Genomic DNA, 57671 nt, shown 5'->3' on the forward strand with positions numbered 1-57671 from the left:
GCGGTCGAGGGATGGCGAGGTCTCCTCGCCATATCCAATCGACTCCTGTGAAGAAAAATTTTCATCTCTTTGTCAATCCTCTTCTTTTCAAGGAGAGGTAATTATTCATTATTCATTATTCATTATTAATTGTTGAAGAGCTACTGGATAGAGTAGACAAATTTTAGGGTTGCTGAATGGCTATATGATGAATGTAGTTTATAGCTTTTATCACAGTCGAAGGAAAGGTTAAAACTCAGAAAACGTAAGATTTTTTCTTCTTCCTTCTTCCTTCTTCCCTCTTACTTCTTCCTTCTTCCTTTCAACAACAACTACTTAGCTTGAGAACCATTATTAGAACTAGCAAAAGCTCTCATAGCTAAATCTTGTGCTTGCTTCATTGCTTCCTGTAACTGAGTAGAAATATCGTTAATTTGTTCAGTTTGTCGCTGAATTGTTTCTTCTAAAGATTCAATCTTTAATTCATAACCATTCTTCATTCCTTCCCACTCTTTGGCAAATAAATCTTCTTTAACTTTTGCCTGTCGGCTTGCTTCTTTAATTGCGTCATCTTTCGCTTTAACATAAGCCTGTTTCAACTCTTCTTCAAAACCTTCAACTTTCTGTCTATTTTCTTCAAATTCAACTTGATTTTCTGCCAAATAACTTTCTCTTTCCTGCCATTGTTTTTCCTTCTCTTGATTTAACTCCTGTAATTCTCGTTCCAAATTCCGCTTCATTTCTTCATATTCATCCGTTTCAATTTTACGCTGATGTTCCAATTCATATTGATAGTCAGCAGCTTCATTTTCTCGTTGTTTAATTAACAATTGATTTTCCTCTTCAATTGCTGCTTCATACTCTTGTTGTTCCTTTTGCCAAGCTTTTCGCTTAGTCGTCATATCCTTGGCAATATTTTCTTGATGCTCGCTAAAATTCTGATCTAGAAATCCTAGTTTTTCTTGATGTTCTTGAGTTAAAATATGCAAAGCATCAGCAACAATACGAACTTTTTGTAACTCTTGCAAATGTTGATTTTCAATTTCAATGGCAAGCTTTAATTCTTCAAGTTTAGTAGATTCTTGATGCAAATTGTCTAATAACTGATTAACAATACTACCAAAATCTAATTGTAAATCAGCCAAACCTTTAACAATACTATCTGTGGTATAGGTAGCAGCAGTTTCTAGGATTTGTTTCCCTTTTTCCTTCTCTGCTTCTTCCTCCTTAGTTGCCACTTTTGATGCAAGATTTTTCTTAGCCGCTAAAATTTCTTCAAATGATTTCATCACTCTAAATTTGCTACTTTCTGATGCAATTTGTGTCATTTTTTTTCTCCCTAATTTTGATGATTTTAACTGGCCCTGGGCTAACAGCTTTGGTTGAAATTCCAAACTTATAGGTGTCGGATAATTTAAGAGGGGTTGAAATTCCCTTTAAAATTGCATTTATCTTGGTTTAAGAGTGAAAAAAGAATGCTTTTGTGAGGTGAAACTTCAATTATTAAGTAATTAACACAAGCGCAATGACATTTTTGATAATTAGCACGCCAGTAATGTATTAATTATTCTGATGTTTACTTCTCCCCCACTCCCCCACTCCCCCACTCCCCTACTTTCCTACTCACCTACTTCCCTACTCATTCTAAGATTTGTTTCCCTTTTTCCTTCTCTGCTTCTTCCTCCTTAGTTGCCACTTTTGATGCAAGATTTTTCTTAGCAGCTAAAATTTCTTCAAATGATTTCATCACTCTAAATTTGCTACTTTCTGATGCAGTTTGTGTCATTTTTTTTCTCCCTAATGTTGATAATTTTAACTAGCCCTGGGCTAACAGTTTTGGTTGAAATTCCAAACTTATAGGTATCGGATAATTTAAGAGGGGTTGAAATTCCCTTTAAAATTGTATTTCTCTTGGTTTAAGTCTAAAATTAAGCTTTTTTCGGAGTATTAAATCAGGAAATGCTAACTAATTAAATGCTGTTTTCGTAGCATTCAGGACTAAAAGCTTTTTAATTTGATACCGTTATACCAAGAGTGAAAAAAGAATGTTTTTGTGAGGTAAAACTTCAATTATTAAGTAATTTAGGACTTGCCGAATAATTAACTAATTAATAATTAAATAATTCTGGTTTAAAGCCTCCCCTTTTAAAGGGAAAAAAGCGGTCGTTTGCGGAGCATTCCGTAGGATGGGATGGATGGGTTTCCTAACCATATCCAATCGACTCCTGTGAAGAAATAATATTTCCTTATATTCAATTCCGTAGCGGTTTTAACCAGAGGTAATTATCAATTATCCATTATCAATTATCCATTAATGAAGCAGATACGCTATATATAGTACTCATAACTATTGTCCAATAGTTACTGGACTCTATACACAGTGTCTTTGCGTAAGTCCTGTAATTAACACAAGCGCAATGACATTTTTGATAATTAGCACACCAGTAGTGTATTAATTATTCTGATGTTTACTTCTCCCCTACTCCCCCACTCCCCCACTCCCCCACTCCCCTACTTTCCTACTCACCCCAGTTTCCGAAGCTGCTTCAAAATATCTTCATATTCTTGGGCAGTATTTAATTTTTTCCTAGTCATTTCTGGAGCTAATGACTTGAGGATTTTCTGGCATTTTTCACAACGATTTCCTTTCCAGCAATAACAGTCATCTACTAACTCTAAAAGAGTCGATTTTAAGCAATTATTTTCTGTTAGTAATGCCTGGTAATTATTTTGAATAGATTCAACAACTAAACTAATATGTTGTAAATCTTGACTGAAATTTTCCAGGTCATTAATAGTATCAGTTCTAATTTGATGCTTAACTTCTAACTTTCCCCGTAAACTATCTTCCCATTGCTGGGTTTTTGGTGTTTTTACACCCTGATAAATCCTGAATTTAGCAATTTCACTCATTTGTACCTCTTGAAGTTTTCCAATTTTTTTTCATCATAAAACCACAAAAACTTTAAAACTGAAAGCTGTAAATAGAGACACCAAAAAATCATTAATATTAATATTGCGTCTCTACATATTTATCTTTTCCCTTATGGGTTTAATAGCCCACCGTCAACGGTCGTGCTTAAAATTGTTTGGGGTAAGTAGACGCGGAGTAGCTTGTCGAAGACTATCCCCATACAATTTTCCCTTCTGCCTTCTGCCTTCTGCCTTCTGCCTTCTGCCTTCTTCAAGAAGATAATGCAGCAGCTCAAGACTCATTTCCTGGTAGTAAAGCTGTATCATTACTAATATTTGAACCTAGTAAAGAAGAATTTTGATTACTATTAGTATGAGCTACCATCAAACTAGCCGTTTCTTCAGCAGATAAATTATCTAAGCAAACCATTTTTATGGTTCCTTCTAAGTCAATCATTCTTGATAGATTATTTTCGTCAGAAAGCACTGCTGCTGCCTGCTGAATAATCGACCAATCTGTACGTTCTTGCCAACGCCATTTTAAACTGTAATAATTGATAGGTTTGACCACTCCATTTTCATCTGGTTTTTGACCGCTATGCTTGATAAATTCAGGCAGAAAAATTCCTGTTGCTGGCTCCACTCCTTGACTTTGAACTGAAGCAATTAAACGATTAAAATCATTCAAAGAACGACCTTTAATATATGTCACCATTAACACTCCATGAGGTAATTCTCCTGACTCAGCAACAAACCAAATTTGACCCCATAATGTATTAATTGTTTGACCTAAATTGCCGAAAAATTTGCTAAATTTGATAATTGTCATTGAAACTTTAGAACCATAATCTGTGTCTCCAATTACCCATTGTCCTGACTGACAATTATTACGAACTGCAATAGGAATTTCTGGTACTAATAAAGCTTGTTTTGGTTTAGCTCCAAACACATAAATTTTTGCTTTAACATTAGAATTAGACATCTTTTATTTCCTTTAATTTGATTTTTTACCTGCTTTGAAGAAAGTAGTAAGTTATAGAAGAAAAAAAATTATTTAAATCCTAAAACCCACGAATTAAGTAAGTAAGTCTATGGAAGAAAATCACCTAAAACCTAATACCTAAAACCTTCTTACAAACTAATTAGGGCTTGCTGATTAAATCTAAAAGTACTCTTTTGATAAAGGAGCGAAAAAAGTGCCTGGTATCACGTTGAAAACCCTCAAAAACTTAGAATAAAAGGCAGGGGGGATAGCAGAAAAATCACTCTGACAAATATATTCGACTATCTCCTAATTAATACCTCGTTTCTCCTAACTACTCTCTGCTCCCCTACTCCCCCACTCCCCTTTTCCCCTCCTGGGAGGGGGAGGGGCGAGGGGTGGGTCCCCTACTCCTGAAAAAGACTTTTTCAGCAGACCCTAATTAATTAGATGTGTCGCCTTTGCAGGTTGTGGATATTGATAATTTGTAGTTGCTTCCTGCTGCGCTTTAATAATTCGCAATGCTCCCAACAAATGCTCTAACATTTCTATATGACTAGGAGTAAAGTGAATACTGAAGCCTTCCCCATCTCTTGCATAGCCTGGGCAAACAAGAGAAGCTGAACTCTGTTCTTCATGGGTGGCAATATACAGCCAGTCTTCGTCTTCCAATTTGTAGTGTGTATCTGTCCAGGTTCTCAGCATAATGCTATCCTCCAGGTGAGCGGTACTTGTTGAGACTCTCATAAATTTACAATTAGTCAACTTGAGCATGACTCCATATATAGAGCCTAAATTTAATTGACTTAATTTTCAACCTTACCAGTAGTGTCTCGTAAGTTGATTTTTCTTTCAACTAAATCTATTGTAGCGCTAGTTGATTTTATCGTCAAGGCTTTAGTTGAAATTTTCGTCAAAGTTGCTTAAAATACTTATTAGGAGGTAAAAGCCGTGGAAAAAAGTTTTGGAAAGTTAATTAGAAAGGCCCGTAAAGACAAAGGATATTCCCAACGAGAGTTGGCCAAGTACTTAGGAGTGGACTTTACATATTTGTCCAAGCTAGAGAACGATCGCGCCGACTATGCACCAAAAGAAGAAGTGATTCGTGGGTTAGCGAGGAATCTTGATTTGGATGAAGAGGAATTAATTTTCCTCGCTGGCAGAATTCCTCAACAGTATGAGGAGATTCTCAAACAAAATCCAAAAGAGATGCTAGCATTGTTCCGACGAATGCAAGAAAATCCTGAGTTCGCTCAAACAATATCTCAAGCTGCAACAGAGGGAGAATAAAACGTGAGTATCCTCAAACCGTATTGCTTTTATCGCAAAGAGTCGATTGAGCGTCGGGCAAATGATATTCTCAGGCGAATGCATAAAACCGCAAATTTTGCTCCCAGGTGGCCTTTTGAAGCTTCTTTAGTTGCTGATTTTTTAGACTTGGGAGTAGTTTGGGATGAAATTCCTCCTGATGAAGGGGGAGCGATCGCTGCCCGAATTTTACCAACCGAACGACTAATTGAACTCAATGAAAAGATTTTAGATAAGCCCCAAGGCTTTCAAGAATCAACACTCGCTCATGAAATTGGTCATTGGGTGCTGCATATTAATCAGGATGAAGCAGATGGAGTTGCGAAACAGTTAGAACTCGATCTAGGTGATTATGGAACGCCAAATCATTCAGAACAACCTTTTGTTTGTCGGGGTGCAAGTGGCAGCAAAATTGATTCTATTGAATGGCAAGCTCAATATTTTGCAGGCTGTTTATTGATGCCAAAATCGATTCTTGAAGAAAAAAGACAAGGCAAAGATTTAACTAAATGGTCAAATCTTTATAAAATTAAAGATGAGTTAGGCGTCAGCATTTCTAACTTAACTTACCGTCTGCAAGAGTTTGGCTGGATTTACATTCCTAAAGGTAGTCGAACAATTTATCGGGGATCTGAGGAAATTCAAGGACAAACACAACTGTTTGGATAAACCTAAAAACTGACACAAAGAAATTAGCCAGCCTGTTTCAATGGCTGGTTGAATAATATTAGGAGTCAGAAGTCATACCCAATCGATAAATGTTTGCTACAAATACATAGGGTATTTATTAGGATTAAACCCACCCCCTAACCCCTCCCAGGAGCAGAATTCAGGAGTCAGAATGAATGGCTTCAATTAAGATTTTGTATATTGAAGAAGGCAGAAGTCAAAAGGGAAAATTGCATGGGAATTCTAACCCCAAACAATTTTGAGAACCCCCGTTGACGGTGAGGTATAAAAAAATGTTCCATCTTCAACCATTACCAAATCTTTCTTGATCTCCCCATCTCCCCATCCTCCTGACTCCTTATTCACACTATAGAACTATCAAGAGATTAGTCAGGAATGGCATCGGGCAATTCCTCTTCCAGTAATCTGAGGCGAGGATACTGATAAGCAGCAATGGTTCCCACAATTGCTAATAAACCTATAACAATGTCTAGAAGACCAACTCCACGACCTTGGCCAACTCCAATTATTTTTCCTATATTTCCTGCTAAAAGACTATCAGGAGTCATCAGAGGTTCAAAAATTAAATCGTCTAGAGGACCAGCGATCGCATAACCAAGAGTTAAACTCACACTAACAATGGGAGCTTTCAAACCAAAAACCCTTCCCTGAGCTTCTGGAGGTACTTTCTTTTGAAACATAACTTGCACTAAAGCGTTAATAACAGGATATGTACCCAACAAACAAAAGTAAGAAACTGTGAATAGAAACAGGGAAGGTTGTAAACCTGCCAAGAAAATGAAAAGACCTCCCAGAAGGGTAAAGGCAAATATGATTTTGATGTAATGCTCCTGAGCTTTCCAGATACTCATCATCAGGCTACCTAATACTAATCCACAACTGCCAATAGATAAAACAATCCCCAGACCAGTGGGGGACGTGAGAGATAAAACTAGGGGAGTAGTAAGAACATTAAATATTCCTATAAATAGGTTATAAGTAGCAAAGAAAATTAATAATCCCAGTAATCCTGGTTTAGTAATGAGGCAATTCCAACCATAGATAATCTCCTTCAAAAAGGATTTGTCCAAAGTCTCTTCATCTGGATTGTTTAATTCCTGAAATTTAACTAACATCAAAGGAACAATGGCAAAAAATAAAGTAGCAAAGTCAATAACAATGATGCCTGGGATGTGAATAATAGGAAGCAATATACCTGCTAAAACTGGTGTAATTAGTTTAGATACACCCCGCCCCAAACTGGTTAAGCCACTGGTACGGGATAGGTTTTCCTTTGGTACTAACAGAGTAGTGGCAGCAGCATAAGCATTAGCCTGAAAGGTACTGAAGCAAGCACTAAGAGCTTCGATGATGTACAAGTGCCAAATTTCTAGGTTTCCTGTAATGAATAACCAAGCAATGCTTAAAGTGCAAAGACCAGCACAAAAATCAGCAATAATCATTGTCCAGCGACGGCTCCAGCGGTCTACAAACCCTCCTGCTATTGGGGAAATAAGTAGACTAGGCAAGTTACCACATAAAACCAGTAAACCAAACTGCGTAACTGAGCCAGTTTCTTGGAACAACCAAACATTGAAAGCAAACTCAGTTAAGCGAGAACCTACCAGGGAGAGAAATTGTCCAATCCAGATGATAATAAAGATTCTCATTCAGCAGGGAGTAGGGAGTAGGGAGTAGGGAGTAGGTAGGTTGGGAAGTATGGGGATATCAAAAACACAGAAATCATCAATTTAATTTCTACTGCTTCATAAAACTGATATAATATCATGTCCGCTTGAATACTTATACTTTGGTGGAAGGAAGGCAGAGGGCAGCTATGCTGGAGGCAGAAGGGTTTCTTATAATTGAAACTTAATTCTATACACGCTCCGATGCTACCGGACATGATATAAAACGTCACATAGCGTGATATTTTAATGTTTACTTCCTGCTTCCACCGGAACTGTCGGCAGCACTCCGTCCACCGGAACTGTCGGGTCTTGCCCGACCGCATCTCTTAAATTAATACTGGCATTCAGATTAACGTATTATATTGTTATTCGTTGATTAATATCATGTCCGGATAATTAGTTATGAAAAAACTTATCATGAGTGCTTCAACAATAAATCTTTCTATTTTCCTTACTCCCCTACTCCCCCACTCCCCTACTCCCCTACTATCTTAATTATAAGTATTCAACCGGACATGATATAAGTCAATGCTCTCTCTTCCCCGAAGAATTAAAAAACGCCCGGTCGCTTTCTTGCCCCAGTACTTCCTGACCAATTGAGGCCAAGACGCGATCGCAATTATCATGGAGGGTATAAAAGGACAAATCTCGATAAATACGTTCCAGAGGACTGGGTTCAATCATACCACGAGCACCACACATCCGAGTACAGTGTTCCAAGGTCTCCATTGCGAATTTTTCTGACAAATAACGAAAGCGGTTACCAGCTTGTTTTGCCTGCTGGTGTTGACCTGCTTCCCACAAGCTAGCCACTTTTCGCAGCCACAAGTCCATGGTTTCAAGATTCATCATTGATTGAGCAATGCGATGCTGCACATAAGCATCCTGTTCTCTCCTTTGCTTTTTGATATGAGCTAAGGCATAATCATAAGCCCCCTCTGCCGCCCCCAAAAATGCAGCCCCATACTGAGGAGTAAAGCGAGTTTGCCACTCTTCCAGCAAGTATTGCCCTGGATAGCCAATTAGATTTTCGTCAGGAATAAACGTGCGATCGAATTGCACGCGATAACTTACACTTCCCCGCATCCCAATTGGTTTCCACCAGGTTGAATCAAAGCTTACACTTGGGTCTGATAAATCACAGGCTAACATCAACACCGAACTCGCTGGTCCATCGTGATGACGAACAGCTCCTGTTCCTGCTGTACTCACAAACAAGACCGCCCATTGTAGTCCATCTGCTCCTGTGGCAAAGACCTTGGAGCCATCAACAATATAGCCCCCCTCTACAATTTTAACTGTGGTACCAATACCAGTGGTTTGCCCAGGGACTTTGGAGAGAGGTTCCCCACTCCAACCCGCCCATTTTTCCCCTCGTTGGACAATCCCTTCAAACCAACGTTGCTTTTGAGCTTCATTAGCATTGGCTGTCAATAATACTTGTATATTAGTATGTCCTTCCCAGCAACGAGTGAAGGCTAAATCTACTTTTGCCAATTCTCGTGTCATCATCCAGAGGGTGAGAATATCACTGCTGTGACTTAACCCTAAACCACCATATTTAACGGGTACAGCTGGAGCATGAAGGCCTGCATGAAACAAAGTCTCAAAGTTTTCTGCAGGGAAGCTTGCTGTTTTGTCGTACTCAGTTGCACGGGAGGCAAACTGCTCCTGAGTTAGCTGGCTTAAACGCTCAAGCACGGCCTGTTGATTGTAGATAAGATGAGTTTGCACAGTTTATTTAGCAGAAAATTTTTGTGTTTACTATTTAAATAGCAGTCAGCAGTCAGCGGTCAGCTATCAGCTTCTAGTTGCGTGTATAATGGAGGATTAAAACTCCCATAAAAGGCGCACCGCTAATTTTTCAAATATAGTGGGGGACTTAAAACCTTGGATTTTTAGCTGATAGCTAAATGCTGAAAGCTAATAGCTAGTTAATATTATCCTAAAAGCTAATTTATCAAGATAATCTAAAGATAATCTAAAGAAAGTCTGATACAAATCAAGTCAGGTGTTATGTCATGTCCGGTTGAACAGTTATAAATAAATAACGACGGAGGAGTCAGTCCTCAGTCCTCAGTCCTCAGGAGGAAAGAGGGAAGGAAGAAGAAGAACTGGAGTTGAAGGAGAAAGTTTTTTATCATGCTCTTATCCGGACATGATATTAGATTCTAAGTAAAATTCAGATTTTAATCAACGCTTCGTTGCAGCAATCTTTAAATGATTTAAACTAGGCTTATCAAAACTTTTTCAAATCAACTCAAGGTCAGAGAAGAGATAGACCTATTATATCATGTCCGGTAGCATCGGAGCGTGTATAAAATTAAGGTGACACTCTTGAGAAAACCTTCTGCCTCCAGCTCCCGCTGCCTTCTGCCTTTGTTCCACCAAAGTCTAATTATTCAACTGGACATGATATTAAACCTCCTCAATTTAAAAGTAATATCAAATCCGGTAGCATCGGTGTAATTAGATGGGGAGATGGAGTACCCACCCCTAGCCCCTCCCAGGAGGGGAATGTGGGGAGATGGGGAGATGGGGACCCACCCCCCGCCCCTCCCAGGAGGGGAAAATGGGGAAATATTTGGTAATCGTTGAAGATGGAACATTTTTTACGTGCCGAATTAAACGGATTTGATATAAAAAGTCACGCGCAAACTGCTAGGTTTACATGCATGAGGGTTTAAAGTTGGTCAACATAAAATCTATTTAGCCAAGATTGGAAAGCTGAAAATTGTATGGTCAAGAGAGTTACCTGCTGCTCCATCACTACAGAGATATTTCTTGAGTTTTGTAGTAGAAATACAACCAGAAGTCTTACCTAAAACTGTATATAGGTATTTTCAGATTTTGCTAATTAAGTTGTATAAGTCTCATTATATTGATATACTATCCTTGATGTAACCATCATGTAAACTGATGATTTACTTGCTCCAAGAGCCTACTAATAAAGAATAAATTCATGAAATTTAGACTAGGTTCATTCATCCTACTTCTATTATTCTTATATTTGCAGAGTTGTACTCCATCAGGAGATGGAGAATCTGGGCAACAAAAACTAACTTTAACAGGAGCAAGCACTGTTGCTCCTTTAGTTTCAGCTTTAGGTAAAAGATTTGAAGAACAAAATCCAGGGATTCGTATAGATGTACAAACAGGTGGTTCATCTCGTGGACTAGCAGATGTGCAACAAGGACTTTCTGATATTGGTATGGTTTCTCGGACTCTGACAGCAGAGGAAGCCGTTGGGATGGAAGTTTTTCTCCTTGGACGGGATGGAATTAGCATCATTATTCATGCTGATAACCCCTTAACAGAAATTAATAGCAAACAAGTCAAGGCCATTAGCACTGGTCAAATCCAAAATTGGCAAAGCTTAAATAAAATTGATGCCCCGATCACTTTTGTTCACAGAGCAGAAGGACACTCAACACTAAAGAAATTTCTGGAATACTTTGGAGTGAATAACTCACAAGTGAAAGCGGATGTGGTAATAGGAGATAATCAACAAGGCATAAAAACTGTTGCAGGTAATCCTAATGCTATTGGTTACGTCTCCATTGGTGCTGCGGAATATAGTATGCAAGAGGGTGTATCCATCAAACTTTTGGCACTGGACGGCGTTGAAGCAACCAGTGAAGCAGTGGCTAATGGCCGTTTTCCCTTGCTGAGGCAGTTAACTCTGGTGACTAAAGGACAGCCCACTGGATTAGCAAAGCAGTTCATCGCATTTGTTCAGGGTGAAGAAAATTATGATATCATTCGGCTACAAAAATTTGTGCCCCCGGAAAATTGATCGGATTCTAGCATTAACTTTACAAGGAATTGCCTCTGTGGTAGGTATACTCGTTGTAATTATTACAGCGTTCTTGATCGTTGAATCCTTACCAATTTTTGATGACATCGGGATATTAGCCTTTTTTACCGATGCTAGCTGGAGTCCCATTCAAGGATTCTATAACCTCACCCCTATGCTGGTCGGTACCCTATTGGTGGTAACAGGAGCAGTTGTGCTAGCGGCTCCCGTTGGAATTTTGTCGGCTTTGTTCTGCCACTATTACGCTCCTCCTTTCCTAGCTAGTTTCTACCGTCGCTTACTAGAGTTAATGGCCGGATTTCCCGGGGTAATTTATGGACTCTGGGGATTGGTCGTGTTAGTGCCACTGATTAATCGCCTCCATCCACCAGGAACCAGTTTACTAGCAGGAATACTAATGTTAGCTCTACTGATTATTCCTACCATTGCCCTCACCGTGGACGCGACTTTAGCAGAAATCAACGAAGTTTATTGGCAGGGAGCTGCTTCTCTAGGATTGTCCCGTTGGGGGACTATTTTAGGCATCATGCTACCCGCGGCACGACTGGGGGTATTTACTGGCATTATTCTAGGTATTGGACGGGCTCTAGGGGAAACAATGCTGGTGTTAATGGTCTGCGGTAATGTGCCTCAGATTCCAGATACGCTGTTCGATCCAATTCGGACCTTACCAGCTAACATTGCTTTGGAAATGGCTTTTGCTCTGGGAAATCATCGTTCATCCCTGTTTGTCAGTGGATTGTTGTTACTGGGAGTTAGTCTGTTTCTGGCACTCTTGGCAGAAGCGATCGCTGAAGAAAAACACATATATTAGGGAGTAGGGAGTAAGATACCCACCCCTACTCACCCACCTTACAAGGGTACGTTTTTAAGATTTGACACGGAGACGCGGTGACACGGGGACACGGAGATTGGATAATTGAGTAATTAATTCAATCTATTTTCTCTATTCATTCAAGAAAACTCCCATCCATCTATACTCCGCGTCTCCCCCTCCCGTTTCCTCTCCGCGTCTCCGTGTCTCCCCCTCCCCGCGTCCTCTCCACTCAAATTGGAAAAACTTACCCTTGTAAGCTCCCCCACTCCCCCACTCCTAAAAACCCTATGGCTCTCTTTCCTTTTAACTCTCATGGTCCCCATCCTTCTCAAGGCTCTAAAAATCGGGAATTTTTGAGAGACTCTCAAAATCATCGGCATCGGCGCAAGATTGCTTATCGAGACCGAGTATTGAGCATCATTATCTGGTTTGTCGCTTTGTCTGTCGCAGCTAGTTTTGCCTTAATTATGGGGCATCTGCTTTGGCATGGTTCCAGCCATCTATCTTGGGAATTCCTGACCACAAACCCTCAAAATGCTGGTCGAGAAGGAGGTATTGCCTCCATATTGGTTTCAACAGCATTGATTTTAGGGGTTTGCCTGGGAGTTGCCCTTCCCCTGGGGTTGGGAACTGGCATCTTGTTAGCAGAATTTACTGCCTCCAATAACTTATTTAGTCGGTTGGTACGACGCAGTTTAGATATGTTGGCAGGAGTTCCTTCAATTGTCTTTGGTTTGTTTGGCAATGCCTTTTTCTGTGTCACCCTTGGCCTTGGCTTCTCTATCCTTTCTGGAGGATTGACCTTGGCCTGTATGGTCCTACCAATCTTGATTCGTTCCATTGAAGAAGGACTGCGGGCTGTTCCTGACGAATACCGTTTGGGGGCTGCATCCTTGGGCATCTCACGCACTAGCACCCTCATTCATTTACTGTTACCTGCTGCTGTTCCCAGTTTAGTAGCAGGCCTAATTTTGGGAGTGGGGAGGGTAATAGCTGAAACAGCGGCCTTGATTTACACCAGTGGCTATGTCGATCGCACACCTACCTCTTTATTTGACTCTGGAAGGGCCTTGTCCTTACATATTTATGAGCTATCGATGAATGTCCCTGGCGGGGATGATCATGCTTATGCCTCAGCTATGATATTAGTTATATTTATCCTGTTGATCAATACCACAGCGATTTACCTAGGAAAGCAATGGCATAATCGCAGTATTCAGCAGTGAAAATATATCATAACTAACATTAATGAGTCAGTTTTCATCCCAGACAAAACCAGTCACTTCTCCTCCCATGGACAACTGGGGCTTTCCTAGCTTATCCACGGATCAGCTCAGTTTATGCTATGGCTCAAAACAGGCACTAGAGGATATCACCCTGTCAATTCCACAGGGTTCTATCACTGCCTTGATTGGCCCCTCTGGTTGTGGCAAGACCAGCTTTTTGTATTGTCTCAATCGTTTAACGGATCTCATCCCCAACTGCCTAGTTTATGGTAATGTTTGGTTAGGTGATTCAAATATTCTTCACCCTAGCACTGATACTATCGCTCTCCGCCGTCGGATCGGTATGGTTTTGCAGAAACCAAATCCTTTCCCATTTTCAATCTGGAAAAATATTGCTTTTCCGTTGAAGGAGCATGGTATTATAGAGCGTCGGAAAATTAATGGAATTGTTGAGCGGGTGCTCAAAAATGTTAAGCTCTGGGACGAAGTCAAAGATAGGCTTACAGCATCAGCATTGCGCCTCTCTGGAGGCCAAAAACAACGTCTTTGCATAGCCCGTACCCTCGCCTTGGCTCCAGAAATTATTTTGATGGATGAGCCTTGTAGTGCCCTAGATCCTATTTCTAGTGGAGTTGTGGAAGACTTGATTGCTAGTTTGCGGGGGAAATACACTGTGGCGATCGTCACCCACAACCTGGCTCAAGCTCGACGCATTGCAGACTATGTGGCGTTATTCTGGGTTCAGTCTGGCAGTGGACGCTTAATTGAATTCGGCCCAGTTGAGCAAATCTTCCAGAATCCCCAACATTCCATTACAGCAGAATACATCAATGGTCAGCGTGGATAAGGGCTAACTAAAAAAGTGAAAAAGTTGGACATACGCCCTAATTTCCTCTGCCACAAGTTTTACTCTAAATTTAGATCGATAGTCAATAGTTAAATTTTAGGTAGTCCTGCATAGTAATAGTATACAAGAAACAAGGGACCCTTGGCACGGGAGCAAGATGCTCCCACTGCTGTACCTCGTAACAAAAATAATGCAACGCACGACCATTACGATGCACCACCACCAAATTTTATAAAGTTGTTTCTCTCATCTCAAACTTCCTTGACGTAAAATCCTTGTCAATCAAGCATTATAGTCTAATTTTGCCAGTTAAGTTGTGTAAGTCCCAATAGCAACCTTAAAAAGTTGGAGAACAAGAAATTTATGGAACGATTATTTACCTTCCTGCGCAAGCTAATTATACTATTTTTAGTAGCAATATTTATTGCCGTAGGAACATTTACTGGGCAAGCTGAAGCTCAAGATCATCCAGCATTCCAAAACCCAGATTTCATAGATGCTGACACATACAAAATTATCCTAGAAGCTACTAACGGTGAGTTCACCATTGGTGGTGATAGTGGAAACACATATGCTGGTTTACTCTATGGGGGTAGGTATGCTAAAAAGCAGGGTGAGACCCAAGAGAGTGATTGCACCGGGAATAGTACCTTTAACGAAGATGGGGGCTATTGTGAGTACGATCCTCAGTATAATCCGCCAGTAATAGTAGTTAGTCCTGGTGAAACTATGGACCTGACTCTTGATAATAGCTTACCGGTACTCAGCCCTGAACTAAAACAAGGAAATGTACCACCAGTAAAGTATAACTTAGAGGCTGTATCTCAGGATACTAACCTTCACTATCACGGCTTCAACGTATCGCCATTATTGGGTGCTGATGATGTAATTGTCCCAATTCACTCTAGTAATACACCAAAGATACAAGACAATATTCTTGATAGCTTGGATGTGATACCGATAGAAACAGGGAAAAACCAGGAATTACCACAAGAATATACTGACTCAAGGGGTAGCAATTTTCCAGGGAACAATGATTTTGCTCCCATCAACAAATACCATATGATTTTTGACTTGCCAGAAGGACATCAGAAGGGACTATTCTGGTTTCATTCCCATCAGCACGGTAGTAGCAATCGCCAGGTTAGGTCTGGGGTGTCAGGTGGAGTTGTGGTTAAGGGTATTGCAACAGCATTCCCTGTGCTTCAAAAGATGAATATTACTGAGGAAAATGTCAATAGCTATGGAAAAATAATGTTATTCAAGGATTTTAATAACTCTCTTGGTACTGCAAAGACCAAATTTTGGGTCCTTAATGACTTAAAAGATCCTGAAATAACAATCAACTCATTTGAGGACAGATTCTGGCGTATTGGTAATATTGGTGCAGATAAGTACCTTAACTTAACATTTGTCAAGCCAGGCAGTAATCCCAACCATACCCCAGATCTGGGTTTACCAAAATTCCTAATCTTAAGCCGTGATGTTAGCGAAAATTATTTCGCAAATGCTTCATTGACTGATTCAATTTTGGTACCTCCTGCTGGTCGAGTTGAGCTAATTGTGGTTGGAGGCCAACCAGGAGAAACCTATGAGCTTATATCGGTAGACAAGAGTAAAACACCTCAGCCCTATACACCAGGGGGTAACGTGGATCTCAGCGGTGAAAAAACCGAATAAAAATTACTACTACTTAGCCTCTGTAACAGTTCCGACGGCCTCAAAATCTCAATTACTCAAAGGACTACTTTCTGATCAAGTATGCAGTAATTCTAAGGAAGGATTGGCAGCTTGCCTAAAGTCCCTAAAATTAGGGCAATTAGCAGGAGGGGAAATTCTGCCCAACCCTAATACGTTAGCTAGTTATAAGATATGTACCGGGGAACCAAATGATACATGTGTAGTCTCTAGTTCAAGTGACCCAGACGATAAATTTGAATTCATCTTTAATCGGGGTTACCTGAATCCATCCGATCAGGACATGGTCTTTACTATAAATGGGGAGTTATATGATGGTAGCCAGATCAACAAAATCGTTAATGTAGGCACTAATCAAGACTGGAAGTTGGTAAATAAAGACACACAGGATCACGCTTTCCATATTCACCAACTTGATTTCATAATGACTGAAGTTACAGTGCCTAACAATTATCTACTAGAAGATCCGGATGGTCGTAAGTTCTATGACAACTACCCAGTTATATGTGATGATAATCCAGCTACACTTCCTGACGGTAAGGACGGATCTCACTGTACACTAAAAACATACAAACATGGGTATCGGGATACCATTAACTTACCCGCAAACAGCGAAATAACAGTCCGTATTCCCTTCTTGAACCCATTCATTACTGGTGTATTCGTCTATCACTGCCATATCTTAGGTCACGAAGACTTAGGTATGATGCAGAATATCAAGGTAGTGAATCCCAAGAGCTATATTCCTCGGGCTTTGCGGGACAAATGGTTTAAGGAATTCCAAGACAAGGATAATAAATAGTCTCCAGAGAAGTCTTTTTAGCAGGTAGGTAGGGCGTTTTAAAGTCTTCATCTCAACATCAAAGACCTGTTGAACAAACTTCCAACGGTGTCCCTCTGGATCGATGCACTCATAAACCCGATCACCATAGAAGTGGGTAAAAGGTTCGTAGACAAATTTAGCCCCAGCTTTACGAGCTTGTTCAGCATGAGCATCAACATCATCTACAATAGATGTATATGGGGCTTTCCTAGCTGATCCACGGATCAGCTCAGTTTACACTATGGCTCGAAACAGGCACTAGAGAATAGAACCCTGTCAATTCCACAGGGTTCTATTGGTACTTAGACATTTTTTGGTAGGAAAAATGCTTCAAAGTTAGTCTAGGCAAGGGAATTACGTCGATGCCCTAAAAATGGCTAGAACCCGTGCTTATTCAGGATTTATACCTTTTTGACGTAAAAGCCTCTACCCATATATATTTGAGCCTATTTTCAGGCTTGATTTTGTGTAAGTCCCACTATCACTGCCTTGATTGGCCCCTCTGGTTGTGGTAAGACCAGCTTTTTGTATTATCTAAATCGTTTAACGGATCTCATCCCCAACAGCCTAGTTTATGGTAATGTTTGGTTAGGTGATTTCAATATTCTTCACCCTAAAACTGATACTATTGCTCTCCGCCGTCGGATCGGTATGGTTTTGCACAAACCAAATCCTTTCCCATTTTCAATCTGGAAAAATATTACTTTTCCGTTGAAGGAACATGGTATTATAGAGTGTCGGAAAATTAATGGAATTGTTGAGCGGGTGCTCAAAAATGTTAAGCTCTGGGACGAAGTTAAAGATAGGCTTACAGCCTCAGTGTTGCGCCTCTCTGGAGGCCAAAAACAACGTCTTTGCATTGCCCGTACCCTTGCCTTGGCTCCAGAAATTATTTTGATGGATGAGCCTTGTAGTGCCCTAGACCCCATTTCTAGTCGAGTTGTGGAAGACTTGATTGCTAGTTTGCGGGGGAAATACACTGTGGCGATCGTCACCCACAACCAGGCTCAAGCTCGACGCATTGCAGACTATAGCAATGTGCGCTGGCATATTTACAAATTACAGGAGATGTCCAATAGCTAAAAGTCTTATATTATTAGCCTTTTATTCTCCCAGATGAGCTGTTGCCTGTTGCCTGTTGCCTGCGCACAGCGCTATATGTGGTGTTATTCTGGGTTCAGTCTGGCAGTGGACGCTTAATTGAATTTGGCCCAGTCGAGCAAATATTCCAGAATCCCCAACATTCCATTACAGCAGAATACATCAATGGTCAGCGTGGATAACTAAATTAATGGATAATTGATAATGAAAACTATCTCTAATTATCAATTAGGCATTATATATATCCGAAAATCAAAAATAAAATCAATTATTATCCATAACTTATCAATTATTCCCCTCCTAGGAGGGGTTAGGGGTGGGTTTCCCAGGAGGGGTTAGGGGTGGGTTCCCTGTTCTCTGTTACCTGTTCCCTCTTGCTCTGGAGATCCCTATTGGTATTAGAGATCCTTTTAACCTCTGGGGATTAATTATCAATTATCCATTGTCAATTGTGATGCTTTGTATCAGTTTGATCAAGCAGAATTCTACCACACACGAAAAATCCCAAAAGGCTAATTGTAAAGAAGATGAACCAAAATTTACAGCTGTCCACAGATAACTACTATTCCCAACTTCGGGAGCAAGGTAAAAGTATTTACACTATCTGGGAGGAAGGAAAAGCCTACAAAGATTCGATCACACCAACAATTTACGATACCAACTATCGGGAATTCATTACTAAAAAAATTGAATCCTTGGTTAACTATGAGGTCACGAGCAATATCTTAAGTATTGGCAGTGGTAATGCTTTTGTGGAAAGTGATTTACATAAAAAAGGGTATAACGTCATAGCCAATGATGTTAATGAAGATGCCATTGAAATTGCTCGAAACAAAGGATTACCCGTGGTTTTTGCTGATGTAAATCAGTGGGAACCGGAACCAAAAAATTTTGATTTAATTTACTGTGATGGAGTAGTTGGACATCTATACAAACCTGGAGCAGGTTTAACTAAGCTCTTCAGTCGTTTACGAGATTGGTTGATTTCTAACCAGGGTATTCTGCTGATTTCTAATGATGCAGTAGCGATCGACGCCCCTGTACATCCTCACCCAGTAGTGAAAGACTTTTATTGGTTTTCGGCAGATTATTTGCGTTCGGAGTTACTTAGCGCTGGTTTTAAAGCTGTTGAAAACGAAAGTTTCATCTATAACCGTCCTCTTACAGGAGAAAAAGAACGGTTGATTTTAGAAGCTAGATGTTAAAGAAGCGGTCAGCAGTCAGCATTCAGCGGTCAGCAGTCAGCATTCAGCGGTCAGCGGTCAGCATTCAGCAAGATTATTTTTTTAACGTTTATAAGGAGATTTAAACCCATATCTCTTAAAAGTTGTTAACGCAGTTCCTCCTAAGGAGACTAGCTGTTTGCGGAGCATTCCAGAACGGAAATGCGCTCAAGCTGATAGCTAATTAATTCTACTATTTTTGTGATGGATTTAGGATTAAAAGGCAAAATTGCTTTAGTAACGGCATCCAGTAGAGGCATCGGTAGAGCGATCGCCGAGGGCTTGGCCAAAGAAGGGTGTCGGGTGATTATTTGCAGCAGAGATAAAGATAATTTACTCAAAGTTGCCCAGGAAATAGAAGCCAAGACGGGACAATTAATTACACCTATCCCAGTGGATCTTGAGCAAAAAGATAGTGTCTCCCAATTGCTAAAGGGCATTACCAATCAATTTTCTACTATTGATATTTTGGTCAATAACGTGGGTGGGATGCCCTACAAGCGCCACTATGAACTAAACCAGGAAGATTGGCAGCAATCATTCGATCTGACTTTTATGAGTCAGGTGAATATAGCTGAAGCGTTACTTCCTTTGATGAAAAAACAGTCTTGGGGTAGGATGATTTTTGTAACTTCAGTAGGTGCTAAACAACCAGGTATGCTGATTGCCCATTCTCAAAGAGCAAGTGTTGTTGCTTATGCTAAAACCCTTGCTAATGAATTGGGAGAACATAATATTCTGGTTAATAGTATTTGCCCGTCCTTTGCTGTTACAGATAAGTTCTATGAAGTAGCTGATGAAGTGGCGAGGAGACAGGGAAGTTCTCGTGAAGAAGTTATCCAGCAATGGATGAAAAGTGTTCCCCTCCGTCGTCCAGCAACAGCCGAAGAAGTGGCTAATTTAGCAGTATTTTTGGCTTCGGAAAAAGCTAGTTATATCACTGGAACCTGTATTCAAGTTGACGGGGGATTTGTGAAAAGTTTGTTTTAGATATAGCAGGAAACAGGGAACAGGGAATAGAGAACAGGGAACAGTTAAAATCTTACTTTTGACTTTTGACTTTTGACTTCTCAATTGGTTCTATGAAGAAAATGAACAAACTAAACTAACATTCAAACAATGGAAAGTACCAAGCAACTTGTCAAATACATGAAAGCGGATGAAAGACCATCTGTAGATGGCTCGATAGACCTTTCATCTTTGTTGGGAGAATGGTTTAATACCAAGTCGGATACTAACTACATCAAGAAAGTAATCTTGAGCGATCGCGATGGTAGTTTAATTGTCAATGCTTACGGAACTAGCGATGGGGACTTAATTGATTGGGGAGAAGCGGAAGCTATACCCTACGGAACTGATAAATCACCGCTCATAGCAGCAGGGTTCCATGCTCTTTATAGTCTGGACGGAATAGAAAGTCTTCTTGTGTCCAATCACAAACTAGGGATAATCGTGATTCAGTCCTATACTCGCTACTTAGATGGTAGTGGTCGTCCGAAGCACTTTGGTCGTGAATTTTTCTACCGTAAGTAGGGTTTAGATTCAAAAAATGGGCATTGCTGAAATCAGGTATGAAATTCGTATTGGAGTAAGATTGATAGTAAAGAAAAAAGCTATAGCGGTTTTCAGTTTGGTGAGGTACGTCAACTATTCCCCTAAATCCTCCTTTTTTTAAGGGGAACTGGAAGTCCCCCCCCCTTGAGAAGGGGGTTAGGGGGGAACTCCAGCACTGTACCTCACAAAGGGTGAGAAATGCTATATTTTGACTACTGACTACTAAAAATCATACAATCATTCAGCAACGCCAAAGAATGTAATAGTCTTCTGATGTCAACCCCAAAAATAGTATAGGAGCTGTGAAATAGGATGAAATCGAACCAAGTTTACGGTGAAACTCAGAATTCTCAACTTAATAGCAATGCTCAAATTGACTTAAGTACCATACTGGGTACATGGATCAATTCTAATCAAGAAACTGAATGGATTAGAAAGTTTACCATAACTCAGGAGGGTGAGCAAGTATTTATCGATGCTTATGCTGGTAGCTCCCCGGAAAATTGGGGCAAAATTGAGGTAACAACTTATGTAGACAATCTCGGTCAAACAGGTTTTAGTGGCCAATATGATCTTGATGGAGTGGAACCCTTATTAGCAGCTAATACTAATAAAGGTTTGTGCATTATTGCTACTTTTCTCAAGTTTAAGAATGGCGATCGCCCTAATTTTCTCAGTCGGGAGTTTTACTATAAATTAGATTAATGGAAAAACAGTTAAGATTTCATTGGAGTCTTTCTCAAGCTGGAGATAATTTTAGACGCTCAAAATCATCTGAGGAACAATCAGGTATTTTAAGCTCAGAAGCTCAACTTGCCTTATGTCAACAAGCAGAAAAATCTGGTATTGACTCCATGTTAATGGCAGTTGGTTCTGGTAGGCCAGATCCGATGATGCTATCTGTTATGTTAGGTCAAAAAACGGAGAAAATTAAATTTTTAGTTGCGGTAAGGCCAGGTTTATTTTCTCCCTCATTCTTTGTGCAGCAAATTAACACCCTATCTTGTCTGGTAAATGGTAGAGTACACGTAAATTTGGTGAGTGGTCGTTCTCCCCAAGAACTTCGATATTATGGTGATTTTTTGAATCATACCCAAAGATATCACAGAGCAACAGAGTTTTTAACCATTTGTAATGCCTTTTGGCAGGGAGATGGGGAAGTTAATTTTACTGGGGATTTCTATCAGATTGAAAAAGGCCAAATTAAGACTCCCTTTATGTCACCCGACGGTAGAGGACCAGAAATTTTTGTTGGTGGAAACTCCTTAGAGGCAGCGAATCTTGCTAGTCAACACGCTGACTGCCTATGGCGGTTTCCAGACTCCCCAGAAAATATTAAGCCCCAAATCGAAGTTGTCTTGGATAGTGGCAAAGAAGTGGGTTTGGTCGTGGCATTAATTACTCGTCCAACTCAAGCAGAAGCAGAAGCAGCAGCTCAAGCTCTGATTGCCAGATTTGGTGATAAATCGCGAAAAATTAATCAGAGATTTTATCAGCAGTCAGATTCTGAGGGCTTTCAGAAAGTCTTTGCCTGGTCTGAAGAAGAATCTCCTTGGATTACTCCCTACCTTTGGACTGGTGCTGTTCCCTATCTGGGTGTCCCTTCTATTGCTTTAGTTGGTTCCTATGAAAACATTGCCCAAGCAATAATGGATTATAAGTCTATCGGTATTACTCAATATCTCTTTCTTGGCTGGCCAGATATTGAAGAGATGACCCATTTTTCTGAGGGAGTAGTTCCTTTACTTGCCGGAAAATAAGACTTCTTGCAAAATTGTTAATTAAATCAATTTAAGAGCTGAAATAAATAATTCCCTATTCCCTATTCCCTATTCCCTGACTTCTGCAAGAAGTCTATAGTATTTTTTGAGTTTATCTATCAGATAATTATGGAAAATGGAAAAGACCGAAGGTTAAAATTTCACTGGAGATTGTTGCAGGGGGGGACAGGAAAAAGTCAATCGATCGCCCGCCAGCATGAAGTTGCACAGACTTCACTTCCAGAGATAGAAGCTCAGTTAAAATTTTGTCAACTGGCAGAGGAAATGGAGATTGACTCATTACTGGTTGATTTTAGCTATGGCAAACCTGACCCAATTTTGCTTTCAACTGCTCTGGCTTTACAGACACAGAAGATGAAAGTTATGATTGCCATTCGTTCGGGACTGATGTCCCCTACATTATTTGCTCAACAAGTCAATACTTTCTCGACTCTCATTTCAGGCGATCGCGTCACCTTAAATGTAGTTGCAGGACATTCTCCGAAGGAACAAAGGTACTATGGTGACTTTTTGTCTCATGATGAAAGGTACGCGCGTACAGAAGAATTTATGACTATATGTAATGCCTTTTGGGATAACAATGGGCTGGTAAATTATAATGGTAGTTATTTTCAAGTTGAAGATGGCAAGTTGGCAACTCCTTTCAAATCAGAGGGTTATTCTCGTCCCTATACTTTTATTTCAGGTGGTTCAGAGGCGGCTAAGAAATTAACCGTTAATGCAGGTCATTGTTGGATGCGTTTTGCTGATGTTCCACAGAAGCTTGTGGAGTCTATTCAGCCGATGTTAGATGCAGGGAAAGATGTAGGTTTGCGACTTTGTGTTATCCCTCGGTCAACTAGAAAAGAAGCGATCGAAACTGCTAACAACTTAATTAAAGATTTTATTGATAGTCATCCTCAAGATGCAAAAGAAAAAGCGAGAGCTTTTTTTAAAGAAAGTGATTCTGTCTCTATCAAGGAGATTTACGAACATTCAGCAAATGAATGGCTCTCGGATCATCTCTGGAGCGGAGCTATACCTTTTTTTGGTCCTTCTTGCATTGCCCTTGTGGGTTCTTATGAGGAGGTTGCTTCGGCATTTATTCAATATAAGGAGATTGGTATTACCCATTTTATTTTATCGGGATGGCCTAAGGAAAGTGCAATGATTTCTTTTGGGAAATATGTATTGCCATTAGTTAGAGAAATGGAACATTGAGGAAGGAAGAAGGCAAAGGATAAACCCAAAAATCACGGGAGTTATATCATGTCCGGTTAAACAGTGATAAATAAATAACTACGGGGGAGTCAGGAGTCAGGAGGAAAGAGGGAAGAAAGAATAACAACAGAAGAAGAAGGAGAAAGCTTTTTTATAACTAATTATCCGGACATGATATTACGCAAAGAAACCGGGTTTTTAGGATAAATCGTTGTTTTTAACAATTAACGTTGACGATCTGCACGTTGAGTTTCTTTCTTCTTGACACGCCCTAGAAATAACTGGTTGAGCATTTTTTACTGACTACTGACTACTGACTATTGACTACTGACTAAGGATAAATCGTTGCATGAAAATTGAAGCCATGGACTACCCAAAAATTTGTCAAAAGCTCGATCCATATGATCAAAACTGTCCCTTCGTAATTTGTGCTGACGAATTTCGGGATGTATTAGGAGCAACTCCCCAATTCAAGAAGTTAGTTGAAACTGATGCTCATGAGGGACCTGTGTATTGGAAGGATGAGGACGCTATTCTATTTACTACTCTTCCAGAGTCAACAAACATTCCTATACCGACTAAAAGAGTTGCCATTAAGAAGCTATCTCTTAAGGACAATAAAGTTTCGGTTTGGCGCGACTCATCCAATATGGGAAATGGTATGACTATCGATCGCCAGGGACATCTACTTGTTTGTGAGCAAGGAACAAAATCAACTCTGGCTCGGATCAGTCGCTTTAACCTTTACAATAAGGATAACGAGACAGTAGTCGATGGATGGTGGGGGCTACCGTTTAACTCTCCCAATGATATAGTAGTCAAAAGCGATAATACTATCTGGTTCACTGATCCAAGCTACGGATATCTGCAAGGACTCAAAAATCCCCCTCTTGTTGGCAACTTCGTGTACCGTTACGATCCTGAAACAGGATTTTTATCAGTTGTTGCTGATTCCTTCAATAAACCAAATGGTTTGGCATTTTCCCCCGACGAAAGCATTTTGTACATCAATGATAGCGGTGCTATTCAAGAACCTGGTTCCTATTATGTGGATCTACCCCATCATATTCGTGCCTTCGATGTAAAGGACGATCGCCATTTGGTCAATGACAGGTTATTTGCCGTTGTTACTCCTGGTATTCCTGATGGTTTGAAGGTTGATACAAAAGGTCGGATCTACTCTTCTGCTGGGGACGGAGTACAGGTTTTCAACCAGCAAGGCGACCTAATTGGAAAAATATTAGTTGATGATGGTGTAGCTAATTTTACTTTTGGGGGACCGGACAATAACATTCTTTATATGATGGCAGATAAAGCTATTTATAAGGCTACACTACAAGCAGAAGGTCCTAAGTTATATTAGCTTGCTAAAGCTTATAGAAAACAGGGTTTCTCCTCAGTATTTCAAGCCTCTGGCTGAACCCAGAGGTACTGATAAGTAATAACTGATATAGCATTACGCATTAAGGTTAGGACATTTCTAAATCCTGTTTGCGGAGCATTTCCGCACCGAAAACCCTTTGAAACTCTACTATTCCCTATTCCCTATTGCCTAGCGCTATAACTGATAACTGAAATGACAAAACTATCAATACCTATTCTTTTAGGAAGTTGCCGCATTGGTCGGGAAAGTCTAAAAGTAGCTAAATTTATATTAGCTGAACTTGTTAAGCAAAACCTAATAAACACTGAGCTTATTGACCTTGGTGAGTATAAGTTACCTATGTTAGAAGAGCGGTTACAGGATAGTTCAAATCCTCCTGAGAATCTCCTAAAGTTTTGCTCTAAATTAGGTCAAGCAGATGGGATTTTACTTGTTACTCCTGAATACAAAAATGGCTATCCTGGAGTATTAAAAAATGCCCTTGATTATCTAGAACCCAAAGCTTTAAAGTATAAACCTATTGGTATATGTACTGTCTCTTCTGGAGGATTTGGAGGACTAGATTGTTTAGCGCAATTACGATTAGTTTGCCTCGCTTTAGGAGCTTTACCAATTCCCGATAAATTACCTGTTGCTAACGTGAAGGAATTATTTGATGAAAATGGTAATTTGTCTGACTTAAAATTTAAAATTAGGCTGGAATCTTTTATTAATGAACTGGTTTGGTATACAGAGGCTATGGTTAATCAAAAGCGATGTATTTCTTTGTGAAAAAATCCGGTAGTCCAAACTAATGCAAAGTTTTATGACAAAGCTTGACATCAAGTTTTACAGAGTGTCATACTAAATCTAGTAAAGTATTTTCTAGGTTAAATTGATGAGCCATTTATACCTGTTCCTACGCAGGGTACTGATTGTGTTCTTAGTGAGCACGTTGACTTTTGTCAGTACCTTTACTGGGGAAGCGATCGCTGATGATACTCAACCTTTTGTGGATTCATGTACACTTAATACAGCTAAAAGTGTTCAGCCAGTTTTTCAAAATCCACCATTTGCGTACGCAGATACAATATATACTTCACCAACTTCTGAAGAGGTCAAAGAATATCGTACAGTTACCTTCGATGCAGTTGAGGACAAATTCTACCTGCAGGGAGATGGAAGTCCGTCTGCTGACAATGGATACGATGGCTACCTCTACAAGACTACTTACTATGGTCAGAGTACAAATCCACCTCAACAAAAGACTATTGTTAGAGACGATAGTGGAGGGAATCTACCTGGAAAGCTTAAGGTAGTAGATTACGATCCAGACAGTCCTCCTAACAATATGGTTGGAACCTTTACCCCACCAACTATAGTGGTATCTCCTAGTGAGAGTAACAAGATATTTAGTAGACCTAATTCCATTAACCTAGACCTCACCAATGATTTACCAGTAAATGTTGAATTGGCGGGAAATTTGCCACAAACAAAAGAAAATTTAGAGAGTGTATCTCAATACACTAACATTCATTATCATGGTTTCAACGTACCTCCTTCACTGGGAATTGATGATGTTTTGGTGGATGTTCCCTCTAATGTGACACCAAAACCTGTAAAATTTTCACAAACTCCAAGCCCGACTCCTATTACGATACCAGTTCAAGATAGTCTAGTTAAAAAAGCAAAATTATATACTGAAGGTGTCACTACTGATGACAATTACAAGTTAATACCAGTCCCCCCACTTGGCGAAACAACACCTGATTCAAGCGATGGTTCAGCAAGCAATCTTCCTGGTGGTTATTATCCAGGTAGTGAAGCCAAGCCTACTAAATATGGTGGTCCGATCAGCGAGTACACGATGGATGTCAAGATTCCATACGTCCATCAGTCAGGACTATTTTGGTATCATTCCCACGCCCACTCACTCAGCGATAATCAGGTTCGGGGTGGTCTGTCGGGTGGAATTATTATTAAGGGGAGCGATCAGTATTACGAAATTCTCAGTCCCAATCCAACAAAAGGAATTCACGCCTATCAGAACGCACCAATTATACCACCAGAACCTGAGCGGTTTTCCGTACCTCAAAGGGTAATGACGTTCAAGGATTTTAATAATGTTCTAGGCTCAAAAAACAACAAACAAAATTGTTTCACTCTTAATGGTCAAGTCAATCCCAGCATAAGTATTGAGCCAGGGGAGGTTCAGTTCTGGCGCATTGCTAATATTGGTGCAGATACTTACATGAACATTGCTCTGGAAGAAGCAGATATGAATAATCCCGCCCTTGCTCGCCCCAACAATAAACCAAATTTTTATATCTTGGCACGGGATGGTAATTTTGTTGAAAAGGTAGTACCAACTAACTCAGTTCTATTGCCACCTGCTAGTCGGGTAGAGGTTCTTGTTGTAGGAGGTAAGACAGCACAAGGAAATAACACATATAATCTTGTTTCCGACCTTACCACTGGCTTGACTCAAGGCCAAAAGTGGGTATCTTCTCCGCAGAGTAGCTACTTGTTAGCAACTGTAAACGTAGAAAACAGCGATCCAGTATGCTATGAATCTCCAGGTAATAACAAACTAAACCTTAATGATTGGAATGGGACATCCCTTTGTTCAGGTGGCTCTGAAGGCTTATATGATTACATTGAAGCACAGGTGCCAACAACTCCAACTGGAGGAGATGGCGATCCTGATGTAGACAAGATATTGCCAGATCCTGAAGAACTCTTCAATGGTTATTATCCCTCTGGTCGTATACCAATATGCGCAAACAGGAAGCAAGATTTTGTCAATGATTCATGCCTAACTCCATCGACTTTGTATAGCGATCCGCTTACTAAGAAACGTTACTTCTATTTCAGTCAAGATAATAAGAAGTTTTTCCTTAAAGGATTTGAGAAAGCACAAGAAGCAAGCAATACAGACCCTGAAATCCAAGAACTATATGATGGCAACCGAATTGATAAAATATCCCAGATAGGGGACCTAGAAGAATGGCACTTGGTCAATGTCACTGGAGCTGCCCATGTTTTCCACATACACCAGCTTGATTTCGTGGGGACTGAGGTTACTCTCAATCAAAATCCATGTGATAGTGGCTCCCTAGATACCTGCACCTACAATAACTACAAAGTAGGGATTTATAAAGGAGAAGGAGAAGATCCAGAATATAATGGGTGCCGACAAGATGGTGATAATTTCATTTGTCCTCTATTACCTCAAGGATATCGGGATGTAATCAACTTACCTCCACACAGTACAACTACAGTCCGTATTCCCTTTGTCAATCCCTTTATTACTGGTACATTTGTCTATCATTGCCATATACTAGCACACGAAGACCGGGGCATGATGAATAATCTGAGTGCGGAAAATACAAAAGGGTATCAAGAACAAGAGGTGATACCACTATTAATACAGAGATCGCGAGGCCAAAGATGAGGAGTGTGTCGAGAGTTGTCTAGATTTTTATATAGAATCCGGTTGAACAGTCGTCATTGGGACGGTAGGAAGCAATCTCCTAAATCTCTGAGATTGTTTCCTTCCACTCCGTTCCAGTCGTAATGACTTGGCTATAGTAATTATCCGGATCTTATATTAGAAGATGATTCTTAACCTTCAAACATTTAGAGATTAAACTATTGTAGGGACTTTCCATGGAAAGTCTCTACGTTATTTTTAGAGTAGTTGTTGACATACTCTTCTTTTAGGGAGTTGCCGCATTGGTCAGGAAAGTCTAAAAGTAGCTAAATTTATATTAGGAGAAATAGTTGAGCAAGACCGAATAGATACTGAACTTATTGACCTTGGTGAGTATAATTTACCTATGTTAGAAGAGCGGTTACAGGATAGTTTAAATCCTTCTAATAATGTCCTACAGTTTTGCTCCAAATTAGGTCAAGCAGATGGGATTTTACTTGTTACTCCTGAATACAAAAATGGCTATCCTGGAGTATTAAAAAATGCCCTTGATTATCTGGAACCCCAGGCTTTAAAGTATAAACCTATTGGTATTTGTACTGTCTCTTCTGGAGGATTTGGAGGACTAGATTGTTTAGCGCAATTACGATTAGTTAGCCTTGCTTTAGGAGCTTTACCAATTCCCGATAAATTGCCTGTTACTAATGTGAAGGAATTATTTGATGAAAATGGTAATTTGTCTGACTTAAAATTTAAAACTAGACTGGAATCTTTTATTAATGAACTGATTTGGTATACGGAGGCCATGGTTAATCAAAAGCAGTCCATTTCTTTAGTCAAAAAATCCAGTAGTCAACAATAATGCAAAGTTTTATTACAAAGCTTGGCATCAAGTTTGACAGGCTGTCATACTAAATCTAGTGAACTATTCTCTAGATTAAATTTATGAACCATTTATGCCTGTTCCTACGCAGGGTACTGATTGTGTTCTTAGTGAGCACGTTTACTTTTGTCAGTACCTTTACAGGAGAAGCGATCGCTGATAAGGGTGATTTTCCAATAAGAATTGACATTAATATTAATGGTGTACCAGAACTTGACATTAATGTTAATGGTGTACCACTTAATAGAGTACCAGGTACAGCTACTCAATTCAAATCAGAACAGCAAATTGATGCTACTGGTAATGTTGATGAGTTTGTCAATGCCTGTACACTTGAGCGAACAGATGGTGACGGTATTGCCCAGCCAGATTTTCAAAATCCGCCCTTTGCAAATGCGGATCAAGGCCCAGTCACTTTAAATGCAACTTTGGGTGAATTCACGTTGGAGGGAGATGGGACTGGCGAAACTTCTTACCAAGGCTACCTCTACGGAGCAACTTACGCGGGTTTGAGAAGAGTAGAAACAACCTTAGACCCAACCTATACCCCACCAACTATAGAGGTATCTCCTGGTACTCGCCTTGATTTAACCCTTGAAAATAACTTACCAGTAAATGTTCAATTGGCAGGGAGTCTACCACCAACAAAGGAAAATTTAGAGAACCAATCTCAATACACTAACATCCATTATCATGGCTTTAACGTATCTCCTTTACTCGGTTCTGATGATGTGTTGGTGGAAGTTCACTCGAATGTGACACCAAATCCAGCTCCTCCTCCTCAATTTATAGACAATGGTGGTTATTATCCAGATGATGATCCCCCAGGCTCTACATATGGTTCGATCGCTGATTACCAGATGGGAGTCAGTATTCCAGACATCCATCAGTCAGGACTATTTTGGTACCATTCCCACGCTCACTCAATGAGCGATAATCAAGTTCGGGGTGGTCTGTCTGGTGGAATTGTTATTAAAGAAACTGAGGAGTTCTTCCCTTTGCTTAATCGCTTCAAAAAAGGGATTAAGGGAGGAATCAAGTATCTCAACCCTAGTCGGCGTCAGTTCCAAGACGAGGAATTCGACGTTTTGTCTGTACCTCAGAAGGTGATGATGTTCAAGGACTTTAATGATGTTCTAGGCACAAAACAGGCCGATTGTTTCCCTCTCAATGGTCAAGTCAACCCAAAAATCACGATTAAGCCTGGAGAGATTCAGTTCTGGCGGATTGCCAATATAGGGGCGGATCGGTATATGAATATTGCCCTAGAAACTATCGCATCTGATACAAACATCCCTTCATTTACTGAACCCAATGGCAACACCAATTTTTATATCTTGGCCCGTGATGGTGATGTTGTTAAGGAACCAGTAGCAACTAACTCAGTTCTATTGCCACCTGCTGCTCGAGTAGAGCTTCTGGTAGTAGGGGGTGAGACAGATAGTGAATATCATCTAGTTTCCGATCTTGACACCCACTTGACCACAAAGCAGCAACAGTGGGTTAACGATGCAAATAAAAAAAGCTACAAGTTAGCAACTGTTGGAGTAACAACGGATGCTCCTGTATGCTACACAGATGATGAGGGCAACCCACTTTCTCTACAGGATGAAAGCGGCACATATATATGTGGCGAAGAAGGAGATCAAACTTTAGATGACTACATCAAAACCCAGACACCATATAAAGTAGACAGGATACTACCAGATCCTGATATTTTAGCTGATTTTGAGGAATGCGAGCCGGAGGAATTTCTTACGGCACGTGCTGGCGGACCAGCACCGGAGAAAGCCTGCATAACTCCAAGTGATGCCTATTCCGATCCACTTACTCAGGAGCGCACCTTCAATTTTCAAGCACCAGGAGGAGGGAAGTTTGCTATAAACGATAAAGTATACAGTGGAAACCGGATCGATAAAATTTCTCATATCGGGGATACCGAAGAATGGGAAGTGGTCAATACTACTGGTGCTCCCCACGTTTTCCACATACACCAGCTTGATTTCTTAGTTACTAAGGTTAGTCTGACCAAAAGTCAATACCCTGACGGACCGCCAGAGGGAACCTACAATAACTACACCATAAAAAATGGGGAATGTACGGATGATGGTGAAAACTATATTTGTCCTTTAGAAACTCAGGGATACAGGGATGTAATTAACTTACCCCCAATGAGTACAACTACAATTCGTATTCCCTTCGTAAATCCATTTATTGCTGGTATATTCGTCTATCACTGCCATATACTACAACATGAAGATATGGGCATGATGCAGAATCTACAAGTTGTAGATCCCAATGCCTATTACGAGCCTTTGGTGCCTGAGCCTTTTTCAAAGTAGCTTTCCATGCGATAGCTCCAGAAGAATATTAACTTCTCGAATCTGATTCTGAACCCTTAATTTGTCCCTTAAGGCTATTTGAGATATCCAGAAGTTATCTAATTGTAGAGACCTGCTATAGAAGGTCTCTACTTTTTTTTCTCATATCTGATACTATGTAGAGGTCGCCTCGCCAGTATTACTCGGTTAAGGGGAGATGGGTGGTTTCGCCCAATAGATGTAATCGAAAACTAAAAACTGATGGAGAAATTGATTAAGGCAATCGGAAGTGATTCTGGCTATGAATCAAGGAAAAAAATGGAACCAAGCAGACCAAGAAATTCTTTCCCATCAAATATGTTTGAGGTTCAACACGAGTTAATAAAAAACTTAAACAAGACTGATATTTGTATTTTTGATGTAGGTGCAAACAAGGGTCAAACGGCAAAGATATACCGTTCCCAATTTCCGACTGCAGAAATTTATTGCTTTGAGCCATTTCCAGATTCAATAGCTGAGTTAAATAGAAAATTTTCTGATGACCCAAAAATACACATTGTGCCCAAGGCTGTGGCCCAAGAAAAGGGGACTGCCACTTTCTATGTTAACGAGCGTAATGTAACTAATTCCCTTCTTCCTCGACCTAGTTCTGCAAGAAGATATTATCCAAAATCAGCAAAGCCAAAAGAGACTATTGAGGTAGAAGTTATCAACCTTGATGAGTTTTTAAAGGAAAGCAATATATCAATTGTTGATATATTGAAATTTGACATTCAAGGTGGTGAATTAAATGCTTTACATGGAGCAGAGTCCCTTTTAGAAGCAGGAAGTACGGCCCTGATATACACGGAAATAATGTTTATACCCCACTACGAAGGCGCTCCTTTTTTCCATGAAATTTGGTCATTTCTCTCCAAATTCAACTATTCCCTTTTTGATATTTACAATTTGTCTAGAGCAACAAATGGGCAAATACGACAAGGAGATGCACTTTTTGTGAGTGAATCTGTAAGGAAGAATGTTATTAATAAATATCCAGAAGAACCATAACTATCATATCATTTCTGTATGGGAATATTTATAAAATATAATTATCAAAATAATTGGGTCTAAAACCCTGCCTTTTAAGGCAAAACGTTTTTGGAGCGTTGCTCTAATCCCGGTTACAAAAACAACTTCTGACTTCGTTAATGGCTATGATAATTGACTCGGAAAAAATGACAAATAATTTTTATTTTGAACGAGGTGAGCAACTAAAAGACCAAGGAAAAATAGAGGAAGCGTTAAATGCTTATCAAAAAAGCATTAATTTAACATCTATATCAGATGCTCAATATATTAGAAAAGTAATCTACCAAGCAGCATCTATTGCTACAATTAATCAACCACCCTATAAAAAAATTATTTTCTATGCAGGAATAGGTGGTCTTTGCAACCGTTTGCGTGCTTTATGCGCCTACCTTTGTTTGAGCTACTTTTGGGATATTCCCCTACTGATGTGCTGGCATCCAGAGGAAGCTTGTAACTGTTATTTTGAGGATCTTTATGAAACTGTATGTGAAACTATATCTCCTCAATCAGTTTTACAATTGTTCAGAAATGAAGATTCCTGCAATATTTTATATGTAACTGAACACAAATGGCCTTCAATCCACCAGAGATATCTTGAGGGCAATATAGATAATGAGACATATAGAAAACATTATTTGAAATTTGTGAGGCAAATGAAACTTAAAAATCACTTGCTTCAGGAAATAGAAAAATTTGTGGAAAAGTATTGGCACAATGATATTGTTGGGATACATATTAGACGCACAGACCTCTGGAAACACCTAAAATCTAGAGGATTAGAGTCAAAATTTTCTTCAGATGATAAGTTTATAAAAGCTATAAAGAAAGAAATATCTAATGGTTATTCGCGCTTTTTCTTGGCTACAGATAACGCAGCAACAAAAAGTTTAATCTCCAAGCAATTTCCAGAGCAAATAATTAGCTATTGTCAAACTTTCGACGATTCACAAAAGCGCCAAACTTCTACTGAAAATTCTCTGATAGATTTATACTTGCTCTCTAAAAGCCAAAAAATTATAGGTTCTTATCATTCAAGCTTTAGTGAATATGCTGCAGCTCTGGGTAATATTCCTTTAGTTTATCCTTAGCATTGCTGCTGCCTTAGCATCAGGTTTCCCGAAAATATATAGTGTTGAAGTTGCCAGGGAGTTTTATAATGATAAAGATTTCCACAAATGACAACAAAGAAAATTAAAAGCCTTGGAGGTGCTAAATGCTGCTAAAATACAGTGGGGAAAATAAATTTATTTTTATTGGTCACAAGAAATGTGCATCGACATCTATTGTCAACTCAAACATTGCAGAAATCGCAGATATAAAGCTACGCGATCCTCTAATTGGTAGACACATGACTATAGAGGAAGTATACGAGACGTTTAATTTTATATTCGAAAAACAAAATTTTGAGTTTAATAAGTTCTTTAAGTTTGCCATTATTCGAGACCCCATAGACTGGGCCTTGAGTAAGTATAATTTTCGTTCTGGACGACCAAGTTGGAAAGGGATGACATTTACTGAATTTTTTCGCTCATCACCCCATCTTGCCAAACCTCAGTCAGATGTTTTGATTTCAACCAAGTACAAGGAGGTTAGAGTAGATTATTTGGCGAGATACCACCAACTCACTGAAGATTTATCTCGAATTAAAAACATACTAGGTCTAGAAACATTATCAATTCCCAAATTAAATGCATCGGTTAAAAAAGTTTATCCCCATGACCTAGAAGAATCTCTTAAGGAAGAGATAAAAGAAAGATTTTATTGTGATTATGAATTGCTGGAAAACTTAGAATCATTCAACGCCAGAGGTTTACAGTTATTTCAAGACAACTGAGAGGGAGTAACAAAAAAACTAAGGAAGTTGCAGGTGCTAAATGTTAATAAAATACAGTGGAGAAAATAAGTTTATTTTTATTGCCAACACGAAAAGCGCATCGACATCTATTGTCAACTCAAACATTGCAGAAATTGCAGAAATCAAGGTTACTGATGTCCATATCGGTAGACATATGTCTATAGATAAAGTATACGAGACGTTTAATTTTATATTCCAAAAACAAAATTTTGAGTTTAATAAGTTCTTTAAGTTTGGCATTATTAGAGATCCTTTAGACTGGGTTATTAGCTGGTATAATTATCGCTCTGGACTACCAAATCACAAACTGGCACGCAAGAAAGATATGACATTTGCTGAATTTTTTCACTCAGTACCTCATCTAGCGAAACCTCAGTCAAATGTTTTTATTTCAACCAAGTCTAAGGAGATTAGAGTAGATTATCTTGTGAGATACGATCGGCTAACTGAAGATTTATCTCGAATTAAAAAAATACTAGGTTTAGATACATTATCAATTCCCAAATTAAATAAATCTTTTGTCAAGAACATTCATCTCCATGATATTGAAGAATCTCTTCAGGAAGAGATAAAGGAAAGATATTATTGTGATTATGAGTTGCTGGAAAACTTAGAATCTTTCAACGCCCGAGGTTTACAGTTATTTCAAGGTGACTGAAGACCAGGGATTCATTAATGGATAATGGATAATGGATAATGGATAATTACCTCTCCCTTTTAGATTGTTTAATTAGGGCTTGCTGAAAAAATCTCAAAGCATTAACTGATATTGGTTGTAGCATTTTTTGGTCTAAAAAAGTGTCACCTTTTCAATGGAAAAAGCTCATGCATGCTAGTATTTTGGGAGGATTATGGCAGACAAATCAAGGGACAATTTTCCCGACTACCTCCTCTATAATTCCCATTTCTCCTGTCTTCCCCTCCACGGTCGGGGGAGGGGCGAGGGGTGGGTTGTCTCCTGTCTCCTACCCTCACCCATAAGACTTTTTCAGCAAACCCTAATTATTTAATCATTTAATTATTAATTATTCGGTAATCAAAAAAACTAAGGAAGTTGCAGTTAATGATATCACACGATAAGAAATTTATCTTCATACACATACCAAAATGTGCTGGTACGTCTATGGAAGTTTTTTTCAAAGAAGAAGTAAAGGCATTAGGATGGCAAAAAGAAACAGGACTAGAATACACTATGAGAATGGATGGTTTAGCTCAGATCCTCAACCTATATCCTGATTACTTTACCTTGACATTTATTAGAAATCCATTTGATAGATTTATATCTGTATGGAAACATAGTGAGAGAACAATAAAACACACCGACAATAGACCAAATACTTACTTCCACAGACCTGAGAGAAATCTGAGCCTTAATGAATACGCAAAGTTAATTAGAGATGGGGAGCCAAAACAGCTAAGTGGTTTTGACCAATATCATTCAAAAAAACAAGTAGAGTTCATATTAGACTACAATAAGGAAGATTTGTTTGGTATCCCCAGAAAAACAAAAGATAATTGTAATTTTATAGGTAGATTTGAAAATTTAAAGGAGGATTTTGCAGCAGTTTGTGAGTTACTAGCTATAGAAAATAAAACTCTACCTCATTTTAAAAATAGTCAAAATACAAAACACTATAGTGAATATTATGATGACGAAACAGTGGAAATTGTTCGAGAACTATATGCTGAAGATATTGAATACTTGGGTTACAGCTTTAACAGTGACTAGCTCTTTTCATGTCATGTTAATGGTTAACCAGTAATGCTGAAATTGAAATTTTCAACTTTGTTGCTCTCTATCTCCATTTTATATTGCTCTGCTTGCATATTCCAGAGGGTAGCATATTCTCCATTTTGCTGCAAAAGTTCTTCGTGAGTACCCACTTCAACTAACTTGCCAGCTTTCAGCACCAGAATTCGATCTGCTAGATGTACAGAAGCTAGTCTATGGGTGACTAAAATAGCAGTCTTTCCCTTGACTAACTCAGCAAAACTGCTATAGATTTCGTATTCACTACGGGGGTCTAAAGCTGCTGTAGGCTCATCCAAAATCATGATTTGGGCTTCTTTTTCCCGAACAAAAGCTCTTGCGATCGCTATTTTTTGCCATTCTCCTCCAGACAGTTCAGTACCATTAAATTGCTTACCTAAAAGCGTTGCATATCCTTCGGGAAGTTTCTCCACTTTAGTCGCAATTTCTGATTTTTCACTGGCACATTTTAATTTCTCTAAGTCATCCATTGCTGAAGTATCCCCCAAGGCAATATTTTCACCAATAGTGAGAGCATAACGACAAAAATCCTGAAATACAACACCAATTTGCTGTCGCCATTTTTCAATATTAAAATCTTTGATATTCTCCTCATCTACAAAAATATTTCCTTTAGTTGGGTCATACAAGCGTGCCAAAAGTTTGACTAAGGTACTTTTCCCCGCACCATTTTCGCCCACTATAGCGACGGTTTCACCAGGATTTAACCGAAAAGAAATGTTGCTTAAAGCCACCCTACCATCTGAATAAGCAAACTCCACATCATCAAAAACAATTCCTGACTTAATTGGTTTGGGTGTTGGCCGACCGGGAATAGGAGTTTGCATCATAGATTGAGAATCCATAAATTTGAAAAATAGCTTCATAAACAATATAGATCTTTGTATATTTGTAAAAAGCTGTAGCAATTGGTTGATATTGCTTTGAACGTAACCAAGTGATTGAATCAACAACAAGATACTTCCCGGAGTTAACTTACCAGCTAGAGCTTGCAGAATTACCCAACCAAAGCAAAATCCATTGCCAAAAACACTTAATATTCCCAGGGCACTTAAAATCAAAGCTTGTTTGCTTTGCAGACTATGAATGAGCTGATGCCTATCTTCAAAAGCTTCTAAATAACGCTGACTAAACAAAGAATTCAGTCCAAAAAGGCGTACTTCTTTAGCATAGGTATCTGTTAACATTAATCCAGAGTAATACTTCATGCGACGAGCTTGAGGACTTTTATGAAAAATTGCCTGCCAAATCCCTGACTCAAGTTTCAAAGAAGCATAAGTTTGCGGTAGGTATGTTAATAAAATTAATAGGGGAATCCACCAGTCTACAGTAAACAATAAAGCTAACATGGTTGTGAGGGTTACCAGTATTTTTAAACCTGTTGAAAAACCCCTTAACAGGATGATTGGTTCGTGACTTATGCTTTCTTGAAGCATTTCTAATTCATCGTAAAACTCTGGGTTCTCAAAATTATTAATATCAGCAAAGCTATTAGCCTTGTCTATTAATTTTAGGTTAAGACTAGCCATGAGCTTATCTGACAGTTTCATAAAAGCAATGTTAACCCAAGGGTTGAGAAGATTCTCTAAGAACAGTGCTACCACCCAAAGCAACACCAGCACGGCAATGATTTTCCAGTCATATTCTCCTCCTGGGACTAGGGAAGCGACCGTGTCCACCACTTGTTTTTGAATTCCTACAGTGATAGCAGGAATTAAACTTTGCAACAACAATACGATGATTACAAATGCCGTTGCTTTTGGCGCAGTTGTCCACAATAAAAATAGAGAAAAACTAATACTTTTGATGAAAATTGTAATAGATTGCTTGAGTTTAGCAATTAATTTTTCTTCGTTATTTTGATTAGTATTTTCCTGATCATTGTTGTTTTCACTAGCTGTTGTTACTTCCTCAGAATCATCTTGATTATTCTTTTCATTCTTAGATTTTATCTGTTCGCTGGGTTGAATCATCATGCTCCTTTTTAATTAACTTTAATTATATTTTTATATTTCTCCTTGCTAGAACAATTAATTTACAGATTGACTTTCAGTAAATAATATTTCTTTTTCATATTCCTTAACGTAATTAGCTGCCATTGTTAGATAATGAAAGTCTCTCATGGCTTTTTGCCGACAAGCTTGAGGCGAAATTTCATTGAGTCTCTCTACAGCAGCAATATATTCGTTCTGTCGGCGACAAATGAAGCCAACATCAGGTGAAACTAATTCCCGAAAAGCTCCGCGATCGCTACAAATTACCGGAGTCCCCGAAATTAATGCTTCAGCCACAACTAAGCCAAAAGGTTCATGGATCAGTGTTGGAGCAAGGAGTGCTTTAGCACCAGCTATTAATTCAGCTTTCTGTTGTCCCCGTATTTCACCAACAAATTCAACTCCTTGCTCCCGGCACATGGCAGCAAATTGACGTTGATAAAATTCGTCCTTACTGGAGCCTGCCACAACCAGCTTGATACCTAGTTCTTGGGCTAAAAGCAAGGCAATACCAAATCCTTTCAACACCGCTCTTTCTAAACCAGATACCAAAAAAATGAAATAATCAGATTTGGTTTCAGAATAGATGAATTCAGCAGGATCGATGCTATTATGAACATAGCGATCGCAACCATAACTCTGGGCATGGGAGCGTGAAACAAAAATCCAATTCTCTTTTGAAAAAGCTGAAACATCATGATTCCCAAAAGGAGCATGAAATGTTCTTACCCAAGGCTTACCACAGGGATCAAAAGAACCATATAGGGGAACATCATGAGGCTGTAAAATGTCAACATCAAACATTCGCTCCCTAACCTGATTAACACTGTCTGGCAAAGGTTCTAGAATTTGATTATCTCTGAGATCGTAAAAAACATCATGTCCTAGTTCTCCCAAGCCTTTAGCAAGTAGGTCTGTGATATGCTGAGATGCAGTTCCAGTCAATTTAGCTGGATATTGATGATTACTCGATATGTAGATACGCATTTTCTGCTCGATAAAACTCATACAAAGCGCCACTCATTGTGACATTTTGAACTTTACTTCTTGGTTCAACTGAGTACGTCGCTAATCCGACGACTCCCCTAGCTAGAAGCACCTCATTCACAGGTATTCACGGTCAAGGTAGTCTTAGGGATTATACTACCACACTGCCAGGAAAGTTGTCAACCAGGTTCAAGCTGCTCTAGAGTGACCAGCAGGAAGACCAACTATCACATTGGTCAAAAAAATAGCAGAAAAATAATGTATACTTATTCAGTTAAGGCAAAAAAAAACTGCTATGATTAAACGTGGCAGTAAATCTTGTCAATTGTCCTCCAGTAGCTAAAGCCGAATAGTTTCCAAACTAGAGATTTTTTTTTAAGATGAACTCATTAGACATCTCCAAAAATCCAAAATAAAATCAATTCTTATCCATAAGTTATCAATTATTTCTCCCTGTTGCCAGATGAGCTGTTGCCTGTTGCCTCTTTTCTGGAGATGTCTATTGAGATTCCACTGGCGATTAGCCGCACAAGCAAATAGGCTAGGAGTTGCCTCACAAAATGCTAAACTCCAGGCAGGTAATTCACCTGAGCAACAAGCGCATTTACCAAATATCGAGAATAATCTTTTCTTCTGTCGCCGTGCTGAAGAAATTGGCATTGATTCCCTGTTGACTGCCTTCAACTATTACAGACCAGATCCAATTGTACTTTCTACTGCTTTAGCAATGGCAACCGAAAAGATCAAATTTATGGTTGCCTATCGACCTGGAGCAATTTCACCGACCTTGTTTGTCCAACAAATTAATACCCTTTCTGCCTTAAGCAATGGTAGAGTCAGCTTAAATATAATTATGGGTCATTCTCAAAAAGAGTAAGGCTACTATGGTGATTTTCTCGAACACGATCAACGTTATCAGCGAGCTGAAGAGTTTTTAGAGATTTGTCAAGCTTTTTGGCAAAAAAATGGCGGGTTTACCTTCAAAGGCACTTATTACAATATTGAACAAGGGCAAGTCGGTACTCCTTTTGTGGCATCAGAGAGAAATTCTCCTGAAATCTACATCGGTGGGGGTTCGCCCCAGGCACAGGAACTCGCTGTCAAGCAAGGTAATTGTTGGTTACTTCTTTTTGATACCCCAGATAAACTGCGATCGCGTATTAAAAGCATAATTGAACAAGGAATAGAGGTAGGTCTGCGTGGTTCTATCATTGCTAGACCTACTCGTGAAGAAGCCATAGAAGCTGCTTATTCTTTGATTAGTACTGGGAACAACGTGCAGTATAACCAGAACTCGTAAAAGCAGCAATACAACGCAACGGTAAAATCTTATCTATAATATTAAGTGCTTCACTAATAGCATGAGTTTCATCCGTTTCTGCTGGAGGATAATTAATAAACTGCGTATCTTTCTCCACATCTTCCGCAATACGCACCATCATTTCTACTGCTTTAACCGGATACTTACCCACTGCTGACTCCCCAGATAGCATTACTGCATCAGTACCATCAACAATAGCATTTGCCACATCACTAGCTTCCGCACGAGTGGGGCGAGGTTCGTGAATCATACTCTCTAACATCTGGGTAGCTGTAATTACCGGAATACCTCTTTTATTGCACATCCAAATAATCTGTTTTTGCAGCATCGGTACTTTTTCCGGTTTCATTTCTACCCCCAGGTCTCCCCTTGCCACCATAATACCATCGCATTCTTTGACAATAGCTTCTAAGTTAGCGATCGCTTGTGGTTTTTCGATTTTTGCTATTACTGGCACATCTGCATCTTTTTCTTTTAAGATTGATTTTAGCGTCAAAATATCTTCAGCACTACGCACAAAGCTCAACGATATCCAGTCTACTCCGTGAAACAAACCAAATTCTAAATCTTTTTTATCTTTTTCTGTCATTGAAGGTAAGCGCAAATTCAAACTTGGTAAATTAACTCCCTTACGACTTTTGAGTAACCCACCTGTAATCACTTTGCAACTAACAGCATTTCCCTCTACTGACTCCACTTCTAATTCTAATAACCCAACAACTCTAATACCTGAGTTCCTGGTTTTGCTTCTTCTGCTAAATATGGGTAGTCAATGCCTACTTTTTCTGGTTGATGAGTATCATCAGCTAACGGTATTAGAGCTAGCTGTGCCCCTTCTTCTAAAGTTATTGCACCATCAGGGAGTTGACCCACTCTAATTTTCGGACCTTGGAGGTCTTGCAAAATAGTAATGGAAGTATTTAATTCTTCAGAAATAGAGCGCAATAGAGAAACTGTGTAAGCATGGTCTTCATAGCTACCGTGAGAAAAATTTAGTCTTGCTACATTTAGACCTGCTTCAATTAGTTGTTTAATTACTTCTGGAGAGTTACTAGCAGGGCCAATAGTTGCAACTATTTTAGTCCGATGAGGTATAGACATAATATTATCTATTTCTTTTTGTCATTAGTTTTGAATAAATTGCATAGTTAGATTATAATCTTTGTATTAACTTAATTCTAATCAACAAAGCTGACTGAAATAGCTAAGTTTTGCGCTTCACTAGTCTTTTAGTAGGGGTAGGAGACAGGAGACAAGCCACCCCTAGCCCCTCCTGGGAGGGGAGAAATGGGAATTATAGAGGAGGTAGTCGGAAAAATTATCCCTTGATTTTTCTGCCATAATCGTCCCAAAATACTAGCATGCATGAGCTTGTTCCGCTGAAAAGCTGATACTTTTTTAGACCAAAAAATGCTAAAACCTTTATCAGTCAATGCTTTGATATTTAATCAGCAAACCCTAGCTAAATTTATACAGGGGTTGTCACTGTTGGCTGTAATCTGATATGATCTACAAAAATCAACAATTATCTGTTTGATCCTACTAGAATTCAAAACTGAACTACATCCAAATAACTAGCAAAAAACATTGCTGGCCAAACACCCTGGTGTAGCTCGTCTTTGATAGATGGTTTCCTACTTCTAAAACTTGCTCTAACTGTGGAACTGAATCGCGAGTCTCTGTCTTGATCGGAGCGTGTATTCAGCTGTGAACGCTGCAATTTTAGCTCAGACAGAGACTTAAATGCAGTGTTAAATTTAGCTATTGCGGTCAGTAAGAGCTATGCTCTGCTAACGCGTTTCGCGCCAGCTTTGCGCCAGCTTTGTGTTGCGCCAGCTTTGCGTTGCGCCAGCTTTGCGTTGTGCCAGCTTTGCGTTGCGCCAGCTTTGCGAAGCAAAAGCAAAAGCAAAAGCAAAAGCAAACGACCGTGTGTGCCAGTGGACTGGATAACGCTGACGTTACCAGGTTGAGGCAGGAATAGAACAAACTATCCAGAGAAAATCATAGATTTATCATAGATAGTCATAAGTTTCTAAGAACGGATAAGTAGCGATCGCCATACTAAGGCCCTAGCAACCTGATAGCGGCTCTTACCACTATCGGGATCGACAACAGGCCATCCGATCAATATCAACTAGCTGTCCCTGAAGGTGGCGGAAGGTTCTGTCCCCACTTCACTCATTCTTTACAACCACAACCAGGAGTTACTTCTATGTACACCTTTCCTATTTTTTCCAAATCATTTTTGTCCTCCCTAGACCAGGAAACACTATTACGCTTCGTTGAGTATAAGAAAAAGTTCGATAAAGGGGAAGAGTTACCCCCAGAATCGAAGGAGTTGCTTGGTCGCTTTTTTCCCGAGTTGTTGGACTTTAAGGATTACATTTTCAAGGCAGTAGTACCGGCCATGTTAACAAATATAAATGGAGGAGCGAAGTTAACCCTGCCACTAATTGACAAGGAAATTCTTGACAAACAGGATGCAATTCCCTATTTCTTGTGGGGGATGTTCTACGACAGTTGGAAACCAACACCTGAAGAAGGAACTACAGTATTTTTTACTGGTTTCCAAAACGGCGATCAAAAATCTGATGTTCCTACAATTCGGGGAGAGAACAATGAGAAGAAAAAGATTTACTATTCAGCTCTTACTCCCGATCTATTCCCGAAATATGAAGACAAGGTAGTTGGTTTTTGGGAGGAACTATTAGATAACCGCAATGCCAATAAACCACTGATGGGACTTTACCTAGACTTGTATTTCTACCTATACTGGGACTTGCATCTTGGAGTCGAACGCGGTGACATTATTCAAGATGTTCTAGATATAGGAAGGAGTTTTATGAATGTCATTGGTTATCTAAATCCGCTCGAATCTATTGTCTACACAAGCTACATGGATGTGCGTGAAAAGCGCCAGTCCTTGAATGATTGGATTAAAGACAATATCAGTTCAGGCTCAGGCGAAGAGGAGAAAAAGACATTCGTACATTACTGGCTCAAGAATAGCGAACAAGATGACAACTCGAAATATTTTAATCAGGACGATATTATTTTCGAGTGCTTCCACAATTTTCTGGCCTTTAGCCAGTGGGGGAATACTATTTACAATATCATCGAGAGGTTCATCAATAACGAGGCTAATATTAAAACGAAATTTGAAACAATGATGAATGCTGGCAATTCAGAAGAACCTGATGATAAGGGATTTAGCCCCCTTGATTATTTTGTAATGGAGTTATTCCGCTGGATTTCGCCAAACAGTGGAAGCATCTCTAATATAAAAGATAACAAAATCTTCTCAATCCCAGGAATCTACGAAGGAATCAACTTATATAACTACCATACAACTCCGCACGAGGCCACCAGCGACTATGAGATACATTGGACAGACCCTGGAGATTTCAATCCCGATCGCTACAAAGAGGAAAATGTTCCGACTAGCGATGAAATTACTGAGGAGAAGTGCAAACAAATCGGATTTGTCCAATGTCCTTTCCACAAGGCGGATTTCAACGTGGATGATGGACGAAACGCTCAGGTGACTAATAGTGGATTTGGTACTGTTTATAACGTTACTGAGGGCAAAACATATCCTGTGATTGACTATGCAGGGTACGCGCCCTTCGGTTTCGGATACCGTCGCTGCCCAGGGGAATTATTCACTGTTTTTGTGATCAAGGAGTTCCTGAAAAAGGTATGGAATGATGGTAACCAAATCCAATTCAAGGAACTAGATGAACCAAGTGGGGGGTATGAGCAACTTCCCTTAGGACCGCGTGCAGTACTTCCCGACAAATATGGATTTGAGACTTACTAAGAGGAGATAAAGATTAAAAGCTCTAGGGTGCATCTTATTATTTGCTCTCCTACCCAGTGTATTAGGGGATGGGGACTCTGTGAGACTCTTGACAAAGTAGATTTCCAGAATATCTGGAATACAATGAGGGCGATCGCTGCATTCGAGATAACTGTGGCGATCGCTCTCTAGCTTCTCATTTGCAATCTTAGTCTTTCATATCGCTCTCTATCCAGCGATTAAACAGCTCTATTTGATCGTCAGACCAGCAAGCATCATAAGGAAGAGAACCCCTGTTGAGTCCTTCTCGAAGCTTTTCCGCATTGGCTCGGACATTTTCTACATCATTGAGATTGATTCCGTCTAACTGTTGCAGAGTTTCTACATCAAAATCTCGAAAGAGTGGCCTGATATCTACGTTGTAACCCACCCCATCGGATTGTCGGTATGCTTGCCTTGGGGGAAGGAGATCGAGATTTGGTTCTTGTTCGTGGTGGACACCAATCTGCTTTGGTGGCTCGTTATCTGGTGCTTGATCGTCAACCCACTCCCGGACAAACTCTTGCCTGGAACTATCCACTTGTGGTCGATAGCGGGGCATTTTACCAGTTTTACTAGAACTCTCCTCTAATCGACTTACCAGTTCCGAGCCTTCTGCGGTTAAATTGCAGTTCTCGTCTTCATTGCGATTGAGGAAAGGTCGGTTAAACATATGCAATTGCACAAATTGCTCGCGATTGATTCCCGCCCAGAAATTGGTGTGACCATCGATAGAAAACCCCCGTACTGCTTCTTCCAGAATATGAGCTACCTTCTGAAAAGCTTTTGTCTGAGCATCTGTGGGGATAGTCTGACCCGCAGCCAAAGCCTTTAAAATGTTCTCCCGTCCTTGGTCAGACTTCTGTAAATCCTCCAAAAATGGGTCTTCTTTGTCTGAACCATCCTGAAGCATTTTTTCCACTAAGCACAATGAAGCCTGGACAACATCTAAATGGACTCGCCAACGATCGCGTTCGTTGTCTGCTAGATCGAGGGTATAGGGCAATTGAAAAGGAGGACCAGCTGTCACCCCATTATAGTCTGATTTTAGTGGCAGTCGCACCATCTTCTGGGCAATTTTCTTAAGATGGCGCATTTCATCAAAAGCCCATAACAGTAAGAAGCCACGGGGGGTGCGATCGCCTTTATCAGGCCCTGAAGATATGTAGCGACGACCCGTTGTTCTCAAGAAATGGATTAAAAAAGCCAGCAGTAACCGATAGCGTAAGTTGAACAAATGTCCCCAGTTACGGGCGCGAGGGTTTGCTATATAGCCCCGTTCCTCAAAGGCCGCCCGGATAGACTCCTCAAGCCCATCGTAAGGTACGGGACGTGGCGGCACGGTACTGGGGTTAGTTGCCACTGGCCAGACACATTCGACCCCCTCACCCTTCAACTTGCAGAAATCCTGATAAAGTTGAAAGAAGCGCTCGAAATGGGAGTCAACCGTAGAGCCATAGCCTTCCCCTTGTTCGGCAATGATTTTGAGAGCTTTGACGGCCTCCTGGCGTAAGGTGTCCGGATGAGATCCTTCAAAGGCATCCACATAAACTCGTCGAGACTCAGTCTCATCATCAGTGCCAAGACCCTCATCATAGCCCCAATCATCCCAGGTAGCTTGGAGGTCGATCCGGTCTGTCAGAAAGTCTTGATCTTTGATTTCATCTTCATTGCCAAAAAGTTCGAGCAGACGTTCGTAAATCGCTCCCACGTGCTGAATAGGACGACCATCATTAGCACGCTGAGCTATGTTGGCAATTTTTTGGAGTTTTTTCCATATTTCGCTAGGAATATCCCCCTGTTCGGCAGGCCGTTCGGCAGTAATATACTTTGCTAATGAATCCTTTGATAGGGGTTCGAGCTTGAAACGGAATGGATAAAGTTCGCTTTCAAAAGGGGAATGTTCCCGCTCAAAATTTAGGGGAGCGCCAATGAGGTGCAGCAAATTTTGTACCGTCATCAGATGCCCCATTTCTTCCCGTGCTAGTTGAGCTAATCGCTGATAGAGCGATTTCACTCGTCCCTTTGTCTCATTATTTTCTTGGTCGTCGCGCACGGAATAGGCAGCATAGAGGTACTGAACCATTAAAGCGTGCTCCACTTCCGCTGCTACCGTCAGCAATAAGGCGGCTTCATCTCGCGGGTTACGTTGGAGTTCAAAACTCAGGGACAATTTTGTGAGATCGAGGCTGGCAATCTCAGATTTGTCTTGTAATGGTGGTTGACAAGCTAGAACCTCTAGGGGGATATCATAGTTTTTTTTCATTGCATTAATCCTCTCGAAGTTGATGGGGAATACTCGCAGTTAAGGGGATTTGAGTTCCAGTACGTTCAGGGAAAATCAGTCGGCTTTCTGCATAGCCATCACAGGTGACGCGCACCATAAACTGTCCGGGGGGTAACTTTTGGCCGTTGTCATCTTGTAAATCCCAGGAGAGAGAGCGATCGCCTGCTGCGGGATTCTGTTCTTCTAGCAAAGTTCGTACTTGTCCCGCAAAGCGATCGTAGACAACTACAGATAAGCTTGTTGCACCCTCGGGTATGGTGAGGGGAACAAGTGCGCGATCGGCAGCGATTTTAAGTTCCGTTGCTCCGAGCAAGCGGTTACCAGCTACTTCCCCTTCTTTTGGCCCCCATAACTCTTGATTGGTGTATTTATAAACAGTGTTACCGGAAGCATAAGCAACACGGTTCTCACCTTCGCCAACAAAGCGAAATCGGTTGATATATTGGCCTATATTGCAACGAGGGGGACAGGGATAGCCGTCAATGGGCTTAGGCCAAGAGCCAGTCAGGTCTATCCAGGTTTTACCCCCATCTCTTGTCTCGCTAGTGCGACCACTGTCAAAGGTGGCATCTCCCCAACCACCAACCCAACCAAGGTTACGATCCCAAAAACCAATGCCTTCTAGGTTCTCATTAATCATATGACAGTTGTCGCGAATTTCTTGTCGTCGCCAGGAGTCTCCCCCGTCCTCGGTAATGAAAATTGCTCCTGCCTTCAGGTTCTCACAGGCAACTACCCCAAAGTCTGGATCGTCCTCTAAAAATTGGATTTTCCAGCCCCATTCCCCTAATGGAACATTGATATCTTCGAGCATATCTTTCCAAGTGTGACCACCATCCTCTGTCTTCAGGACTGTCGGCACAACATCGTCACGACGGGGGTTAGGCCGAACCGAACGACCCCCGACAACCCAACCTATCTGATCATTTTGGAAGTAGATATCCACTAGAATGCTAGCTAGATCCTCCATATCCCTCACAAACCAGCTTTCACCACCATTATGTGTTTTGAAGAAGCGTGCCGGTCGTTCGGGGTAGTTAGTTCCTGATGCGAATACGTTGTTTTCGTCGAGTACCCAAAGTCCGCAAACGGCTGAGGGGGCATCGGCGGGCAGGTTATTTACCAAATCCCAGTCTTTACCGCCATTACTGGTGTGGTAGAGTTGTTTCCCTGGGGTCGTACAACCTGCCCAACCATGTTCACCATCTTGAGTCATCCCAATACAGCGAAAGTAAACGTCCTTTAACTGTGTTTTGATATCCCATTTTTTTCCACCATCTTCTGTTTTTAGAATTTGTCCATTCCCGTTAACAGCCCAACCAACATCAGGATTGATGAAATAAATATCGTCATAACGACCTGCCAATGGTGCTGGTGTGGCTATCCACTGATAGCCATTGTTTGTTCCGTTCATATTCTAAATCCTCAAATGCTCAATCAAATCGATCTTAGGAGGTGTTTGCTTTTTTATATTCCTTATCTACAGGTGTCTTACATATATCCGATGTCGTACCCAAAAGCATTCATAGCAAGGATTTTGCATTCTCAAGTGCCTTTGCATAACCTTCGGAAGAACCAACTTTATTTCCTTTACATATATCTTTAAGTTGCCATTGCATACTAGCATTTTTTATAAAAGTTTATATTTGTAAGTTTTAAAGATATATTTATTTAGGGTTTGCGCTTCACTAGTCTTTTAGTAGGAGACAGGAGACAGGAGACAGGAGACAGAAGAATGAGCGAGAAAGTAGGAGTAAGAATTGTCCCAAGATTGTTCTGCCCAACTATGCGCCTAAAATACGCTCCATGCATGAGCATGAAGAGCTGAAAACCAGGCACTTTTTCAAGGCCCCAAAAAGGCACTTGTCTTTATATGTCAATGCTTTGATATTTAATCAGCAAGCCCTATTTATATAAATTTATATTCAACGAGGGATGTGTCGGAGATCGTTGAATTCAGGCTGTGTTATATCATGTTCGGATAATCAGTTATAAATAAAATTTAAGGGCTGACAGTACCAAATAAATACTGAAATTATCAATACCCCATCTCCCATATTTTCTCTTTTCCTCCTTTCTTCCCTCCTGACTCCTGACTCCTGAGGACTGACTCCTCACAACAGTTATTTATAAGTATTCAACCGAACATGATATTATACCAAATTCAAAAAAGGTCGTTACAGTAAAAAAAGCAGTATAGAGTAGGGAGTAGGGAATAGAGAAAACCATTGCTCTCTATTTAATTTTCCTAGTATGGCAAAATCCAGGTTTTCCCTAACTACAAAAAAAGTTAATGTAGCATTATTTTTTGAAATTGGTGTTATACTAAGGATAGTGTTTCCTAATTTTTCCTGTATTTAATGGTAAATATTAGCTGGATTTGACAACCCTGAATATTTGCACCACGAGCAATTCTACTGATGGTGCAGAAATAGTCATACCAAGAATTTAACTTCTAACTTTTAACTTCTAACTTCTGACTTCTGGTACTCCCTTTTTGCCATTAAAACAATAGCAGCTCGCGCCTCGACCCGATACCTAACACCAATAACTTTTGTAGCTGTATCTAAATCATTAAAATCTTTAGGAGAAGGAAAAGCAGTATTAATAATTAAATACCAACTTTCCCCTTTTTTTAAACGTGGTAACTCAAACATTAAAGGTTTCCAATAAGCATTCAAAATAATATGAAAATATTCACCACTTTCTGGATGCTTCAAACTAAAAGCTAAAGTCCGAGAATCTAGATGCCAATCAGGTTTAGCTAAACGTACTCCATGCCAACTAATATTAGGCAGTTCATTTGGGTAAACTTCCCCTTCTTCTCTAGCTAAAGATGACTCTGGAGTACCCGCACCAACTGTAGCTAAAACCTTATCTACCCGCATAATTTCTAATTCTTGGGTAAAATGAATAATCCCTTTCACAAATCGCAGTAAATCTGTTTGTTTCTCAATTTGTTCCCAATCAAACCAACTTAGTTTATTATTCTGACAATAACCATTATTATTACCCAGTTGAGTTCGCCTTACTTCATCTCCCATTAAAATCATTGGTGTCCCTTGGGAGAAAAATAATATGGTGAAAAAATTCTTAATTTGTCGCAGTCGTAATCTTTCAATTTCCTGCTTATTAGTTAATCCTTCAACTCCACAATTCCAGCTATGATTATCATTAGCACCATCGCGATTATCTTCACAATTAGCTTCATTATGTTTTTCATTATAAGAAACCAAATCATTCATAGTAAAACCATCATGGCAAGTAATAAAATTAATACTATGATTGGGTTCGCGGTCTGGTTGAGGATAAATATCCGGACTACCCATAATTCTAGCCGCTAACTTATCAACTATCTTGTGGTCACTTTTAACAAACTGACGAACATCATCACGATAATGTCCGTTCCATTCAGCAAAGCGATCGCCAATAAATGAACCCACCTGATATAATCCCGCAGCATCCCAAGCTTCTGCAATAATTTTTGTCCCTGCCAAAACAGGATCGGATTCAATTGCCCATAACACAGGTGGATCTTCCAACGGATCGCCAGTCATACTCCGAGACATAACAGATGCCAAGTCAAACCGGAACCCATCAACGTGCATTTCTCTAACCCAGTAACAAAGACAGTCAACAATTAAGCGATGTACAAAAGGATTATTTGTATTGAAAGTATTGCCACAACCACTATAGTTACTGTAATAAGTGGAGTCGTCTGTCTCCAGAATGTAGTAAGTAGAATTTTCCAGTCCCCGGAAAGAAACTGTCGGTCCGTTTTCATTCCCCTCTGCAGTGTGATTAAAAACCACATCCAAAATTACTTCTATTCCAGCTTTGTGCAAAGCTTTTACCATATCTCGGAATTCATCCATCGGTCCGAAAATATCTTTGCGAGAACTATAATTGTGGTGAGGAGTAAAAAATGCGATCGGGCTATAACCCCAATAATTGATTAGAGGTTCGCGCACATCTTGTTCATCAAATTGCTGTACCGGTAATAATTCTACAGCAGTAATTCCCAATTCTTTCAAGTAGGGAATTTTTTCAATTAGTCCGGCAAAAGTACCCCGCTTTTCTGAAGAAACGCCAGAATTAGGGTTACGAGTAAATCCACCAACGTGCATTTCATAGATAATTGTATAAGCGTAGGGTATGTTTAGAGGTATATCATCTTCCCAGTCATAAGCAGTTGGGTCAACTACTACCCCTTTGAGGGCATAGGCACAATTATCACCATAACCAGTAGCAGCTTCACGACTATATTTTTCTTGTCCCACTACTACCCTGGCGTAAGGGTCTAGTAATACCTTTGTACCATCAAATCGATGACCTTTTTCTGGCTCAAGTGGTCCATAAACTCGGTAAGCATATATTTGCCCTGCCTCAAGACCATCAATAAATATGTGCCAGTAATGATGGGTTTTATGTTGTTTAGGGTCGAGTAAAATTACTTGCTTTGGTTTAGCTGCGTGGGGTTCATCAAATAATAGTAATTCTATTGCTGTAGCATTTTTAGAGTAGATGGAAAAATTTACTCCTTTGGGGTCTTTGGAGACTGTTGCGCCAATGGGAAAACTATGACCTGGTAAGATATTAAGATTCATAATTTTTGACTTATTTAATTATTAGATAACGTTGGTAATTTTATACAATGTAAATAGATATTTAACAAAACCATTGGAAGTATTAATTATGTATGAAAAAATTTTAGTTGCTGTCGATACCTCTGCTATTAGCGATCGCGTGTTTGACATAGCCCTAAAGTTAGCAAAAATCGGTCATCCGAATCTGATGTTAGTTCATATTCTCTCGGAGGAAGCAGAAGAAAGTCCGATAAATTATTGGCCAATGATTGGTACTGACATTGGTACAAACCCAGAGATGATGAAAGAATATCATCAGCTTTGGGAAAAATTTGAGCAAGAATGTTTACAAATGTTGAAATCAAAAGCAGATAAAGCAAAGGAACTTGGGTTCAATACAGAATTTACCCAACTCAGAGGCAACCCTGGTCGGGAACTATGTAAATTAGCTCAAAAGTGGGATGCTGATTTAATCATTATGGGACGCCGTGGGCATTCCGTTTTTAATGAACTGCTATTGGGTAGTGTTAGTAATTATGTGATTCATCGCGCTCATTGTTCTGTTCATATTGTACAAGATTAGCTTTTTTTTATTAGTAATGAGCAGTTATTCATTAGTATTCATAGATATCAATGAATAATTGCTTATGGATACTCTGGTAGTAGCTAATATCAATTCGATCAATATTTGTTACAAATAAGTAGGTTATTTCTGAGGATTCAACCCACCCCTCGCCCCTCCCCCTCCCTGGATGGGAGATCAGGATTCAGGAATCAGAATAAATAACTTTGATACCATTTATTAGGTGGGAATTTATTTTTTTCGTCCAAGGTAAATCTCCTGCATGTGTCTTTTAATTGCCCAAATTAATTCGTAACATTCTTTTTTCACGCTTGGTATAACTCTATCAAGAAAGCTACTCAAAATCATAGTTTCCGTTTTCACTAAGAATAATTAGTCTGAGATTGACCATAGTGAAATCAACATTAAAATTTATATTTTTTTCAGATAATTAGGATACAATATTAGTATCAAATAAAATAATTAGATTTTCATCAAAAGATTATGTATCAAAAAATTCTAGCAACAATGGACACATCGGCAGCAGGCGATCGCGTATTTGCCGCTGCTCTCAATTTAGCAAAACTCAATAATTCTTACTTAAAACTATTGCACGTTTTATCTCCCGAAGAAGCAGAAACTCCCCTTAAATTTGGAGCAATTTCCCGGGAATTCAACAAAGAATTGATTGCGCAATATCAACAACAATGGAAAGATTTTGACAAAAAATGTCTAGAAATCTTGCAGTCACGGGCTAACGAAGCGACAACAGCAGGGGTAAACACAGAATTTCTTCAAACTGAAGGTGCACCTGGAAAGCAGATATGTAAAGTAGCCGAGGAGTGGGGTGCTGAACTAATAGTTATGGGACGCAGAGGACATTCTGTTTTCAGCGAAATGGTTATAGGTAGTGTGAGCAGTTATGTAATTCACCGGGCGAAATGTTCGGTACTGGTTGTACAGCAATAATTTTTGTAGGTGCGGGTTCAATTGATTTCAATTTTGGATGTTGGTGAATCAAGCTATGAAACCTAAATTTTGCCAAGTATAAAATGCTTTTCAGTTAATAGTTAAGCGTTCGCGGTAGCGATGCGGAGCATTATCGCCATTAAAGCAAAATCATAGCCAAAATCACCAACGCCAAAAAATGTTCATATTCTATGTCTTCCTCATCTACAAAATCTTCGTTGTTCATAATTAGTTCTCAGAGCGGACATGATATCAGAAGTCAGGAGATTCAGGAACGAGAATAGGGAAAAAGGTAGAAAAAGAGTATTCATGCAGCCGTAATGGTATACAAGAACAAGGGACACTTGGCACGGGAGCAAGATGCTCCCACTGTTTTTGTAACAAAAATAATGACAATGCATAACCATGAGAATGCACTACCACAAAAAAATGCTCCCTACTCCCCTACTCCCTATCTATAGCTATTAAATGGTTTCTATACAGTTGCAACTGAAGGAGATTCTTGTTTTTGTAGCATACACTTCCCAGTCATTACCATTTTTACTCCTCCTGCAGGAGCTAAAGTTACACCGCGACGAACTGTTTTGAGCGATCGCTTCTCTAGTAAAGCCAAACTATAACGTTTGAGAATAGTTGCTAATACCAGTTTCATTTCAAACATAGCAAATGCTGCTCCAATACAACGACGACTACTACCGCCAAAAGGTAAAAATTCATAAGCAGAATATTGCCTTTCTAAAAATCGTTCTGGTTTAAATTTTTCTGGTTCAGGATACAAATCTTCCCGGTGATGAGTTAGATAAATACAGGGAGCCAGAGCAGTACCCTCTGGATATGCTTGACCCATAATTGTTATTGGTGATTTAGTTATTCGCGCAGATGTAATTATCGCTACTGGGTAGATACGCAAGGTTTCACAGCAAACTGCATTCAGATAAGGCAGCTTGATAACTGCCATTGGGTCTGGGTGATCTCCAAGGTCTTCCAATTCTGACAATAGCTTGTTATAGATTTCTGGTTGGTGGTGAATCCAATAAAAAGCCCATGCTAAAGCTGTTGCAGTGGTTTCATGTCCAGCTAAAAGCAATGTAATTAACTCATCATGCAATTCACGATCGCTCATAGCTTCCCCTGCTTCATCCCTAGCTAACAGCAGCATTGTCAAAATATCAGTTTGTTTGGGGTCTAGTTTTTGACGACGTTCGGCAATTTCTGCATACACTAACTCATCAATTTCTTGCCGTTCCCTGAGAAATTTACCCCACGGACTCCATGAACCCAAATCAATTTGGAGAAATTTTAAAAATAGCGCACTTGCTTTCCAGGAAGAAGCGAGTGATTCTAAAACTGAATTCAAAAGTTGCTCTAATTTATCATACCTCTGTCCTTCCTCTAAACCGAAGACCGCTTGTAATATTACCTTTAAAGATATCTCTTGAGTTGATTCTCTCATAGAAAATGGCTGCCCTACTACCCACTTACTAGCTACTTTTTCAGTGATCGCGCAAATTAACTCACCATAAGCTTGCATTCGCTCTCCATGAAAAGGTGGCATCAAAAGTTGACGATGACGTTGGTGGCGATCGCCGTCTAACAACAATAATGAATTATCCCCCACCAGTGGTGCCAACAATTTATTCCCATAACCAGAATCAAACTGTTTTGGATTAGTCTTGAGAATCTCTTCAATGGCCTTCGGATGACTAATAAATACCATTGGATAATTCAATTTTATTTGAAATGCGTCTCCATATTCCTTTGCACATTTTTCCATAAATGTCAAGGGTTTGGCTACCCACTGAAGGAGTTGAATCAAAGCTGGAGCTTTTGGACCTGGCAGTTGTGTCATTTCAGTTATCAGTTATCAGTTATCAGTTATCAGTTATCAGTACCTCTAGTTAAAGTCAGAGGCTTGAAATATTGAACTTGATTTTCTCTTGGTCGATTGGATATGGTTAGGTAACCTATCCATCCCTCGACCGCTTTTTCATCCCCTTTAAAGGGGAGGCTTCAGACCTTATTTTTTGGGGTTGCACATTATGGAATGATATTGCCAAAAATTAGTTTAGACTTTGACTAAAAATAACCATTAATTAATCATTCTAGCAATTGATTAATCCACAATCCAATTCAATCAAAATTCTTACTCAAATCATTCGTCGCTGTGCAACGCCAAAGAGAGAGGATGTATTTCAGTTTCTTTGCCACTCCCCATGAGGAAACGGAGACACGGGGACGCGGTGACACGGTGACAACCCCTCTCCGCGTCTCCCCCTCTCCCCCTCCCCGCGTCTTCTCCACTCCCCCTCTCCGTGTCCTCAAGAACCCCCACTCCCCTACTCCCCTACTCCCCTAGCACGCTCCCAACTTTTATTAGCTTCTTCTATAAAACCTAAATCTCTCAAAACATTCCCCCGCTCATACCAACCATTGTCAAAATTAGGTTTAATTTCTAAAGCCTGATCATAACAACCAATTGCTTCGGTTAAACTTCCTAAATTAACGAGAAAACTAGCTTTATTATACCAAGCCAAATAATAACCAGAATTAATTTCTATCGCCCGCTCACAACTAGCGATCGCCTCTGACCACCTTCCTAACTTTCCCAGTGCTTCAGCACGGTTATTCCAAGCCAAATAATCATCAGACTTAATTTCTATTGCTCTGTCATGGCTAGCGATCGCTTCTGACCACCTTTCTAGTTGTACTAAAGCTTTTCCTCGATTGTACCAAACTTGATGGTAATCTGGCTTTAGAGTCAGAGCGCTTTCCCAACTATCAACTGCTCCAACTAAATCTCCTGCTTTTGCCTGCTCCAAACCCAACTTCGCCCATATTTCAGCATTACTCTCAGCAGACTGTGCTTGATTTTCCACCCCTATCCCAAGCTGACTAACCATTGCCTGAATAACTACTCTAGGGTCACTCGTTTGTACCCCTAACTGTTGTGCAACTGTTGCTAATAAATTAGGATTTTCCTGAAGTTTAACTACTAATTCTGTCATGGTGTCATCATCTTTTTCTTCACTCACGAATGTTTGTGGAGGTGGAGAAACACCAACATCAGGTCCATCATATTCCCAGATCGCCCCACTATCATCCCTACTTAAAAGTTGAGTACCAATATTATTAGCCATTGCTCCCAAAGATTGTAGAGAGGGTAGCGATCGCGTCAATTCAGCAAACCCTACCATTCTCTGAGCCAACTCATCATTAGGTTTAGGGGAAACTAATAACCTTTCTCCAAACCGTTGCAACCATTCCTGCCAAAGTTCAGGTTTGCCTCTTTCTCCTAATTCATCAAAAAATCTTTGCACGCGCTCAGACTGCCAACCCTGGGCAACACCCTCCAATAGTTGACCAAACAAAAAATCGTAATCTGTATCTGTCAGTGTGGGCAAAGACTCAGAAGTTTGTTGAGTGTTCTCAGATACATCTAGACGAGACTGAGAAAATAACCCCAAAAGTTTTGTCCATAAATTTTTGAGCCATTGCCAAATTCTATGAAGCATTTGTTAAATTAAGAAGTAGTTTAAAAGACTGTAGAAAATCGTTACAGCTTAATATTTTGATAGATATTGGATTAACTAATACTGGTGCTTTCGGCGCAGTTCACTATTCCCGTTATCAGGAATGCTATGGAAACGGCAGTAAACGCCTCTATAAATTTCTAATTAGGGTTTGCGCTTCACTAGTCTTTTAGTAAGGGTAGGAGACAGGAGACAACCCACCCCTCGCCCCTCCCCCTCCCAGGAGCTATGCTTTATAAACATCTTTCTTAACATAAAACGTAGACAAAAAAGACAAGTTATGAGTTAGTCTGGGAGCGGCTTTTTCGGGAGAAAATTGTATTGAAAAATACACGCAAGTGTGAGGACTGTAGACAAAATTCTTACTCCCCCCTCTTCCCCCTCTTCCCCCTCTTCCCCAGCCTCCTACAAGGGTTTCAGGAGTTCCTTATCAGGGATAGCTCCCAGGAGGGGGAGACAGGAGAAAGGAGAAGCGGGGAATGAGCGAGGAGGTAGGAGCGGGCGTTTTGTCCCTTAATTTTTCTGCCCAAATCTTGACCAAAATCCTAAGTTTTTGAACCATTACCACTTAAAACCTCGCACTTTTTGATACTTAAAAAGGCACTTACCTTTATCTATAAAGACTTTTAGATTTAATCAGCAAGCCCTAATTATCTGAAGACTGCCATTAATGTTGATATTAATGACTATAACAGTTCCACTCTTGAATAAACCAGGTTTGATTCGTTTACCTACATAAGTTTCATTTTGACAAGGTTTTTATACGTCAATTACCGATGTTTTACTGGTATAACTTTCTTCAGTTTCAATGACTTTTATGTCAGCTAATGGACGTTGATCAGTTATCTGATCAACTAACTTATTGTCAGATATCACCCTTACATAAAATATGCTCAGATTCTATTTCTTTAAAAGAAATTTCTGGCAAAAATTGATAACAGGAAAAATAAACATCAGAAAAAGAAACATTTAACCCACATTCCGCACCACAAAATTTGGCGTTGCACAGTGACGAATGATTTGAGATTTTTGATTGAATTGGATTTTGGATTTGATAATTGCTAGAACGATTAATATTAGGTTTTTTTAGTCAAAGTCGAACACCTATTTTTGGCAGTATCATTCCATAATGTGCAACCCCCAAAATTTAGTATAGAATCAGGAGACAGGAGACAGCAATTCTGAAGAAAATCATAGCTGCCGTGATTGAGTAATCAATCAAACAAGTATTTATGCGTAAATTATTTACTCGGAATTTGATCAACGAAAAA

At 39.8% G+C, this 57671-nt stretch carries 47 protein-coding genes and 3 pseudogenes; 31 read left to right on the forward strand and 19 right to left on the reverse strand.

Annotated features, from left to right (window positions below; all coding sequences use genetic code 11):
* Nucleotides 1-311 precede the first annotated feature (311 nt).
* The 5 genes from F6K15_RS22625 to F6K15_RS22645 form a co-directional block, all read right to left on the reverse strand.
* Nucleotides 312-1307 (reverse strand): hypothetical protein, encoded by a 996-nt coding sequence (locus F6K15_RS22625; protein ID WP_293064627.1) that lies wholly within the window; start codon nt 1305-1307, stop codon nt 312-314.
* A 311-nt stretch (nt 1308-1618) separates the two neighbouring features.
* Nucleotides 1619-1765 carry a hypothetical protein gene (locus F6K15_RS22630; RefSeq protein ID WP_293064630.1) on the reverse strand — a complete coding sequence of 49 codons (147 nt, stop codon included), beginning with the start codon at nt 1763-1765 and terminating at the stop codon, nt 1619-1621.
* Between the two features lie 737 nt (nt 1766-2502).
* Entirely contained in the window at nt 2503-2892 is a 390-nt protein-coding gene (locus tag F6K15_RS22635) for a hypothetical protein (RefSeq protein WP_293064633.1), read from the reverse strand.
* A gap of 292 nt (nt 2893-3184) precedes the next feature.
* Nucleotides 3185-3874 carry a hypothetical protein gene (locus F6K15_RS22640; protein ID WP_293064635.1) on the reverse strand — a complete coding sequence of 230 codons (690 nt, stop codon included), beginning with the start codon at nt 3872-3874 and terminating at the stop codon, nt 3185-3187.
* 438 nt (nt 3875-4312) lie between these two features.
* The gene (locus F6K15_RS22645) at nt 4313-4579 is read right to left on the reverse strand and encodes a hypothetical protein (RefSeq protein WP_293064638.1); all 267 of its coding nucleotides are present in this window, start codon (nt 4577-4579) and stop codon (nt 4313-4315) included.
* A 246-nt stretch (nt 4580-4825) separates the two neighbouring features.
* Here F6K15_RS22645 and F6K15_RS22650 point away from each other — a divergent pair, with 246 nt between their 5' ends.
* Nucleotides 4826-5164, forward strand: coding sequence for a helix-turn-helix domain-containing protein (locus F6K15_RS22650; protein ID WP_293064641.1), 339 nt, complete (start codon nt 4826-4828; stop codon nt 5162-5164).
* 3 nt (nt 5165-5167) lie between these two features.
* The gene (locus F6K15_RS22655; RefSeq protein ID WP_293064643.1) at nt 5168-5851 is read left to right on the forward strand and encodes an ImmA/IrrE family metallo-endopeptidase; all 684 of its coding nucleotides are present in this window, start codon (nt 5168-5170) and stop codon (nt 5849-5851) included.
* Nucleotides 5852-6094: 243 nt separating this feature from the next.
* Here F6K15_RS22655 and F6K15_RS22660 read toward each other — a convergent pair whose 3' ends face one another.
* The 3 genes from F6K15_RS22660 to F6K15_RS22670 form a co-directional block, all read right to left on the reverse strand.
* Complete coding sequence (locus tag F6K15_RS22660) at nt 6095-6217, reverse strand: hypothetical protein (RefSeq protein ID WP_293064646.1); 123 nt, start codon at nt 6215-6217, stop codon at nt 6095-6097.
* 20 nt (nt 6218-6237) lie between these two features.
* Nucleotides 6238-7521, reverse strand: coding sequence for an MFS transporter (locus F6K15_RS22665; protein WP_293064649.1), 1284 nt, complete (start codon nt 7519-7521; stop codon nt 6238-6240).
* A 546-nt stretch (nt 7522-8067) separates the two neighbouring features.
* The gene (locus F6K15_RS22670) at nt 8068-9276 is read right to left on the reverse strand and encodes an acyl-CoA dehydrogenase family protein (RefSeq protein ID WP_293064651.1); all 1209 of its coding nucleotides are present in this window, start codon (nt 9274-9276) and stop codon (nt 8068-8070) included.
* 1228 nt (nt 9277-10504) lie between these two features.
* On the opposite strand from F6K15_RS22670, the gene F6K15_RS22675 reads away from it, so the two are divergent.
* From F6K15_RS22675 to F6K15_RS22705, 7 genes are all read left to right on the forward strand, one after another.
* The gene (locus F6K15_RS22675) at nt 10505-11338 is read left to right on the forward strand and encodes a phosphate ABC transporter substrate-binding protein (RefSeq protein ID WP_293064654.1); all 834 of its coding nucleotides are present in this window, start codon (nt 10505-10507) and stop codon (nt 11336-11338) included.
* Nucleotides 11295-12173, forward strand: coding sequence for a phosphate ABC transporter permease subunit PstC (gene pstC, locus F6K15_RS22680; protein ID WP_293064657.1), 879 nt, complete (start codon nt 11295-11297; stop codon nt 12171-12173). The genes F6K15_RS22675 and pstC overlap by 44 nt, the downstream gene beginning before the upstream one ends.
* Nucleotides 12174-12463: 290 nt before the next feature.
* Nucleotides 12464-13402: a phosphate ABC transporter permease PstA gene (pstA, locus tag F6K15_RS22685; RefSeq protein WP_293064660.1), complete on the forward strand. Its 939-nt coding sequence runs from the start codon at nt 12464-12466 to the stop codon at nt 13400-13402.
* Between the two features lie 22 nt (nt 13403-13424).
* Nucleotides 13425-14249, forward strand: a complete 825-nt coding sequence (locus tag F6K15_RS22690; protein ID WP_293064663.1) for a phosphate ABC transporter ATP-binding protein — start codon at nt 13425-13427, stop codon at nt 14247-14249.
* A gap of 141 nt (nt 14250-14390) precedes the next feature.
* On the forward strand, nt 14391-14519 hold the full coding sequence (locus F6K15_RS22695; RefSeq protein WP_293064665.1) for a hypothetical protein: 129 nt from the start codon (nt 14391-14393) through the stop codon (nt 14517-14519).
* A 93-nt stretch (nt 14520-14612) separates the two neighbouring features.
* Nucleotides 14613-15929 (forward strand): hypothetical protein, encoded by a 1317-nt coding sequence (locus F6K15_RS22700; protein WP_293064667.1) that lies wholly within the window; start codon nt 14613-14615, stop codon nt 15927-15929.
* Nucleotides 15913-16749 carry a multicopper oxidase domain-containing protein gene (locus F6K15_RS22705; protein ID WP_293064669.1) on the forward strand — a complete coding sequence of 279 codons (837 nt, stop codon included), beginning with the start codon at nt 15913-15915 and terminating at the stop codon, nt 16747-16749. The genes F6K15_RS22700 and F6K15_RS22705 overlap by 17 nt, the downstream gene beginning before the upstream one ends.
* Here F6K15_RS22705 and F6K15_RS38545 read toward each other — a convergent pair.
* Complete coding sequence (locus F6K15_RS38545) at nt 16645-16998, reverse strand: VOC family protein (protein WP_363268519.1); 354 nt, start codon at nt 16996-16998, stop codon at nt 16645-16647. The two genes, F6K15_RS22705 and F6K15_RS38545, sit on opposite strands and share 105 nt — an antisense overlap.
* A 261-nt stretch (nt 16999-17259) precedes the next feature.
* On the opposite strand from F6K15_RS38545, the gene F6K15_RS22710 reads away from it, so the two are divergent.
* From F6K15_RS22710 to F6K15_RS22790, 17 genes and pseudogenes are all read left to right on the forward strand, one after another.
* On the forward strand, nt 17260-17853 hold the full coding sequence (locus tag F6K15_RS22710; RefSeq protein WP_293064672.1) for a phosphate ABC transporter ATP-binding protein: 594 nt from the start codon (nt 17260-17262) through the stop codon (nt 17851-17853).
* A gap of 545 nt (nt 17854-18398) precedes the next feature.
* Nucleotides 18399-19076 carry a bifunctional 2-polyprenyl-6-hydroxyphenol methylase/3-demethylubiquinol 3-O-methyltransferase UbiG gene (locus F6K15_RS22715; RefSeq protein WP_293064675.1) on the forward strand — a complete coding sequence of 226 codons (678 nt, stop codon included), beginning with the start codon at nt 18399-18401 and terminating at the stop codon, nt 19074-19076.
* Nucleotides 19077-19298: 222 nt separating this feature from the next.
* On the forward strand, nt 19299-20084 hold the full coding sequence (locus F6K15_RS22720) for an SDR family oxidoreductase (protein WP_293064677.1): 786 nt from the start codon (nt 19299-19301) through the stop codon (nt 20082-20084).
* 129 nt (nt 20085-20213) lie between these two features.
* A complete protein-coding gene (locus F6K15_RS22725; RefSeq protein WP_293064679.1) occupies nt 20214-20627 on the forward strand; it encodes a hypothetical protein in 414 nt (137 codons plus the stop codon).
* A 333-nt stretch (nt 20628-20960) separates the two neighbouring features.
* Entirely contained in the window at nt 20961-21353 is a 393-nt protein-coding gene (locus F6K15_RS22730; RefSeq protein WP_293064681.1) for a hypothetical protein, read from the forward strand.
* On the forward strand, nt 21353-22408 hold the full coding sequence (locus F6K15_RS22735; RefSeq protein WP_293064683.1) for an LLM class flavin-dependent oxidoreductase: 1056 nt from the start codon (nt 21353-21355) through the stop codon (nt 22406-22408). Before F6K15_RS22730 ends, F6K15_RS22735 begins: the two co-directional genes overlap by 1 nt.
* A 129-nt stretch (nt 22409-22537) precedes the next feature.
* Nucleotides 22538-23629: an LLM class flavin-dependent oxidoreductase gene (locus F6K15_RS22740; protein WP_293064685.1), complete on the forward strand. Its 1092-nt coding sequence runs from the start codon at nt 22538-22540 to the stop codon at nt 23627-23629.
* A 364-nt stretch (nt 23630-23993) separates the two neighbouring features.
* Entirely contained in the window at nt 23994-24992 is a 999-nt protein-coding gene (locus F6K15_RS22745) for an SMP-30/gluconolactonase/LRE family protein (protein ID WP_293064687.1), read from the forward strand.
* Nucleotides 24993-25205: 213 nt separating this feature from the next.
* Nucleotides 25206-25784 carry an NADPH-dependent FMN reductase gene (locus F6K15_RS22750; protein ID WP_293064690.1) on the forward strand — a complete coding sequence of 193 codons (579 nt, stop codon included), beginning with the start codon at nt 25206-25208 and terminating at the stop codon, nt 25782-25784.
* Between the two features lie 145 nt (nt 25785-25929).
* Nucleotides 25930-28446: a multicopper oxidase domain-containing protein gene (locus F6K15_RS22755; RefSeq protein WP_293064692.1), complete on the forward strand. Its 2517-nt coding sequence runs from the start codon at nt 25930-25932 to the stop codon at nt 28444-28446.
* Between the two features lie 271 nt (nt 28447-28717).
* A pseudogene (locus F6K15_RS22760) lies at nt 28718-29287 on the forward strand (NADPH-dependent FMN reductase); the annotation flags it as partial.
* Nucleotides 29288-29409: 122 nt separating this feature from the next.
* Nucleotides 29410-31650 (forward strand): multicopper oxidase family protein, encoded by a 2241-nt coding sequence (locus F6K15_RS22765; protein WP_293064695.1) that lies wholly within the window; start codon nt 29410-29412, stop codon nt 31648-31650.
* A gap of 249 nt (nt 31651-31899) precedes the next feature.
* Nucleotides 31900-32679, forward strand: a complete 780-nt coding sequence (locus tag F6K15_RS22770; RefSeq protein ID WP_293064698.1) for an FkbM family methyltransferase — start codon at nt 31900-31902, stop codon at nt 32677-32679.
* A gap of 140 nt (nt 32680-32819) precedes the next feature.
* Nucleotides 32820-33788, forward strand: a complete 969-nt coding sequence (locus F6K15_RS22775) for a hypothetical protein (protein ID WP_293064701.1) — start codon at nt 32820-32822, stop codon at nt 33786-33788.
* A gap of 125 nt (nt 33789-33913) precedes the next feature.
* Nucleotides 33914-34534 carry a sulfotransferase family 2 domain-containing protein gene (locus tag F6K15_RS22780; RefSeq protein ID WP_293064703.1) on the forward strand — a complete coding sequence of 207 codons (621 nt, stop codon included), beginning with the start codon at nt 33914-33916 and terminating at the stop codon, nt 34532-34534.
* A gap of 40 nt (nt 34535-34574) precedes the next feature.
* The gene (locus F6K15_RS22785; RefSeq protein ID WP_293064704.1) at nt 34575-35213 is read left to right on the forward strand and encodes a sulfotransferase family 2 domain-containing protein; all 639 of its coding nucleotides are present in this window, start codon (nt 34575-34577) and stop codon (nt 35211-35213) included.
* 405 nt (nt 35214-35618) lie between these two features.
* A complete protein-coding gene (locus F6K15_RS22790) occupies nt 35619-36284 on the forward strand; it encodes a sulfotransferase family 2 domain-containing protein (protein WP_293064707.1) in 666 nt (221 codons plus the stop codon).
* Between the two features lie 23 nt (nt 36285-36307).
* Here F6K15_RS22790 and F6K15_RS22795 read toward each other — a convergent pair whose 3' ends face one another.
* Together F6K15_RS22795 and F6K15_RS22800 are read right to left on the reverse strand one after the other, a co-directional pair.
* Nucleotides 36308-38302 carry an ABC transporter ATP-binding protein gene (locus F6K15_RS22795; protein WP_293064709.1) on the reverse strand — a complete coding sequence of 665 codons (1995 nt, stop codon included), beginning with the start codon at nt 38300-38302 and terminating at the stop codon, nt 36308-36310.
* 54 nt (nt 38303-38356) lie between these two features.
* Nucleotides 38357-39328, reverse strand: coding sequence for a glycosyltransferase (locus F6K15_RS22800; protein ID WP_293064712.1), 972 nt, complete (start codon nt 39326-39328; stop codon nt 38357-38359).
* Between the two features lie 481 nt (nt 39329-39809).
* Here F6K15_RS22800 and F6K15_RS22805 point away from each other — a divergent pair.
* A pseudogene (locus tag F6K15_RS22805) lies at nt 39810-40607 on the forward strand (LLM class flavin-dependent oxidoreductase).
* Here F6K15_RS22805 and pyk read toward each other — a convergent pair.
* Entirely contained in the window at nt 40567-41325 is a 759-nt protein-coding gene (gene pyk, locus F6K15_RS22810; protein ID WP_293064715.1) for a pyruvate kinase, read from the reverse strand. The pseudogene F6K15_RS22805 and the gene pyk sit on opposite strands and share 41 nt — an antisense overlap.
* A gap of 8 nt (nt 41326-41333) precedes the next feature.
* Nucleotides 41334-41729 (reverse strand): pyruvate kinase, encoded by a 396-nt coding sequence (locus F6K15_RS22815; protein ID WP_293064717.1) that lies wholly within the window; start codon nt 41727-41729, stop codon nt 41334-41336.
* Nucleotides 41730-42840: 1111 nt separating this feature from the next.
* On the opposite strand from F6K15_RS22815, the gene F6K15_RS22825 reads away from it, so the two are divergent.
* The gene (locus F6K15_RS22825) at nt 42841-44448 is read left to right on the forward strand and encodes a hypothetical protein (protein ID WP_293064720.1); all 1608 of its coding nucleotides are present in this window, start codon (nt 42841-42843) and stop codon (nt 44446-44448) included.
* A 27-nt stretch (nt 44449-44475) separates the two neighbouring features.
* Nucleotides 44476-44619, forward strand: a complete 144-nt coding sequence (locus F6K15_RS22830) for a hypothetical protein (protein ID WP_293064722.1) — start codon at nt 44476-44478, stop codon at nt 44617-44619.
* Between the two features lie 16 nt (nt 44620-44635).
* Here the strand turns inward: F6K15_RS22830 and F6K15_RS22835 are convergent, their stop codons facing one another.
* The 4 genes and pseudogenes from F6K15_RS22835 to glgX all read right to left on the reverse strand — a co-directional run bounded on the left by F6K15_RS22835 (nt 44636) and on the right by glgX (nt 51360).
* Nucleotides 44636-46732, reverse strand: a complete 2097-nt coding sequence (locus F6K15_RS22835; RefSeq protein WP_293064725.1) for a ferritin-like domain-containing protein — start codon at nt 46730-46732, stop codon at nt 44636-44638.
* Between the two features lie 4 nt (nt 46733-46736).
* Nucleotides 46737-47723: a FlgD immunoglobulin-like domain containing protein gene (locus F6K15_RS22840; RefSeq protein ID WP_293064727.1), complete on the reverse strand. Its 987-nt coding sequence runs from the start codon at nt 47721-47723 to the stop codon at nt 46737-46739.
* Between the two features lie 147 nt (nt 47724-47870).
* A pseudogene (locus tag F6K15_RS38550) lies at nt 47871-48167 on the reverse strand (WD40/YVTN/BNR-like repeat-containing protein); the annotation flags it as partial.
* Between the two features lie 1048 nt (nt 48168-49215).
* A complete protein-coding gene (glgX, locus tag F6K15_RS22850) occupies nt 49216-51360 on the reverse strand; it encodes a glycogen debranching protein GlgX (protein ID WP_293064733.1) in 2145 nt (714 codons plus the stop codon).
* Between the two features lie 88 nt (nt 51361-51448).
* On the opposite strand from glgX, the gene F6K15_RS22855 reads away from it, so the two are divergent.
* Complete coding sequence (locus tag F6K15_RS22855) at nt 51449-51922, forward strand: universal stress protein (protein ID WP_293064736.1); 474 nt, start codon at nt 51449-51451, stop codon at nt 51920-51922.
* Nucleotides 51923-52405: 483 nt separating this feature from the next.
* Entirely contained in the window at nt 52406-52870 is a 465-nt protein-coding gene (locus tag F6K15_RS22860; protein ID WP_293064738.1) for a universal stress protein, read from the forward strand.
* A gap of 475 nt (nt 52871-53345) precedes the next feature.
* Here the strand turns inward: F6K15_RS22860 and F6K15_RS22865 are convergent, their stop codons facing one another.
* Together F6K15_RS22865 and F6K15_RS22870 are read right to left on the reverse strand one after the other, a co-directional pair.
* Nucleotides 53346-54719: a cytochrome P450 gene (locus F6K15_RS22865; protein WP_293064741.1), complete on the reverse strand. Its 1374-nt coding sequence runs from the start codon at nt 54717-54719 to the stop codon at nt 53346-53348.
* 487 nt (nt 54720-55206) lie between these two features.
* Entirely contained in the window at nt 55207-56382 is a 1176-nt protein-coding gene (locus F6K15_RS22870) for a tetratricopeptide repeat protein (protein WP_293064744.1), read from the reverse strand.
* Between the last annotated feature and the right edge of the window lie 1289 nt (nt 56383-57671).

It is taken from the genome of Okeania sp. SIO2B3, from assembly GCF_010672525.1.
GTDB lineage: Bacteria > Cyanobacteriota > Cyanobacteriia > Cyanobacteriales > Microcoleaceae > Okeania.

Excerpts from the sequence above, each read along its gene's own strand:
- F6K15_RS22625 (WP_293064627.1), bottom strand. The coding sequence starts at position 1,307 with ATGACACAAATTGCATCAGAAAGTAGCAAATTTAGAGTGATGAAATCA.
- F6K15_RS22630 (WP_293064630.1), bottom strand. The coding sequence starts at position 1,765 with ATGACACAAACTGCATCAGAAAGTAGCAAATTTAGAGTGATGAAATCA.
- F6K15_RS22635 (WP_293064633.1), bottom strand. The coding sequence starts at position 2,892 with ATGAGTGAAATTGCTAAATTCAGGATTTATCAGGGTGTAAAAACACCA.
- F6K15_RS22640 (WP_293064635.1), bottom strand. The coding sequence starts at position 3,874 with ATGTCTAATTCTAATGTTAAAGCAAAAATTTATGTGTTTGGAGCTAAA.
- F6K15_RS22645 (WP_293064638.1), bottom strand. The coding sequence starts at position 4,579 with ATGCTGAGAACCTGGACAGATACACACTACAAATTGGAAGACGAAGAC.
- F6K15_RS22665 (WP_293064649.1), bottom strand. The coding sequence starts at position 7,521 with ATGAGAATCTTTATTATCATCTGGATTGGACAATTTCTCTCCCTGGTA.
- F6K15_RS22675 (WP_293064654.1), top strand. The coding sequence starts at position 10,505 with ATGAAATTTAGACTAGGTTCATTCATCCTACTTCTATTATTCTTATAT.
- pstC (WP_293064657.1), top strand. The coding sequence starts at position 11,295 with ATGATATCATTCGGCTACAAAAATTTGTGCCCCCGGAAAATTGATCGG.
- pstA (WP_293064660.1), top strand. The coding sequence starts at position 12,464 with ATGGCTCTCTTTCCTTTTAACTCTCATGGTCCCCATCCTTCTCAAGGC.
- F6K15_RS22690 (WP_293064663.1), top strand. The coding sequence starts at position 13,425 with ATGAGTCAGTTTTCATCCCAGACAAAACCAGTCACTTCTCCTCCCATG.
- F6K15_RS22700 (WP_293064667.1), top strand. The coding sequence starts at position 14,613 with ATGGAACGATTATTTACCTTCCTGCGCAAGCTAATTATACTATTTTTA.
- F6K15_RS22715 (WP_293064675.1), top strand. The coding sequence starts at position 18,399 with ATGAACCAAAATTTACAGCTGTCCACAGATAACTACTATTCCCAACTT.
- F6K15_RS22720 (WP_293064677.1), top strand. The coding sequence starts at position 19,299 with ATGGATTTAGGATTAAAAGGCAAAATTGCTTTAGTAACGGCATCCAGT.
- F6K15_RS22725 (WP_293064679.1), top strand. The coding sequence starts at position 20,214 with ATGGAAAGTACCAAGCAACTTGTCAAATACATGAAAGCGGATGAAAGA.
- F6K15_RS22730 (WP_293064681.1), top strand. The coding sequence starts at position 20,961 with ATGAAATCGAACCAAGTTTACGGTGAAACTCAGAATTCTCAACTTAAT.
- F6K15_RS22735 (WP_293064683.1), top strand. The coding sequence starts at position 21,353 with ATGGAAAAACAGTTAAGATTTCATTGGAGTCTTTCTCAAGCTGGAGAT.
- F6K15_RS22740 (WP_293064685.1), top strand. The coding sequence starts at position 22,538 with ATGGAAAATGGAAAAGACCGAAGGTTAAAATTTCACTGGAGATTGTTG.
- F6K15_RS22745 (WP_293064687.1), top strand. The coding sequence starts at position 23,994 with ATGGACTACCCAAAAATTTGTCAAAAGCTCGATCCATATGATCAAAAC.
- F6K15_RS22750 (WP_293064690.1), top strand. The coding sequence starts at position 25,206 with ATGACAAAACTATCAATACCTATTCTTTTAGGAAGTTGCCGCATTGGT.
- F6K15_RS22775 (WP_293064701.1), top strand. The coding sequence starts at position 32,820 with ATGGCTATGATAATTGACTCGGAAAAAATGACAAATAATTTTTATTTT.
- F6K15_RS22780 (WP_293064703.1), top strand. The coding sequence starts at position 33,914 with ATGCTGCTAAAATACAGTGGGGAAAATAAATTTATTTTTATTGGTCAC.
- F6K15_RS22785 (WP_293064704.1), top strand. The coding sequence starts at position 34,575 with ATGTTAATAAAATACAGTGGAGAAAATAAGTTTATTTTTATTGCCAAC.
- F6K15_RS22790 (WP_293064707.1), top strand. The coding sequence starts at position 35,619 with ATGATATCACACGATAAGAAATTTATCTTCATACACATACCAAAATGT.
- F6K15_RS22795 (WP_293064709.1), bottom strand. The coding sequence starts at position 38,302 with ATGATGATTCAACCCAGCGAACAGATAAAATCTAAGAATGAAAAGAAT.
- F6K15_RS22800 (WP_293064712.1), bottom strand. The coding sequence starts at position 39,328 with ATGAGTTTTATCGAGCAGAAAATGCGTATCTACATATCGAGTAATCAT.
- F6K15_RS22815 (WP_293064717.1), bottom strand. The coding sequence starts at position 41,729 with ATGTCTATACCTCATCGGACTAAAATAGTTGCAACTATTGGCCCTGCT.
- F6K15_RS22825 (WP_293064720.1), top strand. The coding sequence starts at position 42,841 with ATGTACACCTTTCCTATTTTTTCCAAATCATTTTTGTCCTCCCTAGAC.
- F6K15_RS22835 (WP_293064725.1), bottom strand. The coding sequence starts at position 46,732 with ATGAAAAAAAACTATGATATCCCCCTAGAGGTTCTAGCTTGTCAACCA.
- F6K15_RS22840 (WP_293064727.1), bottom strand. The coding sequence starts at position 47,723 with ATGGAGGATCTAGCTAGCATTCTAGTGGATATCTACTTCCAAAATGAT.
- glgX (WP_293064733.1), bottom strand. The coding sequence starts at position 51,360 with ATGAATCTTAATATCTTACCAGGTCATAGTTTTCCCATTGGCGCAACA.
- F6K15_RS22855 (WP_293064736.1), top strand. The coding sequence starts at position 51,449 with ATGTATGAAAAAATTTTAGTTGCTGTCGATACCTCTGCTATTAGCGAT.
- F6K15_RS22860 (WP_293064738.1), top strand. The coding sequence starts at position 52,406 with ATGTATCAAAAAATTCTAGCAACAATGGACACATCGGCAGCAGGCGAT.
- F6K15_RS22865 (WP_293064741.1), bottom strand. The coding sequence starts at position 54,719 with ATGACACAACTGCCAGGTCCAAAAGCTCCAGCTTTGATTCAACTCCTT.
- F6K15_RS22870 (WP_293064744.1), bottom strand. The coding sequence starts at position 56,382 with ATGCTTCATAGAATTTGGCAATGGCTCAAAAATTTATGGACAAAACTT.